This is a genomic window from Pseudonocardia kunmingensis (genome assembly GCF_006716445.1).
GTDB classification, from domain to species: domain Bacteria; phylum Actinomycetota; class Actinomycetes; order Mycobacteriales; family Pseudonocardiaceae; genus Pseudonocardia; species Pseudonocardia kunmingensis.
The window spans coordinates 3,062,276-3,117,434 of sequence record NZ_VFPA01000001.1 but is presented as its reverse complement, the minus strand read 5'-3'; the positions used below and the strand labels follow the sequence as shown (position 1 = coordinate 3,117,434).

The following is a 55,159-nucleotide window of genomic DNA, read 5'->3' as shown; positions in this document are numbered from 1 at the left end:
GATCCGGTGGCGAACGACGATGACGGGGATGTAGCCGCCGCCGGGCAGGCGGACGAGCAGCTCCGCGCCGCCGCGGCGGCCCGCCTGCGCGTCGGGGGGAAGGGTGGCGCCCCACACGAACGGGGCGCCGTCGGCGACGGCACGGGCCGTGGCCGCGACGCGTTCCGGGCCGGGCAGCGCCGCCGGCACCGTGACCCACCCGGCGCCCACGGTGGCCGCCAGCAGGACGCCGACGCGCTCCCGGTGGGCGACGGCGTCGTCGCGGCGCTGCTCCAGCGAGGGATCCGGCAGCGCCCGCGGCGAGCCGACCGCGCCCGGATCGTGGTCGAGGTGGACGCGGCGCCGGCAGCGCGTCATCGCCGCAGCGTCGAGCACCGGGCCCCCACCGGTGGGCCCCACTGCCGGGAGCCGGTTCTCGATCGCCGTCACGCACGCGAGACTAGTGACCACGACCGACAGTCCGCGGGCGATCGGGCCTCCCACCCGGGTGGTCTGCGACCGCAGGGGACGCGCCGTGCCGCGGGCGCGCGCCGCCACCCCGATCCGCACTAAGCTGCCGGCAGTCCGGACCTGATCACCGGGAACGGGCGTGAGGAGGGCGAGCGGATGGGGCTCCGGCGACGCCGGTCGACGTCCGGCCGATCAGACGGTGCCACCGACGGGGCGTCCGACGTGACGGCCGGTGTGGCGGCCGTCACGAGCACGGCCGGTCGGGCGGCCCGCACCGCGGGTGCGGCCACCGAGAACGCGGGCGCGGAGCTCGCGGCGCGCGCCCGCAAACCGCTCACCGCGGCGCGGGCCAAGCGCATGATCGGCGTCGGGAAGGCCGTGGCGCCGCTGCTGGCGCCCTACGCGCTCGCCGCCGCAGGCGTCGCGCGCGCCCGCTGGGACGCCTACCGCGCCGCCCGGCTGGGCGTCGAGCCCGGGCAGCTGGCGACCTACGCCGGACCCGGCGGCGCGCTGCACGCGCGGCTCTCGCGCCTCGCGCAGGCGCTCGACGAGCTCGAGTCCGGCTCCGAGTCGGACACCACGAACGCCGCCCGCAGCTTCGCCGCCGAGACGCGCCCGCGCCTCGCGGACCTGGCCGTGGCCGTGCGGGCGGCCGAGCAGATGCCCACGACGCGGCGCCGCACCGCCTACCGGGCCATCGGCGGCGAGCTGGACCGGCTCGAGGTCGCCCTGCTGCGACACCTCGGCATCGCCACCTGACCCAACGGGTCGACGAGCGGTGCGGGAAGTCGGCACCCGATTCGCGACGGCGCCGTTCGTCCCAACCGGCCCGTCCGACCGCAGCAGCGGCACCGACCTGCGATCGCAGCCCGCGCGCCGGTGGGCGCGGGCGTGGCCCGTGGGCGACGCGCCGCCCGGCCGGCGGCTACCGTCGTTCCCCGTGACGAGCGGTCCTGGCGGTGGTGGGCTCCGGGCCGCCGTGATGGCCGGGCTGTGCGCGCTGCTCACGGCGACCGGCCACACGGCGGGCGGCGGAACCGCGCCCGACCTGGCCGTGCTGGCGGTCCTGCTGCCGCTGCTGGCGTACGGCCTCGTGGGCGTGGCCTGCCGCTGCCGGGGTGTCCCCGGCACCGTCGGGGTGCTCGCGGCGGGTCAGCTGGTGCTGCACCACGTGCTGGAGCTGCTGCACCCGTCCCACCACGCGGCGCAGGCCGCGCTGGCGCCGGGCACGCAGATGATCACGATGCACGCCATCGCCACCCTGCTCACCGCGCTCGCCCTGCGCCACGCCGACCGCGGCCTCGCCGCGTTGCTCGCGGCGCTGGGCCGGGTGCTGCCCCGCAGGCTCGCGCCCCCGCCCGCCGACCGTCCGCTCCCCGTGCTCGCCGTGCCGGGCCCCGCCGTTCCCGCGGCTCTCGCACGCGCCTTCGCCGTGGCCCACGCCCGGCGCGGGCCCCCGGTGACGTGCTGACCACTCCCGCACGTCCACCGACCTCCCCCCGGAGACCTCCATGTCCTCGTCCACGCGCCGGGGCGCGCTGCGCGCCGGCACCGTCCTCGTGACGGCCGCAGTGGCCGCCCTCGCCCTCGCGACGCCTGCGCTCGCGCACGTCACGGCGACGCCCCAGACCGCCGAGCAGGGCGGCTACGCCGTCATCGCGCTGCGCGTCCCCACCGAATCCGAGACTGCCGGCACCGTCGCGCTGCAGGTCACGCTGCCCGCCGACCACCCGATCACGTCCGTCCGGACCACGCCCCGTCCGGGCTGGACCGCGACGCTGGCGAAGGCCCCGCTGGACCCTCCGGTCGAGCGGCACGGCCGGATGATCACCGAGGCGGTGCGGAGCGTCACCTGGACGGCCGACCCCGGCGTCCGGATCGGGCCCGGCGAGTTCGCCGAGTTCCCGCTCTCGCTCGGGCCGATGCCGACCGACACCGACCAGCTGCTGCTGCCCGCGGTGCAGACCTACGACGACGGCGAGGTCGTCGCCTGGGACCAGCCGCCGATGGCCGACGGCTCGGAGCCGGAGCGGCCCGCGCCGTCGGTCACGCTCACCCCACCCGCCGAGGAGGCGGCCGCGGCGCCCGCCGCGGCCGGCACCACCGACACCACGGCCCGCTGGCTCGGCGGCGGTGGGCTGCTCGTCGGCGCGCTCGGCGTCGGGGTCGGCGCGGGCGCCGTGCTCCGCTCCCGCCGTACGACGGGGGCGACCCGATGACCAGCACCCGCGTCCTGCGCACCGTCGCCGTCACCCTGCTGGCCGGGCTCGCCCTGCTGCTCGGGGCCGCCCCCGCCCTCGCCCACACCCGGCTGCAGAGCAGCGACCCCGCCGACGGCGCGAGCCTCGACAGCGCCCCCGAGCACGTCGCGCTGACGTTCAACGAAACGATGTCGCCGGAGTTCAGCACCCTCACCGTGGTCGGCCCGGACGGCGCCCACTACGAGGACGGCCCGGTCACCGCGGAGGAGGGCACGATCAGCATTCGGCTGCTCCCCCTCGGCCCGGCCGGCCGGTACGAGATCGGCTACCGCGTGATCTCCGCCGACGGCCACCCGGTCACGGGCAGCGTCTCGTTCACGCTCACCACGCCCGGCCCCGGCGGGACGAGCGCACCCGCGGAACCCTCCGCCGCCCCGGCGGCCCCCGCCCCGCCCGCCGCGGCCCCGGCCGAGGACGGCGGCGGCGCGCCGGTGTGGCCGTGGGTCGTGGGCGCCGTGGTGCTGGTCGGCGCCGGCGTCGTGGTGGCCCTGCGGCTGGGCCGGGGATGACACCGCCGACCGCGGGTCCGCGTCCGCTCGACCGGCTGCGACCGGTCGGGTGGGCCGCGCTCGCGGTCGTGGTGGCCTTCACCGCGAGCGTGCTGACGGGCGCCCTCGCGAGCTCCGCCCTGCCGGTGCTGGTCGGCACGGCCGTCACCCGCTCCGGCATGGACGTCGCGGGCGTCGGCTGCGTCGGGCTCACGCTGCTCGCCGTCCTGCTGCCGGCCGCCCGCCGGCTGCCCGGATCCGCCCTGCGCGACCTCGAGCGCGTGCGCGCCACGTCGGACCGCGCGCTCGTCGCGCTGGCCGGGACCTGGTTGGTGCTGTCGCTGCTCGGCATCGCGTTCCGCACCGCCGACGCCTTCGGCCGGCCGCTCGGACAGCTGTCCGGCGGCGAGATCGGGAGCTACGTCACCGAGCTGGCGGGCGGGCGCGGCCTCGTGCTGGCCGCGCTCTGCACCGCCGCCGTGCTGTGCTGCGCGGTGCTGCGGCTGCGCGACCGCGCGCTCGTCCCGGTGCGGGTCCCGCTGGTCGCGGCGCTGCTCGGGCTGATGACGCCGGGCGTCACCGGCCACTCGGGCACGTCCGCCGACCACCAGATCGCGATCATGACGATCGGCGGGCACATCGTCACCGCGGCGCTGTGGGTGGGCGGGCTGGCGGCCGTGCTGGCGCTGGTGGCCCGGCACCGGGTGCTGCTCGACGCGGTGCTGCCCCGCTTCTCCCGGCTGGCCGGGTGGTGCCTCGGCGCGGTCGCGGTGACCGGCCTGCTCAACGCCCTGCTGCGGCTCGGCGCGTGGAGCAACCTGCTCGTCACCGACTACGGCCGGATCGTGCTCGCGAAGGTCGTCTGCCTCGCCGTGCTCGCGTTCCTCGGCAACCTCGCCCGCCGCCGCCTCGCGGCCGGGCGGACACCGGTGCTGCGCTGGGCCGGTGCCGAGGTGGCGGTCATGGCCGCGACGCTCGGCCTCGCCGCGGCACTGTCGCAGTCGGCGTACTAGCCCGGATTCGCGGACGAACGGCACGTTCGTCGGCCAGGGACAGACGAGAGTGCCGTTCGTCAGGGGGCGGCTGCCCTCACGAGCTCCGGTAGGCCTCCAACAGCCGCAGCCAGACCTCGCTCATCGTCGGGTAGGCCGGCACCGCGTGCCACAACCGGTCCACCGGCACCTCGCCCACGATCGCGACGGTGGCCGCGTGCAGCAGCTCGGCGACGTCCTGGCCCACGAACGTCACCCCGACGAGAACGCCGCGCGCGGGGTCGACGAGCATCCGCGCGGCGCCGTCGTAGCCGTCGGCCTGCAGGGACGAACCGGCCACCGCGATCGGCAGGTCGATCACCTTCACGTCCAGCCCCGCCTCGCGGGCCTGCGCCTCGGTGCGGCCCACCGACGCGACCTCGGGGTCGGTGAACACGACCTGCGGGACTCCCGCGTGGTCGGCGGTGGCGACGTGCTCCCCCCACGGGGCGTCGTCGAGCTCCTCGCCGGTGGCGCGGGCCCCGATCGCGGCCCCGACGATCCGCGCGTCGTACTTGCCCTGGTGGGTGAGCGGTGCCCGGCCGGTGACGTCACCGGTGGCGTACAACCACTGGCCCGCAACACCCGCCACGAGGCCGGTGTCGTCCACCTCGAGCGTCCTCCCCGGCTCCAGGCCGACGGACTCGAGCCCGACGGAGGTCGTGTTCGGCCGCCGCCCGGTGGCGACGAGCAGCTCGTCGACGACGAGGGTCTCCTCCCCCAGGTGCAGCTCGATGGCGTCACCCGCCGCCGCCACGGAGTCCAGGCGGTGCTCGAGGCGCACGTCGACGCCTTCGTCGCGCAGGGCGGCGGCCACCCGCTCACCCGCGAACGGCTCCAGTGCCGGCAGCAGGCGCGGACCCCTCTGCAGCAGCACGACCTGCGAGCCGAGCCGCCGGAACGCCTGCGCGAGCTCACACCCGACGACGCCGCCACCGAGCACGCCGAGCCGGGGTGGGACCTCCTTCGCCGACGTGGCGTCGCGCGAGGTCCACGTGCGGACCGCGTCCAGTCCGGGCACGGGCGGCACCTTCGGCACGCTGCCGGTGCTGACGACGACCGCGTGCCGCGCCGTGAGCGACTCGCGCCCGGCCGGGCCGTCCACCTCGACGGTGCGTTCCCCGGTGATCCGGGCGTGCCCGCGCAGGACCCGGATCCCGGCGCCGGTGGCCCACTGCACCTGGCTCTCGTCGTTCCAGTCGTGGGTGAACGAGTCGCGCCGGGCGAGCACCGCGGCCGGGTCGAACTCGGCGGTCGTGCCCGGGAGCCTGCGCAGCGCCGCGACGGCGTGCCCGGTGCGCAGCAGCGCCTTCGAGGGCATGCAGGCCCAGTACGAGCACTCCCCGCCCAGCAGCTCGGCCTCGACGACCAGTGCCGAGAGCCCGGCCCGCGTGGCGTAGTCGGCGGCGTTCTCGCCGACCGCTCCGCCGCCGATGACGATGACGTCCACATCCGCCGCGGCCGCCATCACGCCACCGCCGCCACGGCCTCGTGCACCTCGTCGTCGCCCTCGCGCAGCTCGAGGACCGCGCCCGCGGAACCGGGCGCGTCGAGCAGCGCGGCGAGGACGGCGGCGGTGTCGTCGCGGGTGACGCTGCCGTGCGGTACCGGCGGGGGCGCGAGCCGCACCCGTCCCACGCCGGGACCGTCGGTGAGGCTGCCCGGCCGCAGGATCGTCCAGTCGAGGTGGTCGGCGGCCCGGATCGCGTCCTCGGCCGCCCGCTTGGCGGCGACGTAGGCGCCCCAGACCTCCCCGCGCTCCGGGTCGGGCTCGTCGTCGACGCCCGCCGAGGAGACCAGCAGGTAGCGCCGCACCCCCGCCAGGCGCGCCGCCTCGGCGAGCAGCTCGGCCGCCGCGCGGTCGACGGTGTCCTTGCGCTCCACGCCGCTGCCCGGCCCGGCGCCCGCGGCGAACACGACCGCGTCGGCGTCCACGAGCACCGGGGCGAGGTCACCCGCCCCGGCCGACTCCAGGTCCAGCACCGCCGCCGTGGCGCCGGCGCGCTCGAGGTCGGCGACGTGGCCGGGGTTGCGCACCACCCCCGTGACGATGTCGCCGCGCCCGGCGAGCAGCGCCGCCAGCCGCAGCCCGATCTTCCCGTGTCCTCCTGCGATGACCACCTGCACGACGCGGACGGTAGTCGTGGTGGTCCGCCCGCGCGCGCAGGATGACCTGACGGAGCGCTAACGGTTCGGGCGGAGTGTCCAGACCACGGTCATGCGGGTGGTCTCGCGCCCCTCGGCGTCGGTGACGGTGACCGCGACGTCGAACTCCGGGCGGCGACCCGCATCGAGCTCGGCGAGCACGTCGGCGGCCGGGCGCTGCAGCAGCGCCTCGGCGGTGAGGGGCCCGCGGGCCACGGCCCGGTAGGCGATCTCGGAGCGGACGGGGAGCGGCGTCGCCCGCTGCACCACGTGCGCGAAGGCCGCCAGCGTGACCGCCCCCGACGCCGTCTCGCCCAGCCCGAAGATCATCGCGGCGTGCGGGCCACCCACGTGGTTGCGCAGGTCCGGCTCGTCCGGCAGCTGGACGAGCGCGCGCTCCGCGGTGGTCTCCACGAACTCGACCCCGACCGTGCGCGCCCAGGGGACGCTCTCCCGCATCGCCGTCCCGACCCAGCTCGTCTCCGTCACACCGGAGAGGTTACTGATCAGTAGCACACATGCCCGCCGCGCCCGGCCGGACCCGCGATCCCGCAGGTCGGAGCGTCGTCCCCGGAGCCGGAGGCCGAAGGCCGTGTCTGTTTTCTCAGCCCGCGGAATCGGCGCGGTTGTGACGAGCGGCACTGCGCGCGTGCAATCGGGAGCAGGGCAGCGACGCCACAGGGAGGTACGCCGGTGAAGGCCGTCCGGGTGCACGACTACCACGCCGACCCGAAGATCGACGACATCCCGGAGCCGAAGCTCGAGGGGCCCCTCGACGTGATCGTCAAGATCGGTGGGGCCGGGGTGTGCCGCACCGACCTGCACATCCTGGAGGGCCAGTGGGCCGCGGCGATGAGCCCGCAGCTGCCCTACGTGATCGGGCACGAGAACGCGGGCTGGGTGCACGCCGTGGGCGACGGCGTCACGAACGTCTCGGTCGGGGACACGGTGATCCTGCACCCGCAGCCCTCCTGCGGGCTGTGCCTGGCCTGCCGCCGGGGCAAGGACATGCAGTGCGTGAACGCGTTCTTCCCCGGGTTGAGCGACAACGACGGCGGGATGGCCGAGTACCTGCGCACCACCGCCCGTGCCTGCGTGAAGCTCGACCCGTCGACGAACCCGGCGGACGTGGCGGCGCTGGCCGATGCCGGGATCACCGCCTACCACGCGGTGCGCAAGGCCGTGCCGGTGCTGTGGCCGGGCACCACCGCGGTGGTGCAGGGCGCGGGCGGGCTCGGGCACATCGGCATCCAGTGCCTGGCCGCGCTCACCGCCACCCGCATCGTCGTGGTCGACCGCAACCCCGACGCCCTGGAGCTCGCGAAGCAGATCGGTGCCGACGAGACCGTGGTCGCCGACGGTTCCCACGTCGACGCGGTGAAGGACCTGACCGGCGGTGAGGGCGCCACGGTGGTGTTCGACTTCGTGGCCGAGCAGGGCGCGGAGAACGACGCCTGGGCGATGACCGCACCGGACGGCTACCAGTACGTCATCGGCTACGGCGGTGACTTCTCCGCCCCGACGCTGGACTTCGTGGCGAACGAGAAGAACGTCATCGGCAACATCGTCGGCACCTACACGGACCTGGCCGAACTGATGGTGCTGGCCCAGGCCGGGAAGGTCACCCTGCACACGAAGCAGTACCCGCTCGATGCGGCGCTGGACGCGCTGCACGACCTCGACGCCGGCCGCGTGCGCGGCCGGGCGATCCTCGTCCCCTGAATCCCGGAGGCCCACCACATGTACTCCAAGGACGGCGAGAACTACTTCATCGTCGACTCCCACATGCACTTCTGGGACGCGAGCCCGCAGAACTGGGTGGCCGGCCGGGAGAACCTGGCGAAGGGCTGGATCGACTGCTTCTACGGCTACCACCAGCTGGGCCCGCCCGAGACCCACTGGGACTGGGAGAAGTACTGCAAGTACTCCGAAGAGGACCTGATGCGCGACCTCTTCGACGAGGGCCACGTCGACGTCGCGATCTTCCAGTCCACCTACCTCAAGCACTGGTACACCGAGGGTTTCAACACCGCTGAGCGCAACCACACGCTGACGCAGAAGCACCCGGGGAAGTTCATCACGAACGGGCGCTTCGACCCGCGCGAAGGCGATACCGGGCTGGCGCAGCTGGAGGCGGACGCCGAGCGCTACCAGCTCAAGGGCGTGAAGCTCTACACCGCGGAGTGGATCGGCGACTCGCGCGGCTACAAGCTGTCCGACCCCGAGTGCTACCGCTTCCTCGCGCGCGCCCAGGAGCTGGGCATCAAGAACGTGCACGTGCACAAGGGCCCGACGATCTGGCCGCTGGACAAGGACGCCTTCGACGTGGCCGACGTCGACCACGCGGCCACCGACTTCCCGGACCTCAACTTCATCGTCGAGCACGTGGGCCTGCCGCGCATCGAGGACTTCTGCTACATGGCCGTGCAGGAACCGAACGTCTACGCGGGACTGTCCGTCGTGATCGGCGCCCACATGCACGCCCGGCCGCGCTTCTTCGCGAAGGTCATGGGCGAGCTGTTGTTCTGGGTCGGCGAGGACAAGATGACCTTCGGCAGCGACTACGGCATCTGGGAGCCGAAGTGGCAGGTCGAGGGCTTCGTCGACTGGCAGATGCCCGACGACGACGCGTACGGCGACTACCCGCGCCTGTCCACCGAGGGCAAGAAGAAGATCCTGGGGCTGAACGCGGCGAAGCTCTACGACATCGAGGTGCCGGCCGAGTGCCTGCCGAAGACGTCGGCAGGCGAGCAGGACCGGCCCGGCGAGCAGCTGCTCACCGAGGCCGCGGCGGCCGGTTCGCCGTGACCGCGCCGACCACCGCGCCGACCACCGCGCCCGTCGCCGCGGTGTGGGCCGCGCTGGGCACGGTGCACGACCCCGAGCTCGACGAACCCATCACGGACCTGGAGTTCGTGTCGTCGTGCACCGTGTCCGACGACGGGGTCGCGTCCGTGCGGCTGCGCCTGCCCACCTTCTTCTGCGCGCCGAACTTCGCGTGGCTGATGGTGGCCGACGCGCACGACGCGGTGGCCGCCGTACCGGGCGTCACCCGGGCCGACATCGCGCTGGACGAGCACTTCGTCTCCGCGACGATCAACTCCGGGGTCGCCGCGCGAGCCGGGTTCGTCGCGTCGTTCGCGGGCGAGGCGCAGGCCGAGCTGGACGAGCTGCGCGCGGTCTTCCTGCGCAAGGCGGCCCTGGCCGGGCAGGACCGGGTGGCCCGGCCGCTGGTCGACGCGGGCGCCACGCCGGAGGAGCTGGCGGACACCCGGCTCGCCGAGGTGCCGCCGTCCCCGGACCTGGACCGGCTGCGGGAGCGGCGGGCCCGGGTGGGCCTGCCGCACGGCCCCGACGCCCCGCTGCTGCTGCACCCGGACGGCGAGCCCGTGACCGCCGCCCAGGTGCCGCTGCACCTGCGGCGGGCGCGGCTCACGCGCGTCGGGATCGAGGCGAACGGCCACACCTGCCGGGACCTGCTCGCGAAGCGGTACGGCACGTAAGGTTCGCGGCGTGGACGTCCGCGCGCTGGTGTTCGACGTGTTCGGCACGGTCGTCGACTGGCGCGCGGGCGTCGCCCGGGAGGTGCGCCGGCTCCTGCCCGGCGTCGACGGCGAGGCGCTCGCCGACGCCTGGCGCGGCCGGTACGCGCCGTCGATGGACCGGGTGCGCCGCGGCGAGCTGCCCTGGACCGGGCTGGACGACCTGCACCGGGCCTCCTTGGACGAGCTGCTGCCCGAGTTCGGCGCGCCGGACGCGCCCGAGGACGTCCGGGCCGAGCTGGTGCTCGCCTGGCACCGGCTCGACCCGTGGCCGGACTCCGTGGAGGGCCTCACGCGGCTGAAGGCGCGGTACGTGGTGGCGTCGCTGTCGAACGGGAACGTCGCGCTGCTCGTCGACATGGGCAAGCACGGCGGCCTGCCGTGGGACACGGTGCTGTCGGCCGAGCTGTTCGGGCACTACAAGCCCGACGCCGAGGTGTACGACGGCGCGGCCCGGCTGCTCGGGCTGCCGCCGGAGCGCGTGCTGATGGTGGCCGCGCACGTCGACGACCTGGTCGCGGCCCGCAGCCGCGGCCTGCGCACGGCCTACGTCCACCGCCCGCAGGAACGCGGCCCGCAGGCCCCGCCTCCCCCGGCGGAGGACCCGGACGCCGATCTGTCGGTGGCCTCCCTCACGGACCTGGCGACCCGCCTGGGCGCCTGAAGTCCGGCCGTCAGCGCTGCACGGCGGCGTTGTCGGTGTCCCGGAACCCGATCACCTTCTTCACCGCGGACCGCAGCTTCTTGTCGGCCTTCGTCAGCGGGACGCGTTCGATGCGGTAGTCGCAGTAGTCGATCGGCACCGCGCCGAGGCGCTCCTTGAAGCGCGCGAGCGACTCCGACTCGCCGGTCTCGAGCATGTGGTAATGCGTGCAGCCTGCGGCGCAGGCGTCCTGGATCGCGGTCCAGTGCAGCAGGTCGTTGGCCCGCACCGGCCCGGCGACGTCGCGGTCCATCGCACCGCGGGAGTAGCTGGCGGTCCTCCCGAACAGCACGATGATCGATGCTGCCGGCGTGTCGCCGTCGAACGCGACGTAGTGCCGGAACGCCTCCCCCAGGTGCTTCGCGATGAGGTCGAACTTCCCGACCGGGTCGCGCCGAGCGGCGCGCCAGCGCGCCAGCGCGAGGGGCTCGTTCTGCTTGGCCGCCCACCGGTCGACCGACAGGTCGTAGTGCCGGTGGTAGATCGGGAGCAGGCTGCCGTCGCGGTCCAGCTCCACGCGGACGCCCAGCCGCTCGGCCGTCCGCAGGTTCCGGCGGGTCAGCGACCCGAGCCGGGCACGCACGCCGTCGACCCCGCCGACGAGGTCGAGGACGTGCGCCCTCCGGGGTGACGCGTGGACCTTCGGGTGACCGGCGATGCACTCCCACCCCTTCCGGAGGGGGTCGGGCCGGACGACGACCCGGACGGCCGGCAGCGCGGCGAGGTCACCGACGACGGCCCGGATCGCTCCCGCGTCGAGGTCCGGGCCGACGAGGCCGCCCAGTCCCCACGAGTGCGGGAGCGACCACAGCTGCCCGGGCACGCCCGCGAGGCCGGTCCGGCGGACGAGCGGGAGCACGAACCGGCGGCCGTCCGGGAACTCGTAGAGGCGGGTGGCGTCGGTGTAGGGGCCGCCCGCGCAGACGGCGTCGACCCACTCGGGAGCGTGTTCGGGCAGCGCCAGGGGATCCTCGGCGAGCACGGCCCGCCACTGGTCGCGCGGTGCCCGGGGGTGAACTCGCACGGTGCGCCGATCCTCCTCGATCGTCGGCAGGCCGGCGGGCACGCAGAACGTCGGTCCGGGACGTCCGTGTCCGCGGCGGCGTTGTAGTGGACCAGCCCACCCGGTCGCGCGCAACGCGAGCCCCGGCTCGCCCTCGTGCGTCGTCACGGTCGCCGGGGCCGCGCCACCAGCGCCCGGAAGCGGTTGAGCAGCACGTACCCGCCGGTTCTCGTCCGGTTGACGGCAAGGCGGTCCAGGACCGCGCGGCGGACGGCCCGGTCCCCGGCCCGGGCGGCTGCCGCCCGCCCGATCCCGGACGCGAGCAGCGGCCGGACCAGCGCGTCCGCGTCCGGGTAGGTGAACCGGCACTCCACCGGCTCCTCGGCGACGACCACGAGACCGGCGATGCCGACGACCTTGCGCAGCCGGGCCGGGTCGGTCAGCGGGGGCGGGCCGGACGGCGGCCTGCGGGGCGGCAGCCAGGGAGCGAGGGCCTCGCCGAACGCGCGGACGTCGCACTCCTCCTCCGGGCCCCAGGTCGTCACCGCGACGGCGGAGCCGACCCGGGCGGCGGCGCGCAGCACGGCGAGCGGGTTGGCGACGTGCGCCAGCACCTGCACGGCCGCGACCACGTCGAACGGGCCGGGCGGCGGGTCGTGCGCGTCACCCCGACGAAAAGTCGCTGCGGGCACGGCGGCGGACGCCACGGCCACCGCGGACGGGTCGCCGTCGATCCCGACGACCCGGGCGCCGCGGGCGACGGCCGCCGCGGCGAACGTGCCGGGCCCGCAGCCCAGGTCGAGGACCGCCGTTCCCGGCCCGACCCCGGCGAGGTCGAGCACCCGCTCGTGCAGGGGGGCACCCCAGCCCGGTGGCCCCTCGGACACGTCAGCCCCAGACGTCCTCCGCCACCTGGACGATCAGGCGCAGCTTCGCCACCTGCTCCTCCTGGGTGAGGACGTTGCCCTCGACGGTGGAGGAGAAGCCGCACTGCGGGGAGAGGCACAGCTGGTCGAGCGGCACGTACTCGGACGCCTCGTCGATGCGGCGCTTGAGGAGGTCGGGGTCCTCGAGCCGGCCGGTCTTCGTGGTGACGAGTCCGAGCACCACCTGCTTGCCCGGTGGCACGAACCGCAGCGGCGCGAACCCACCGGAGCGCTCGTCGTCGAACTCGCAGAAGAAGCCGTCGACGTCCAGCTCGCCGAACAGGGCCTCGGCCACGAAGTCGTAACCGCCCTCGGCCGCCCAGGACGAGCGGTAGTTGCCGCGGCACATGTGGGTGGTGACCTTCATGCCGGCGGGCCGGTCGGCGATCGCCGCGTTGATCTGGCGGATGTAGCGCAGGTGGGCGTGGTCGGCGTCCTCGCCCCTCGCGGCCTGCTCGGCGCGCTGCGCCGGGTCGTTGAGATAGGCCAGGCTCGTGTCGTCGAGCTGGAGGTAGCGGCAGCCGAGGTCGGCCATCGCGCGCACCTGCGCGGCGTAGGCGGCGGACAGGTCGGCCCAGAACTCCTCGACGTCCGGGTAGACGGACCGGTCGACGGCGGCGGTCCCGCCGCGGTAGTGGACCATGCTCGGCGACGGGATCGTGAGCTTCGGCGTGGCCGTGGTGGTCAGCGAGGCCAGGTAGCGGAACGCGTCGGCGAAGATCGGCTCGTCGAGCCGCACCTTCTCCTTCACCGCCAGACCTGCCGAGGTGAACGCGTTGTCGCCCTCCGCGTTGTGCATCTTCACCTGGATCTGCTCGTCGGTCTTCACGATGCCGCCGAGCTGGTAGATGAAGTCCATGTGCCACGAGGTGCGGCGGAACTCGCCGTCGGTGGCCGACTGCAGGCCGACCTCCTCCTGCATCGCGACGACGTCGCGGATCGCCGCGTCCTCGGCGGCGCGCAGGCCCTCGGCGTCGAGGGTGCCGGCCGCGAACCGCTCCCTCGCGGCGAGGAGCGCGGGCGGGCGCAGGAGGCTGCCGACGTGGTCGGCCCGGAACGGCGGTTCGGTGCGTCGCGGCATGGCGGCAACCTAGCGCCGTCACCCCCGGTGCGCCGTGGTGTCTTCCGCCCGGTGGAAATGCGAGGCTGGCGGTGTGGAGCACGGGGTACTGATCTTCCTGACCGACTACGGCATCGACGGCCCCACGCTGGCGCGGGCCACGGAGGAGCGCGGCTTCGACGGGCTGTTCCTCACCGAGCACACCCACATCCCGGTGAGCCGGGAGTCGCCCTGGAACGGCGGCGCCGAGCTGCCCCGGCGCTACTGGCACACCGAGGACCCGTTCGTGGCGCTGGCCGCCATGGCCGTGGTGACCGAGCGGATCGCGCTCGGGACGGCCGTCTCCCTCGTGCTGCAGCACCACCCGATCGGCCTCGCGAAGACGATCGCGAGCCTCGACCGGCTCGCCGGCGGGCGCTTCGAGCTGGGCGTCGGTCCGGGCTGGAACCGGGAGGAGATGGCCAACCACGGCGTCGACCCGCGCACGCGGACCCGGCGGATGCTCGAGCACATCGCCGCCATGCGCGAGATCTGGACCCGCGACGAGGCCGACTTCCACGGCGAGTTCATCGACTTCGACCCGATCTGGTCCTGGCCGAAGCCGGTGCGCACCCCGCCGGTGCTGATCGGTGGCGAGGGCCCGACCGTGCTGGACCGGGTGGTGTCGCACGGCGACGGGTGGATGCCCCGGCGCGTCCGCCGTGACGAGGTGGACGCGTTCGCCGGGCGCGTGGCCGAACTGCGCCGCCGCGCCACCGACGCCGGCCGCGGCCACCTCCCCGTCTCGGTGTTCGGCGCGGTGCCCGAGCGCGACGTGCTCGACGCGTACGCGGCCGCCGGCGTCGACCGCGTGCTGTTCGAGCTGCCGGACGCGGACGAGGCCGAGGTCCTGCGCACCCTCGACGCACTGGCCGCGCTCCGCCCCTGACCCGCTCGCGGTTCGCGCCGTCAGGGGGCGGCCGCGCCGGGGCCCGCGGCGAGCTCGCCGATCCTCGCGGCGGCCTCCCGCACCGCCCGTTCCAGCTCCGACCGGCGGGCCCCCAGCTCGGCCCCGGGCACCGAGACCCCGAGCGCGCCGCGGCCGCCCTCCACGCGGACGGCTGCCGCGACCCCGGCCGTCCCCGGCTCGAACTCCTCCACCACCACGACCGGTTCGTCCGGCCGGGCGTCCCCGAGCAGGGCCCGCCCGGCCGCGGTGCCGTGCGGCGCGAGCGCCTCACCGACGTGCATCGGGCCGGGCCGGGGGTGCTCGCCGCAGTCGTCGACGTGCGCGAGGACGACGTCGGCGTCGCGGAGCACGGCGAGGTAAGCGGCCGCCCCGACGCGGACGTGCACGTCGTGCAGGACCGCACGGACCGGGGCGGAGGGGCGCACCTGCTCGGCGAGGCTGCGGTGCAGCTGGGCCACCCGGCGGCCGAGGCCGTAGCCGCGCACGTCGTGCAGGCGCACGAGGTAGCCGGCCTCCACGAGGGTGCCGATGGCGCGGTAGACCGACGGCAGCGGGATGCCCAGCCTGCGGGCGATCGCCTTCGGTGTCACACCGTCGCCCGCGGCCGCGACCGCCTCGACCACCCGCAGTGCCCGGGTGGTCGAGGAACCGGTGTTGCGTGCCGGTGCCACGCCGCCAGTGTCGGGTACAACGTCACCGACGGCACCTCACCGATCGGACGGGAACGACATGGACGACGACGAACTGCACCGCCGCATCGACGAGCTGGTCGCCGAGGAGCACCGCCTCGAGCGCGCCCACGTGGGCCAGGCGCTGTCGGACGGCGAGCAGCAGCGGATGACCGAGCTGGGCGTGCAGCTGGACCGCTACTGGGACCTGCTGCGCCAGCGCGACGCCCGCCGCCGGGCCGGCCTCGACCCCGACGACGCCCAGGAGCGCTCCGGTGACGTGGTGGAGGGCTACCGGCAGTAGCACGCCTCCGCGGTCACCGTGATCGTCGGACACGCGGGCTCCCACTGGCGGGTCGCGCGGGCGCGGGAGAGCATGCGGCGGTGCAGATCACGCCCGTGACGCCGGACCGGCTCGTCGACGAGGTCGTGACGCTCGTCGACGCCCGTCCGGGCCGGGTGCGGCTCGCGCTCGACGGCCCGCCCCCGACGCGGCCGCTGGCCCTGGCCGAGCGGGCGGCCGTGCAGCTGCGCACGCACGGCCGGGAGACCGTGGTCGTCAGCGCGGGCGACTTCCTGCGGCCGGCCTCGGTCCGCCTGGAGTTCGGCCGCGAGGACCCCGACGAGTTCCTGGACGGCTGGCTCGACGCCGGCGGCCTGCGCCGCGAGGTGCTGGACCCGGCGGGCCCGACCGGCTCCGGGCAGGTCCTGCCCCGCCTGTGGGACGCCACGACCGACCGCGCGCACCGCGCCCGCTACGTCCAGCTCCCGTCCGACGGCGTGGTGCTGCTGGCAGGCGCCCTGCTGCTGGGCCGCGGCCTCCCCGTCGACGTGGCCGTGCACCTGCGGATGAGCGACGCGGCCCTGGCCCGCACCCTCTCCCCCACCGAACACTGGACCCTCCCCGCCTACACCCGCTACGAGGACGAACGCCACCCCTCCGAGGAAGCCGACCTGGTGGTCCTGTCCGACCACCCCGACCGCCCGGCGGTCCGCAGGTGACCCTCACCACGCCCCACAACGACCACGCCCAACCCCTCACACACCAACTCCATCACCCACACACCGACTGCAGTCGCTGCCCCATCACCACAATCGGTGTGCGAACCCCACATCGAGGGCAACCTGTCCAATCACGCCCAGCCGGAAGACCAGGCGCGAGCGAAGCGAGCCGAGCGCGAGCGAAGCGAGCCGAGCAGGAGCGAGCGAAGCGAAGCGGCCCGAGCAGGAAGGCCAGGCGCGAGCGAAGCGAGGCGCCCAGTCAGAAGACCAGGCGCGAGCGAAGCGAGGCGCCCAGTCAGAAGACCAGGCGCGAGCGAAGCGAAGCGCCAGACCGAACAGGAGGCGAGCGATGAAACGGGACCCGACACGATGGGGGTCCGGGGGCGGAGCACCCGGCTGGGGGTCTGGGGGGCTAGGCCCCCCAGAGTGGAACGATGTCCACCGCGAAGCGAACGCGCTCCGTGAGCATGCGTCGCCTGGTGGGCGAGGAGGGAGTTGAACCCTCACGTCCTTTCGGACACACGGACCTGAACCGTGCGCGTCTGCCATTCCGCCACTCGCCCTTGCAGGAGGGAACGCTAGCAGAGGGGTGTGGGAGGCCCCTGGTCGGGGGGCGACATGGCCGGGGCTAGCACAGATACGATCGGCACTGCCAGCAACACGCCGATGCGAACGGAGGAAGATCGGTTGGGCCGCGTCGACAGGTTCGAACGCCGTCTCCAGGGACTGGTGGGCGACGCCTTCGCGCGGGTCTTCGGCGGCAGCGTCGTTCCCCAGGAAGTCGTGCAAGCGCTGCTGCGGGAAGCCGAGGGCCACATCGAGGAGCTCGCCGGGGGGCGCCTGCTGGCGCCAAACCGGTTCACGGTGCTGCTCAGCCCGGCCGACCTCGCTCGCATGGGGGGTGACCGAGCGGAGATCGTGAACTCGCTGTCCGGCTCTGTCACCGAACAACTCGCCGACCAGGGATGGGACACCTACGGCGAGGTCGTAGTCTTTCTGGAGCGCTCCGATGCGCTGCACACGGGACAGTTCCGCACCCGCTCGTCCGTGGACCCCGACGCTTCCCGCCGGGACGCCATGCGAGCACGCGACGCAGGAGAAGCACCCATGAGCCAGCAACCGGGCCACCCCGAGGAGAACGGGCAGTACGGATACGACCGTGGTGCCCCCGGCGGATACGGGCAGCAGACGTACGCCCCGCCCGCCTACGACCAGCGCCAAGGGGGGTACGAGCAGGGCGAGCAGGGCTACGGCCAGCAGCAGGGCGGATACCCCCAGCAGGGCGGCGGCTACGGCCAGCAGCAGGGCGGCTACGACCAGGGCTACGGCGGCCAGCCGCCGGCCGGTGGCTACGGCGGGCAGCAGCCCGCCGGAGGCGGCTACGGCGGCCAGCCGGGCGGCGGGTACGACCAGGGCTACGGCGGGCAGCCGCCGGCCGGTGGCTACGGCGGACAGCAGGGTGGCTACGGCGGTCAGCCGGGCGGCGGGTACGACCAGGGCTACGGCGGCCAGCAGGGCTACGCGGCCCCTCCCGGGTACGGCCCGCAGCCGGGTCAGCCGGGCTACGCGCCGGGCGGCGGCGGGTACGACCAGGGCTACGGCCAGCAGCAGGGTGGTGGCTACGGCCAGCAGCAGTACGAGCAGGGCTACGACGGCGGGTACGACCAGGGCTACGGCGGCCAGCAGGGCGGCTACGGCGGGTACCAGCAGCAGCTGTCGGCGTCGCTCTCGCTGGACGACGGCTCGGGTCGGACCTACGACCTCACCCAGGGCAGCCACGTGATCGGGCGCGGGCAGGACTCGTCGTTCCGCCTTCCGGACACCGGCGTGTCGCGGCGCCACCTGGAGATCAGCTGGGATGGTCACACGGCCACGCTGACCGACCTCGGCTCCACCAACGGCACCACCGTCAACGGCAACCCGGTGCAGACCTGGCAGCTCAACGACGGTGATGTCATCCGGGTCGGGCACTCGAGCCTGGTCTTCCGCGCCCAGTAGGCGAGGATCGGGCCGAGGGTGGCCGGGTGAGGACGACGTCGACAGAGATCGGAGTTCGCCGCGAGTGCCGGAGTTGGTGCTGCAGCTGACCAGGGCGGGGTTCCTCGCCCTCCTCTGGCTGTTCGTGCTGGTCGCGCTCCGGGTGGTGCGCTCTGATCTGTATGCCGCGTCCGGTCTCCGTGCGCTGGTGCCCGGCGGTGGGCGGGTCACGGCCCGCACCGGGCGTGGTCGCACGCCCCGCCAGCTCCTCGTCACGCAGGGGGCGCTGGCCGGTACGCGGATCTCGTTGGACTCCCGGCCGATCCTGATCGGCCGGGCCGACGACTCCACGTTGGTGCTCGACGACGACTACGCGTCCACGCGTCACGCCCGCATCGCGATGCAGGGGGACGAGTGGTACGTGGAGGACCTCGGGTCGACCAACGGCACGTACCTCGACCGGGCTAAGGTCACCGGGCCCACCCGTGTTCCCCTGGGCACCCCTGTCCGCATCGGCAAGACGGTGATCGAGCTTCGGTCATGAGCCGGCGCACGTTGCACCGCCGCGCCCTGGCGTTCGCCGCCCGGGCCGGCCGCGCCGGTCGATCTGCCCCTGAACGTGATGTCGGAGCGCTGAGATGACGCTGGTCCTGCGCTACTCCGCCCGCAGCGACCGCGGGCTCGTCCGGCAGAACAACCAGGACGCGGTGTACGCCGGCCCGCGGCTGCTCGCGCTCGCGGACGGCATGGGCGGGCACGCGGCGGGTGAGGTGGCGTCGTCGCTGGTGATCTCGGCGCTCGCCCCGCTCGACGAGGACGACCCCGGCGACGACCTGCTGGCGGAGCTGCGCGACGCCGCGGTGGAGGGCAACGCCGCGATCACGCGGCACGTCGCGGACGCGCCCGACCTGGAGGGCATGGGCACCACGCTCACCGCCATCCTGTTCGCGGGTTCCCGGCTGGGCCTGGTCCACATCGGCGACTCGCGGGCCTACCAGCTGCGCGACGGGTACCTGACGCAGATCACGAAGGACGACACGTTCGTCCAGTCGTTGATCGACGAGGGCCGCATCACCGAGGAGGAGGCCCACACGCACCCGCAGCGGTCGTTGCTGCTGCGCGCGATCACGGGCCAGGACATCGACCCCTCGCTGACGATCCGCGAGGCGCGGCCGGGTGACCGCTTCCTGCTCTGCTCCGACGGACTGTCCGGCGTGGTGAGCGACGAGACCCTCGCCGAGACGCTGCAGGCCTACCGGGATCCGCGGGAGTGCGCGGACCGGATGATCGAGCTGGCGTTGCGCGGCGGCGGTCCGGACAACATCACCTGCATCGTGGCCGACGTCGTCGACATCGACTTCGGCGAGGACGCCCCGATCGTGGGCGGCTCGGTGGGCGACGGCTCGGAGGACGGCCCGCCCCCGGACTCGGCGGCGGCGCGCGCCTCGGCCACCACCCTCACCCGCACGGCGCCGCAGCGGGTCGTGTCGTCGGTGGACACGCCCCCCGCGCGGCGCCGGGGTCGGCGGCTGCGCGTGGTCCTCGCCGTCGTCGCGGTGCTCGCCGTGCTGGCGGGCGGCGGGCTGCTCGCCCGCATGTGGGTGATGTCGCAGTACTACGTGAGCGCGGACGGCGATCAGGTCGCGGTCTTCCAGGGGGTGCGCGGCGAGGTGCTGGGCGTCTCGCTGCAGTCGGTCGCGGAACGCACCGACATCGCGCTGACGGACCTGCCGGAGACCGAGCGCAGCCAGGTGCGCGACGGCATCCCGACCGACGACGGCCTCGCCGGGGCGCACGGCGTGGTCGAGCGGCTACGCGCCCGCATGCTGGAGCCCTGCCCGCCGCCGCAGCCGGTGCAGCCCCCGCCGCCGCCGGTCGTCGACCCGGGCGTGCCGGTGCCCGGGATCCCGCCGGTCGACACCACCCCGCTGCCGACGCCGGCACCCGAGCCCGGGACGACCTGCCGGTCGGTGGGCTGATGAGCGCGGACCAGCGAGCGGACGGTCGCGGGGGCCGGCGATGACGGCGCCCGCGGGCGCGCCGCCCGCCGCTCCCGCGCCGCTGCCGACCGGCCGCGGGATCGAGCTCGTCCTGCTCGCGTTCGCCGCGGTGCTGGTCACGGGCGCGCTGGTGCTGGTGGAGGCCAACCAGGAGCAGGAGCTGACGCAGGCGCTGCTGTGGGTGGGCCTGGCCTACCTCGGGCTGTTCGCCGCGGCCCACCTGGCGGTGCGCCGCTTCGCCCCGTACGCCGATCCGCTGATCCTGCCGTGCGTGGCGCTGCTCAACGGGCTGGGCCTGGTGATGATCCACCGGCTCGACCTGGCCAACGCCGAGCGGGCCGCCGCCGCGGGCCGGGACGCGCCGGTGGAGCTGATCTCCCGGCAGGTCGCGTGGACCGCGATCGGCCTCGCGCTGTTCGTCGCGGTGCTCTGGGTGATCCGCGACCACCGCACGATCTCCCGCTACGCCTACACGGCCGGCTTCTCCGGTCTGGTGCTGCTCGCGCTGCCCGGCCTGCTCCCCTCGTCGATCTCCGAGGTCAACGGGGCGAAGCTGTGGATCCGGGTCGGTAGCGTCGGCATCCAGCCCGGCGAGTTCGCCAAGATCCTGCTGATCGTGTTCTTCGCGGCGTTCCTGGTGCAGAAGCGGGAGCTGTTCAGCACCGCGGGGCGCCGGTTCCTCGGCATGGAGCTGCCGCGGGCGCGTGACCTCGCGCCGCTGCTCGTGGCGTGGGGACTGTCGGTCGGCGTCCTGGTGCTCGAGCGCGACCTGGGCACCTCGCTGCTGTTCTTCGGCATCGTGCTGGTGCTGCTCTACGTCGCCACCGAGCGCGTGTCGTGGATGCTCATCGGGTTGTCGTTCTTCCTCGGCGGCTGCGTCATCGCCTACCAGCTGTTCGGCCACGTGCGGGTGCGCGTCCAGGTGTGGCTCGACCCGTTCGCCGACTTCGAGGGCACCGGCTACCAGATCGCGCAGGCGCTGTTCGGGCTCGGCACCGGCGGGGTGGGCGGCACCGGTCTCGGCGCCGGCCGCCCCGACCTGGTGCCCTACGCCGAGAGCGACTTCATGCTCTCCTCGCTGGGTGAGGAGCTCGGCCTGATCGGGCTGGCCGCGATCCTCATCGTCTACCTGGTGCTGATCACGCGCGGGCTGCGCAGCGCGCTCGCCGTGCGCGACAGCTTCGGCAAGCTGCTCGCCACCGGGCTGGCGTTCACGCTGGCGCTGCAGGCGTTCATCGTCATCGGCGGGGCGTCGAAGCTCATCCCGCTCACCGGCCTGACCCTGCCGTTCCTGTCGTACGGCGGATCGTCGCTGGTGGCGAACTACGCGCTGGTCGCGATGTTGCTGCGGATCTCCAACGCGGCCCGCGCGCCGCTGCCGCGCCGTCCGGCAACGCCGCTGCCGCCGCTGGCCGAGGCGGGCACCGAGCTCGTGGAGCGGCGCCCGTGAACACTCCCGTGCGTCGCGTCGCCATCGCCGTGATGGCGATGATCCTGCTGCTGATGGGCAACCTCACCTACGTCCAGGTCGTCCAGGCGGGTGACTACCGCAGCGATCCGCGCAACCAGCGCGTCCTGCTGGCCGAGTACTCGCGCAAGCGCGGCCAGATCAGCGCCGACGGCCAGATCCTCGCCAGCAGCACCGAGACCGACGACCGGTTGCGCTACCTGCGCCAGTACGCCGACGGTCCGGTGTACGCGCCGGTCACCGGCTACTACTCGGTGACCTACGGCTCCAGCGGGATCGAGCGGGCCGCCGACGCGGTGCTCAACGGCAGTGACGACCGGCTCTTCGGCCGCAGGCTCTCCGACCTGATCACCGGCCGCGACCCCAGCGGGGGCAACGTGGTGCTGACGCTCGATCCGGAAGTGCAGAAGACGGCGTACGACGAGCTGACCGAGCGCGGGTACACCGGCTCGGTCGTCGCGCTGCGACCGCAGACGGGTGAGATCCTCGCGATGGTGTCCACGCCGTCCTTCGACCCCAACCCGCTGGCCAGCCACGACGCGGACGAGCGGACGTCGGCGTGGCAGGAGTACAACGAGGCGGAGCCGCCGGTGCTGCCCAACCGCGCGATCTCCGAGAGCTACCCGCCGGGGTCCACGTTCAAGCTCGTCGACGTCGCGGCGGCGCTGGCGAGCGGGCGCTACACGCCGGAGAGCCAGCTCACGGCCGCGTCGGCGATCACCTTGCAGGGAACCAACACCCAGCTGCAGAACTTCAACGGCAACGCGTGCGGCACCGGCGAGACGGCCAGCCTGCGCGACGCGCTGCAGCGCTCGTGCAACACGGCCTTCGCACAGCTTGCGAGCGAGCTCGGGGAGCAGCCGCTGCGCGAGCAGGCCGAGGCCTTCGGGATCGGCACCACCGACCTGGCGGTGCCGATGCCGGTGGCCGCCTCCACGATCGGCGACATCCCCGACACCGCCGCGCTGCAGCAGTCCAGCATCGGGCAGCGCGACGTGGCACTCACCCCGCTGCAGAACGCGATGATCGTCGCGGCCATCGCCAACCGCGGCGAGGTGATGGCCCCGTACCTGGTCAGCGAGATCCAGAGCCAGGAGCTGGACCCCGTGGAGACCACGGAGCCGGACCGGATCGGCACGGCGGCGGTCGACCCGGCGGTGGCCGCCACGCTGACCGAGATGATGGTCAACAACGAGAACAGCTACTCGGGCACCGGGAAGATCACCGGCGTGCAGATCGCCGCCAAGACCGGCACGGCGGAGCACGGGTCCGACCCGAAGTCGGTGGCCCCGCACGTCTGGTACGTGGCCTTCGCCCCGGCCGACGACCCGCAGGTCGCGCTCGCGGTGCTGGTCGAGTCCGGCGGCGACCGCAGCAACCTCGCGGCGACGGGCGGCACGGTCGCCGCCCCGATCGGCCGCGCCGTGATCCGCGCCGCGCTGGGGACGGAGCGGTGACCGTCCTCGCTGCGGGGCAGAGCATCGACGACCGCTACCTGCTGGAGCGGCGCATCGCCGTCGGCGGCATGGGCGAGGTCTGGGAGGCCTCGGACACGCGGCTGGGCCGCAGCGTCGCGGTGAAGGTGCTGCGCCCCGAGCTCGGTGACGACCCGGAGTTCCTGCACCGCTTCCGCATCGAGGCGCGCACCGTCGCCTCCCTGGACAACCCGGGCATCGCCGCGGTGCACGACTACGGCGAGGACGAGGGCCCGAACGGCAGGCGCACGGCGTACCTCGTGATGGAGCTGGTGCGGGGCGAGCCGCTGTCCACGCTGATCTCCCGCGGCCCCATCGACGCCGACGAGACGCTGCGGCTCATCGAGGACGCCGCGTGGGCGCTGCAGGCGGCGCACGAGCGTGGCTTCGTGCACCGCGACGTCAAGCCGGGCAACATCCTGGTCCGCACCGACGGTGTGGTGAAGCTCACCGACTTCGGGATCGCCAAGGCCGCCGACGCGGTGCCGGTCACCCGATCCGGGATGGTCATGGGCACCGCCCACTACATCGCGCCCGAGCAGGCCAGCGGGGCGGAGGCGGGCCCCGCGGGCGACGTCTACTCGCTCGGCATCGTCGGCTACGAGTGCCTCGCGGGCCACCGGCCGTTCCGCGCCGACAGCGCGGTGGCGGTGGCGATGATGCAGGTCCGGGAGCCTCCGCCGCCGCTGCCGAGCAGCATCCCGGCCGGGGCGCGCGAGCTCATCGAGGTGGCGCTCGTCAAGGACCCCACGCAGCGCTACTCCACCGGCGGTGAGTTCGCGCTCGCCGTGGCGGCGGTGCGCCGGGGAGAGCCGCTGCCGGCACCCGGCGCGGTCACCGGCACGATCGCGCCGCCGCGGTCGCCCTCGACGCCCACGCGGGCGCGTCCCGCGGTCGGGTCCGCCGCACCGTCGACCCCGCTGCCCGCCTCGGCGCCCTTCTCCGCTCCGCCCTCGCCGCCGGTCCCGCAGCGCGCGTCGTCACCCGCATCCCGCCCGGTGGCGCACCAGGCACCCGCGGCGCGGCACGCCGGGGGCGCGGGCGATCGCGCGACCCGCTCCCGGCAGGCGCCACCGGCGCGGCGCGCCGCGCCGGCCCGTGCGTCCGGACGGGCCGGTTCCGACTCCTTCCGGCTGCAGCCCAAGTCGTCCGGGCGCACCCTGCTCCTCGTGCTGTTCGTGCTGCTGACGCTCGCCGCGGTCGCGGTCGGTGTTCTGTTGTTCCAGGGCGGTCTTCCGGGCGCGGGCTCGGCGGTTCAGCCCCCGCAGGGAGCCGGACCCGGTACGGTGACGAGTCGGGAGGGCGTCCTGGCCGGATCGGCGGTAGCCGGCGGGGAGCTCGCCACGGTGATCGTCACGGGGAGCGCCCGGTGAACTCGTCGAACCGACGGCCCGGCGCTGCGGTGGTCCCGGGACCACCCCGCTGGGCGACGCAGCCCGGCATGATGTCCGAATCCACCATGACTCCCAGGAACCGGCACCGATGACCACCCCCCGACTGTTGTCCGAGCGCTATGAACTGGGCGAGGTGCTCGGTTACGGCGGCATGTCCGAGGTGCACCGCGGGCTCGACACACGGCTCGGTCGCGACGTCGCCGTGAAGGTGCTGCGGGCCGACCTGGCGCGCGATCCCCAGTTCCAGATGCGCTTCCGCCGCGAGGCGCAGAACGCCGCGTCGCTCAACCACCCCGCGATCGTGTCGGTCTACGACACCGGCGAGGTGCAGAGCGAGTTCGGCCCGCTGCCCTACATCGTCATGGAGTACGTCGACGGGCAGACGCTGCGCGAGATCGTGAAGACCACCGGTCCGATGTCGCAGCGGCAGGTCATCGAGGTGATGGCCGACGTCTGCGCCGCACTCGACTTCAGCCACCGGCACAACATCATCCACCGCGACGTCAAGCCCGCCAACATCATGATCAACACCGGCGGCGCCGTCAAGGTGATGGACTTCGGCATCGCCCGGGCGCTGGGCGAGGGCCAGAACGTCACCCAGACCGCCGCGGTGATCGGCACGGCCCAGTACCTGTCGCCGGAGCAGGCCCGCGGTGAGGCCGTGGACGCCCGCTCCGACGTGTACGCGGCCGGCTGCGTGCTGTTCGAGCTGCTCACCGGCGAGCCCCCGTTCACCGGCGACACTCCGGTCGCGGTGGCCTACCAGCACGTGCGCGAGGAGCCGCGGCGCCCGTCGGAGGTCAACCCCAGCATCCCGTCCTCGCTCGACGCGGTGGTGCTGAAGGCGCTGTCGAAGAACCCCCTCAACCGCTACCAGTCGGCCGCCGAGATGCGCTCCGACCTCGTCCGCGTGCGCAACGGGCAGAACCCGATGGCCCCGCTCGTGATGAGCGAGGACGAGCGCACCGCGATGATGGCCCCGCCCGCGCAGGACGCGCCCACGCGGCGCCTCAACGGCCGGCACACGATGCCGCCCGGCGGCGCCGAGTACGACGACTACTACGACGAGGAGCCGCGGCGCAGCACCGGGAAGGTGATCGGCATCGTCGCGGGCGTACTGGTCGCGCTCGGGCTCGTCGGTTTCGTGGCGTACCAGATCTTCGCCGGCCCGCCCGCCGCACAGCTGGTGGAGGTGCCCGCGGTCACCGGGCTCGCCCAGAGCGACGCCACCAACCAGCTCGTCGCCGCGGGCCTGCGGCTCGGGTCGGTCGCGCAGGAGGAGTCCTCCGCCCAGGACCGCGGCAACGTGATCCGCACGGATCCCGCGGTCGGCTCCCAGGTCGAGGAACGCTCCACCGTCAACCTGGTGGTGGGCAGCGGCCCGGCCAGCGTCAACGTGCCGCGCTTGGAAGGTCTCACCGTGCAGGAGGCCCAGGCCCTGCTCGAGGAGGCGGGCCTGCAGCTCGGCGCCCAGACGCAGCAGGAGACACCCGACTCCAGCCGGGTCGACAAGATCCTCGCCTCCACACCCCGCGCGGGTGAGCCCGCGGAGGGCGGCTCCACCGTGGCCGTGGTCGTCGGCACCGCGCAGACCACCGTGCAGGTCCCGGACGTCTCCGGCCAGGACATCGACGACGCCGAGCAGGCATTGCGCCAGGTCGGGCTCAGCCCACGGCGCCAGGACTCCGACAGCAGCGACGGCGACCGGGTGTCGGGCACCAACCCGTCGGCCGGCGAGCGCGTCGCGAGGGGTTCGGAGGTCACCCTGCTCACCGGCGACGGCGAGGACGTCGAGATGCCCAACGTCGAGGACCAGACCGAGGAGCAGGCCCTGGAGCGGCTCCGCGACCTCGGCCTCACGCGGGTCCAGATCCGGCAGGAGACCACCTCCAACGACGACCTCGACGGCCGCGTCATCGAGCAGTCGGTCCGGCCGGGCGAGAAGGTCGGCCCCGACGACCAGATCACGTTGACCGTCGGGGACGCGCCCGGGTTGATCGGTTAACACGACGACGCGGCCCGCAGAGCCGGGGAGACTGAACGCATGCGCGTGCTCGTCATCGACAACTACGACAGCTTCGTCTACAACCTCGTGCAGTACCTCGCGCAGCTCGGCGCGCAGGTCACGGTGCGCCGCAACGACGAGGTCGACCTCGACGAGCTGGACGACGTCGACAGTGTGCTCCTGAGCCCGGGGCCGGGTGTCCCGGAGCGGGCGGGCGCCAGCATCGAGGCGGTCCGGCGCAGCGCGGAGCGCAGCCTGCCGCTGCTCGGGGTGTGCCTCGGCCACCAGGCCATCGGGGTGGCGTGGGGTGGTGTCGTGGAACGCGCGCCGGAGCTGCTGCACGGCAAGACCTCGCTCGTGCACCACGCGGGCGACGACCTGCTCGCCGGGCTGCCGAACCCCTTCGTCGCCACCCGGTACCACTCGCTCTCGATCCGTCCCGACACGCTGCCGGCCGCCCTCGAGGTCACGGGGCGCACGGAGGGCGGCGTCATCATGGCGGTGCGGCACCGCGAGCTGCCCGTCACCGGGGTGCAGTTCCACCCCGAGTCCGTCCTCACCGAGGGCGGGCACCGGTTGCTGGCCAACTGGATGGCGAGCGCGGGACACCCGGTACCCGAGGCCACCGTGGCCGCCCTCACCGCCGAGGCGGCCGCCGTCACGGCCTCCGCCTGAGCCGCGGAGCGCACACAGCGGCGTCAGCAGCGGGCGGGCGCGCTACCGTGGGGGCACGCACTCCGACGTCCGACGAGGTCAGCACACATGCCGAAGTCCAAGGTCCGGAAGAAGGCGGTCTACACCCCGCCTCCCAACGCGCAGCGCCCCGGCACCACGCCGGTGAAGGTCGCGGGTCCCACGCACCCGGTCTACATCGCGGTGATGCTGGGTCTGATGCTGGCAGGGCTGGCGTGGCTGGTCGTGAACTACCTGGCCGGGGACTCGATCTCGTTCATGGTCACGCTCGGCCCGTGGAACTTCCTCATCGGGTTCTCACTGATCGTGATCGGCCTGCTGATGACCATGCGGTGGCGCTGAGCTGCGGAAACACACCGATGTAGGTAGTCCCCAGTGTGGACAGTCACTGTGGACAAGTCACCGTGAGTGATCATGATGCGCCCGCCGCGGCCGAGTGGAGCCCCGCTCCCGGACTCGTCGTGCTCGCCTGGCTGGTGGCAGTCGGGGCGGCTGCGTGGTGCGTGGCGCTCTGGGTGAGCGACGCCGACCCCGCAGGCCGCCTGCTCGCGGGCGTCGCTGCCGTGGGCGCCACCACCGCCGCGCTCTTCGGCACCCGGGCGCGGCCGCGCCTGCGCGCGGACCCCGACGGGCTGACGGTCGGCGGGCTGCTCCGCTCGCGCCACCACCCGTGGCCGTTCGTCGCGCAGATCCGGGTCCTGCGGGTGCGGCGCCTGGGGCGCGAGACCTCGCTCCTGGAAGTCGACACGGTGACGGCCGACGGCAGCGAGCGCCTGCTCGTCTTCGGCCGGCTGGACCTCGCTGCCGACCCCGAGGACGTCGCGCCGCGCCTGCACGCGCTGCGCCCCTGACATGCGCGGATGTGTACCCCACATGTCGTAGTCGGGTACTCCGAGTGGTGCTCGCGCCCCCCGGTTGAGCGGTCGTGCCGATGGGCCGGGCGTGCCTACCATCGAGGTCCGCGACGAAGGGAGTCTGGATGGCGACGAGGACACCGATGCGGGGTACGGACGGCTGCGCCTCCGGGTGCGGCTGCAACCCACCCGCCTGACCCATCCCGACGAGCCACGGCGGGGCAGCCCTGACGAGGGCGCCCCGCCGTCGTCGTGCGCGGCGCGTCAGGCCAGCGCGGTGACGCCGATCAGGAGCAGCACCACGACGGTGAGCGCGACCAGCGCACCCACCTGCACCGGCACGCGGTTGCGCGCGGGCGCGTACACGAGCGCGGCCGTGGCGGCAGCGCCGAGCACGAGCCCGCCGAGGTGGCCGATCAGCGAGATCCCCGGGATCGTCACGCTGATCACCACGTTGAGGACGATCACGCCGATGACCTGGCCCGCGGGCACGCGCAGCCGGCGCAGGACCACGGCGAGCCCGCCCATCAGCCCGAACACCGCACCGGACGCGCCGGCCACGGCCTGGTTCGGCGCGTAGAACAGCATCACGGCGGCGGCGCCACCGAGCAGGGCGATCATGTAGACGGCCAGGAATCGACCACGGCCGAGCACGGTCTCGAGGTCGCGGCCCAGCACCCACAGCGCCACCATGTTGAACAGCAGGTGGATCGCACCGATGTGCAGGAACCCCGACGTGAGGACCCGCCACCACTCGCCGGCCTGGACGAGCCCGGGCACGAGGGCCCACTCGGCGAACAACGGGGCCATCGCGTTGTTCATCGGGTCGCCCGCCTGGACCACGGTCCAGGCGAAGACCAGCACGTTGAGCGCGATCAGCGTGGGCACCACGACCGGGCGCCCGCCGGGCGTGGCGCCGGCCACCGTGCCGGGCCGCCGCGTCTCCTGCCGGCCCGCGTTCACGCAGTCGACGCACTGGTAGCCCACCGACGCCTCGCGGAGGCACTCGGGGCAGGCCGGACGCCCGCAACGCGTGCAGGACAGACCGGTGGCGCGCTCCGGGTGCCGCACGCAGACGGCCGGCGGGCCGTAGGGCGCCCCGCCGGGTTGCTGCGGCGGCGTCGGCGGTCCGGCGGGGTAGGTCATCTTCTCGGCGGGTGGCTCAGGCCGAGATCTCGACGTGCTCGATGACGACGTCGGAGAGCGGCCGGTCGTTGCGGTCGGTGGCGGTCTGCGCGATCGCGTCGACGACGGCGCGGGACTCCGCGTCGGCCACCTCGCCGAAGATGGTGTGGCGGCGGTTGAGGTGCGGGGTCGGGCCGACGGTGATGAAGAACTGCGAGCCGTTGGTGCCGGGGCCCGCGTTGGCCATCGCCAGCAGGTAGGGGCGGTCGAACCGCAGGTCGGGGTGGAACTCGTCGGCGAACTGGTAGCCGGGGCCGCCACGCCCGGTGCCGGTGGGGTCACCGCCCTGGATCATGAACCCGGTGATGACGCGGTGGAAGACGGACCCGTCGTAGAACGGGCCGGAGGAACCGCCGGCGGCGTTGGGCTCGCTGTAGGACTGCTCGCCGGTGGCCAGCCCGACGAAGTTCGCGACGGTCTTGGGGGCGTGGTCCGGGAACAGGACGATCCGGATGTCGCCCTGGTTGGTCCGGAGCGTCGCGGTGTTCTTGTCGTTGCCTGGTTCGGTCACGCCCCCATCGTGCCAGCCCGGCTGCGGCGACGTCAGCGGCCACCGGGTACGGGCGCCAGCGCCTCGGCCAGGAACGACGTGACCGCGTGCTCGTAGGCGGCCGGATCGGCGTTCCAGGAGGCGGTGTGCTCGGCGTCGGGGACCTCCACGTAGCGCAGCGGCCAGCCGAGCGAAGGGGCGGCGGCGGCGAGGGCGCGGCTGGCGGCGACGGGGACGGCGGTGTCCCCCGTGCTGTGCAGGAGCAGCGTCGGCGGGCGGACCGCGGGTGGGCGGCGGCGCAGGTCGAAGCGGTCGAAGTCGATCCCGATCCGCCTGCTGGTCACCGCGGTCGCGAGGGGCGAGAGCACCGTCGGCAGCCGCCGGTTGCGCGCCTGCTGGCGCAAGGTGGCGCGCCAGTCCACGAGCGGGGCGTCCCAGACGACGGCGGCCACCCGCCCCGCCTCCGTCGAGCGGTCGAGGAACGCGCCCGTGACCGCGCCGCCCATCGACCACCCGAACAACACGACGCGCCGCGCACCGCGGTCCACCGCGAACCGGACGGCGGCCTCGACGTCCTCCCACTCGGTGTCACCGAGGTGGTAGTGGCCGTCCGGGCTCGGCGGGGCGCCCTCGTCGTTGCGGTAGCTCACCACAAGCAGCGGGTGGCCGCGCTCGTGCAGGGCCGGCAGGATCCGCAGCGCCTCACGGCGCGAGCCACCGCGGCCGTGCACCAGGACGACCCAGGTGTCGTCGTCGGCGGGGCCGGGCACCCACCACGCGGGGTAGGTGCCGAGCGGGCCCGGCACGTCGACGTCCTCGAACGGGAGACCGCGCGCCCCCGGATCCGGGTCGAAGGGCCCGGTGTCGAGCACCGCGACGCAGCCGGGCTCGGGCGGCTGCCCGCCGAGCAGCGGCCGCACCACCTGGCCGGAGCGCCGGTGTGCCACCGGGCCCACGATGGCGAGCCCGGTCGCGCGGTCGGCGGCCCAGCGCAGTCCCCAGGTGCCGGGTTGCATGGTGAGGCGCGTCGCGGCGAGCGTGACGGTGTCGGCGCCGACGGCCAGCACCCGCTCGGGGTAGACGGGGCGGATCGCCGTGTCGAGCAGTACCGAGGAGTAGAACCAGCCGATCCCCGCGGCACCGGCACCCATGCCGACGCCCAGTCCGACCCCCAGTCCGGGTCCCACCCGGCGCAGCACCGCCACGGCGACGATTTTGCCCGGCCCGGCGGCACCGCCGCAGCGCGATACCGGACGGCGTGCAGCGCGGGGCCGATCGCCTCGGTGACCTGCGGCTCCCGCGTCCACCGCATCGGGTGAACCCGCGGGCAGGAGGTGTGAGCCGCCACATCCGCCGCCGGTGGCCTTCGTTGTCCTCCCCGAGATCAACGTCGTCGCACCCGTGGTCGCGGCGAGAGTCCGCACGAAGGGAACCCACCGATGAGCAGCCTCGCTCGGAGCAGCCTGCGCACCACCGCCGCCGTCGCCGGGATCGCCGCCGCCGGTCTCGGCCTCGCCGCTCCCGCGGTCGCCGCGCCCGCACCGCAGGACGGTGCCGGCACCGACGAGGCCGCCCCCGCGGCCGGATCCTCGCCGAACGTCCTGGGCGAGCTGCCCTCGGCCGACGCGTCGCAGCTGCCCAAGCTGGCCAGCGTCGAGGGCCCGACGTTCTACACCGCGAGCCGGTCACTGCCCGCGGACGAGGACCTCACCGTCCCCACCGCCCAGGACCTGGTCAACCTCGGCGGCCAGGAGCAGCTGGAGGCCACCCAGGTGCACTACCGGACCGCGGCTCCCCAGGACGGGGACACCGCGGTGCCCGAGACGGGCGCCGACGCGATGGTGGCGGACCTGACCTCGCGCGCCCTGAACTCCACCGAGGGCAACGAGGTCCACGCCTGAGGCGCCTCCCTTACCTCGCGGGTCATCGACCGCACCACCTCCCGAGGGCGAGAGTCGACTCCGACAGCAACCACGAGTCGGATCGACGCCAGGAGGCCCCCGATGACCGCCCTTCCCCTCTCCCGCCTCACCGCCGTCCGCGACCAGGGCCGGCTGCTGCGGCTCGCGCTCCGGCTCGACGCCGCCGCATCCGGCGCCCTCGGTCTGCTCGCGGTCGGCGCGGCCGCACCGCTGAGCGGTCTCCTCGGCCCCTCCGCCGGTGTGCTCCGCGGCACCGGCGCCTTCCTGGTCGTCTACGCGCTGGCGCTGGTGCTCGTCGCGGCACGGCCGGTGATCTCCCGGCCGGCGGCGTGGGCCGTCGTCGTCGGCAACTCCGCCTGGGTGCTGGGCAGCGTCGGCGCTGTCGTGGCCGGCCGCGAGGAGCTCACCACGCTCGGGGTCGCGGTGGTGCTGGCGCAGGCGGCGGCCGTCGCGGTCTTCGCCGACCTGCAGTGGCTGGGCCTGCGCCGGGCGCGGTGAGCGGCCGGTGGTGCCCGCCGCGCGCGATGTTCCACGTGGAACGCCTCAGCCGCGGGGGCTGATCTCACCCATCTTCGACCAGCCGTCGCCGGGGACGCCCTGGACGCTGATGATGTCCGGGGTGGTGGCGACGTAGTCCGGCGCCCAGCCGACGAACTCCGTGAAGTGGTCCGACGTGACGTGCGCCTCGGCCGCGTCGTCCTGGAACGCCTCCACCACGATGAACTGGTGGGGGTCGGTGACACTGCGCGACCACTCGAAGAAGATGTTCCCGGGCTCCGCGCGGGTCGCCTCGGTGAACCCGGCGACCTTGTCGAGCCACTCGCCGCTGAGCTCGGGCCGGATCGTGAACTTGACGACGATGAAGATCATGGGAGCCTCCGGTCCGGTCGATCACGCGTGCGCGGAGCGACCCTACCGTCACCGTGCGGCAGGGCGGGTGCGTGCGACCCGGACCCGACGGCACGTCCGGGGGTCAGTAGCACTTGCGCAGCACCATCAGCGAGCGGGCGGTGATGCGCAGCCGGCCGCCCGGCTTCGCGTCCCGCTCGCGCCGGCGGGCCCGCGCCAGGAGCGGGTCGGCGGTGTCGACGCAGATCTCCCACATCCGCCCGTACGCCTCGGCGGGCAGCGTGAACCGCACCGGCTGGTGGTGGGCGTTGAACAGCAGCAGGAACGAGTCGCCCACGACCCGGCGGCCGAGCTCGTCGCGCTCCGGGATGCCCTGGCCGTTGAGGTAGACGGCCAACGACCGCGCGAACCCGGAGTTCCAGTCGTCGTCCGTCATGGGCTGCCCGTCGGGGCGCAGCCAGGCGATGTCCTCGATGCTCGAGCCGCGGATGGCGCGGCCCTGGAAGAACCGGCGCCTGCGGAAGACGGGGTGCTTCCGGCGCAGCGCGGCGATCTGGGCGACGAAGTCGGTGAGCACCGAGTTCTCGCGTGCTGCCGCCCAGTCCACCCAGGCGATCTCGTTGTCCTGGCAGTAGACGTTGTTGTTGCCGAGCTGGGTGCGCCCGAGCTCGTCACCGTGGGAGAGCATCGGCACGCCCTGCGAGAGCAGCAGGGTGGCGAGGAAGTTGCGCTTCTGGCGCTCGCGCAACGCGTGCACGCCACCGTCCTCGGTGGGCCCTTCCACGCCGTGGTTCCACGAGCGGTTGTGGCTCTCGCCGTCCCGGTTGTCCTCGCCGTTGGCCTCGTTGTGCTTCTCGTCGTAGGAGACGAGGTCGCCCAGGGTGAAGCCGTCGTGCGCCGTGACGAAGTTGATCGACGCGATGGGCAGCCGGTTGTCCTTCTCGTAGAGGTCCGACGAGCCGGTGAAGCGGGAGGCGAACTCCCCGAGGCTCGCGGGCTCGCCGCGCCAGAAGTCGCGCACGGTGTCGCGGTACTTGCCGTTCCACTCCGTCCACAACGGGGGGAAGCCGCCCACCTGGTAGCCGCCCTCGCCCACGTCCCACGGTTCGGCGATGAGCTTGACCTGGCTGACGACCGGGTCCTGGTTGACCAGGTCGAAGAACGCCGCGAGCCGGTCGACCGCGTGGAACTCGCGGGCCAGCGCGGCGGCCAGGTCGAAGCGGAACCCGTCGACGTGCATCTCGGTGACCCAGTAGCGCAGCGAGTCCATGATCAGCCGCAGCGACTCGTGCGCCCGGACGTTCAGGCTGTTCCCGGTACCCGTGGTGTCGTAGTAGAACTCGGGCTGCTCGGGCACGAGCCGGTAGTAGTTGTGGTTGTCGATCCCGCGGAAGGACAGCGTCGGGCCGAGGTGGCTGCCCTCCGCGGTGTGGTTGTAGACGACGTCGAGGATCACCTCGATCCCGGCGCGGTGCAGCAGCTTGACCATCGTCTTGAACTCCTGCACCTGCTCCCCGCGGGTGCCGAACGACGCGTAGCCGTTGTGCGGGGCGAAGAAGCCGATCGTGTTGTAGCCCCAGTAGTTCGACAGCCCGCGCTCCTCCAGCACGTGGTCGTGCACGAACTGGTGCACCGGCATCAGCTCCACCGCGGTGACGCCCAGCGACGTGAGGTGCTCGATCATCGCCGGGTGGGCCAGGCCCATGTAGGTGCCGCGCAGGTCGTCGGGCACGTCCGGGTGGGACATCGTCATGCCCTTGACGTGCGCCTCGTAGATCACCGTCTCGTGGTACGGGATCCGCAGCACCCGGTCCCCGGTCCAGTCGAAGAACGGGTTGACGACCACCGAACGCGGCACGTACGGCGCGGAGTCGGTGTCGTTCCGCGAGCGCGGCTCCCCGAACCGGTAGGCGAACAGCGCCTCGTTCCAGGTGGTGCCGCCCTCGATGGCCTTCGCGTACGGGTCGAGCAGCAGCTTCGCCGGGTTGCAGCGCAGGCCCGCCTCCGGGTCGTAGGGCCCGTGCACGCGGAAGCCGTAGCGCTGGCCGGGCCCGACCCTCGGCACGTAGCCGTGCCAGATCAGCGCCTCGCGTTCGGGCAGGTCGACGCGCGACTCGCGCCCGTTCTCGTCGAACAGACACAGTTCCACCCGCTCGGCGACCTCGGAGAAGAGCGCGAAGTTGGTGCCGCCGCCGTCGAAGTTGGCCCCCAGCGGGTAGGGCGATCCGGGCCAGATCTGCAGTGGTCCCCCTGACGGACGACGCGCGGACGGGTGCCCGCACTCCTGGTGAAGAGATCTACCCCATCGGGCGACATCCGGCAGCGCCCAGCCCGGCGACCGGCATCGCGGACGGGTCGAGCGCTGACCGGAACTCCACCAGGTTCCACCATCAGCAGCGGGCAAGCCCGTCGAAGCGGGTGTCCGGGCCGTGGAATCTCGTCGCCTTGAAGGTAACCGTCGCGTTCGGCGCGATCACGAAACATTCGCTGTCGGGACCCCACGCCATGATCACCTTAGCTCGTTGCACGTCCGTACAGCCGTTGTCGACGTGGAACGTCTGGGAGTAGTACCCGGGCACTTCAGGCCGTACTTTGACGCATGTCGGCGGTCTGAGCTGCCTACCCGGGAAGAGGCCTACGGGAGATCGACGACACCATCAGCGCCGGCTGCCGGTAGCTCGCCCCGCATGAGCAATTTCTCGATGAATCCGCTTGCGTATACCATCCCAGCGGTTTCGGCTTCCATGCCCGCGCCCGTCGCCGGAAGGATTACGCTTGATCGCCGGACGTCGATCCCGCCGTGACGCGAGCTCTGAATCCGTACACAACAGGTCCAGTCGCCCGCCTCGTTGACACTCACAGCCCAGCTCCTCAGCGTCCCCAACGATTCTCGAGCCAGGTTCGACATGATGTTCGATACCGCAACACTGCTGGCCGTCAGCACGTAGGTTGCGCTCTCCGGAACGTCCCCCATCACTACTCCTCTATTCAACGAATGCCGTGATGATGCCGACTGGCCGATCATCAAAGCTGTTGCGCAGATCCTCACGTTCCGTGTACGCCACCCGGATTCCACTTCCCGAGCACGTCACAGTTTCGTCCTGCTTGTGAGGCGGTGGCCTACAGCTATCGAGAACGGCTTGAACGATCGAGTAGTCGGGGACGTGCCCGCCATGGTTACCCTGGATATGAGCCTCACCGAACCCACGAAGGCCGGCCACATCTCGATGGCCACGACGCAGCGGCAGGTCTTCACCATTGGGCCCCTGAAAGGTCGTGACGATAGTCCAATCGATAGGGTTCGGGTTGGCCGTCACGGAGGCGGGCGAACCTGCCGCGGTGACAGCCACGAAAGCAACCAGTCCAGCAATAAACGTGGCGAGTGCCGTGAACAACCGTCTGCATTGGTCCGAACGTCGCGTCATCTCCAACTCCCAGGCGTCGGCATGAGATCTTGAGCATCGCGCAGGCACGTCGGAGGCAGTGACGAACGCAGTGCCTTCACCCGAAAGACTAGAGATCGAGCTTCGGGCTCCTGTGTGCCGACTCCAACCGGGGCCGGCCCTGTCGCGGCGACTCGCGGACGATGCCTGCGTGCGTGGTATACCAAGACGATGACGCAGGATCCGGCGCCCGTGCTGCCCCCGCTGGGCCGCTCGACCACGCGCTCGGACCTGGTGGCCGCGTCGATCAAGTCCGCGATCCTGTCCGGTCGGCTGCAGCCCGACGAGGTGCTCGTGGAGCGGCGGCTGGCCGAGCAGCTGGGCGTGTCGAAGACCCCGGTGCGCGAGGCGCTGATCGCGCTGACGTCCTCCGGGCTGCTCACGCCCACCCGCAACCGCGGCATCGCGGTGCGGCGGCTGCGGGCCGAGGACGTGCAGCGGATCTACGAGATGCGGATGCTCGTGGAGCCGTGGGCGGCGGCGCAGGTCGCCGGTGGCGACCGGTTCGACGCCGCCGAGGCGCGCCGGGCGCTCGAGGACGCCGCGCGGTTCCTCGAGGCCGACGACCACGGCGGGTTGAGCATGGCCAACCGCCGGTTCCACCGGTGCCTCTACTCCACCTGTCCGAACGAGCTGGCCGTGCGCACCCTCGACGACCTGCAGGACCTCACCGCGCTCGGCACCGTCAGCCTGCTGTGGGAGCAGTGGCCGACCTGGCGCGACGAGGCGCAGGAGCACCACGAGATCCTCGCCGCGGTCGAGGGGGGCCAGGCCGACGCGACGGAGCGGCTGGTGCGCGGCCACATCCAGCGCTCGATCACGCGGCTGTCCCGCCTGCGCGCGCGGGCCGAGGCCGCGAGCTGACTCCCGGGGCCGCCGGCACACACCTCTCCACCTCGGCACAGACGCCCGGGCGTGGGTGCGCAGTGGTGCAGGTGTGTGCGAGCCGCGCGAGGCCCCCGCCGTCGCGGCCTCGCCCTGCGGTTGGTCGACCAGGACTGTCGGGGTGCGCTCGTAAGTTCCCGGACATGACGGCAGAACCGGCTCGTGATCCACGTCCGCTGTTCGCGCGATCGCTGGACCAGACCGATCAACAGGTCGCGGCCGTGTGCCCCGATGAGCTGGGCAACCCCACGCCCTGCGCCGACTACGACGTCCGCGCGCTGCTCGGGCACGTGGTCGCGGTGCTCCACAAGCTCGCACGCGTCGGCGCCGGAGCCGACGTGCGGGGTGCCCCGGACGTGGTCGACGGCATCGGCGACGACGGCTGGGCCGACGCGGTCACCCGGGCCCGCGGCGAGGTCGAGCGGGTGTGGGCCGACGACAGGATGCTCGAGCGCATGGTCACCCTGCCGTGGGCCACGCTGCCCGGCCGTGACGTGCTCGACGCCTACGCCCACGAGTTCACGGTCCATTCCTGGGACCTCGCGCACGCCACCGACCGGCTCGCCGACCTCGACCCCGACCTCGCCGCCCAGGCGCTCGAGGCGTTCCCGAGGTTCGCGCCGCCGGAAGCGCGCAGCGAGCAGGGCTCGTTCGCGCCGGTCGTGCCGGTGCCCGACGACGCCGACGCCTACACCCGGCTGGCCGCCTACCTGGGACGCCGGCCCTAGTGGTCCCCCACCGTCGTCATGCACGTCCGGCGCGGTACTCCGCCAGCGTCTGCTCGTCCGGCGGGTAGGTGCCGCGCAGCGGCGCGCCGGCCTCGATCTTCGCCAGCACGAACTCCTCCAGGCCCTCCTGCTCGACGGCGGCCGCGGCGACCTCGTCGGCCAGGTGCCGGGGCACGCAGACCACGCCGTCCTGGTCGCCGACCATGATGTCGCCCGGGTAGACGGCCACCTCGGCGCAGCCGATCGGCACCTGCAGGTCGCAGGCGTGGTGCTGGGCGAGGTTCGTGGTGGCGGACGCGCCCGCCGCGAACGCCGGCAGCGCCAGCTCGGCGAACCCCGCGCTGTCGCGCACCGAGCCGTCGGTCACCACCCCTGCAGCGCCGCGCTGCCGCAGCCGCGTCGCGAGGATGTGCCCGAGCGACGCCGCACGCGTCTGCCCCCGGGCGTCGACGACGAGCACCGCACCCGGCGGCACCGTCTCGATCGCCCGCCGCTGCGGGTGGTCGTAGTCCTGGTAGACCGAGAGCGTGTCCACGTCCTCGCGGGACGGGATGCAGCGCAGCGTGAAGGCCTCACCCGCCATCCGCGTGCACGTCGGGTTGAGTGCGGTGAGGCCGTGCAGGAACGTGTTGCGCAGGCCGCGCGCCATCAGCTGGGTCGTCACGGTCGCCGTGCTCACGGCGCGCAGGGCCTCCAGGGTGGCGGGGTCCACGGATGCCTCGGTCGTCGTCATGGCACTCCTCATCTCCACATCGTCGTGGTATACCAATACACCAAGATGCCACTCGGCGATGACGACGAGGAGTGCACCATGAGCGAGCGGCCGGGGCAGGCCGACCAGCTGGGAATCCCCGCACCTCCCGCGGAGAACTTCCTGGCGTACCTGCGGGCCTTCGGGCCCGGCATCGTCGTGGCGCTGAGCTGGGTCGGCACCGGCGATCTGATCGACAACTCGGTGGCGGGCGGCAACTACGGCTACGCGCTGCTCTGGGTGCTGCCACTCTCGTTGGTCTTCCGGTTCGTGTTCGTGAACGCGCTCGGCAAGTACCCCCTCTACAACGTGCAGCAGGACCCGAGCATCGTGCGCGGCATCGCCCGTGCCCACCCGGCCTTCGGGTGGCTGATGCTCGTCTCCTTCGTGATCTACACGCACATCCTGCTGGCGTTCACGCTCAGCGGGGTCGGCGTGGCGCTCGAGGGCCTGTTCGGCGGGCTCCCGTCGTTCTGGTGGTCGGTGATCGGCGCCCTGTCGGTCTTCGCCGTCACCCTCAAGGGCGCCTACCGGCTGATCGAGCGGATCTTCAAGGTCGTCCTCGCGGTCATGGTGCTGACGTTCGTGGTCGGCATCGTCCTGGTGGGGATCAACTGGGGCGAGCTCGTCAAGGGTTTCGCGTTCGAGCTGCCCCCGCAGCAGGGCCTGTTCGACTCCGGGCTCGTCGCGTCCAGCCTCGTGCTCGCCACGCTCGGCTCGATGGCCAACCTCTTCTACCCGGAGTTCCTGCGCGAGAAGGGCTGGGTCACGCCGGCGCACCGCAAGGTGCAGCAGTACGACCTGCTGTTCGGCACCGTCGTCGTGCTGTTCCTCGCGGTCGCCGTGTGGGCGATCGGCGCCGAGGTGCTCTTCGGCAAGCAGGGCGTGAGCGAGGCGGGCGACATCGCGGGCGCGCTCGGCGAGGCCGTCGGCCCGCTCGGGCCCTACATCTTCTACCTCGGCCTGCTCGGCGCGGCGTGGACGACGGTGGCCGGTTCGTTGTTCGCCCTGGGGAAGATGGTGGTCGAGTCGCTGCACGTGGTGCGGCCGCGCCGGCGCGAGCGCTACGGGAGCGCGATCACCAAGGACCCGGTCTACCGGTGGATGATCCTCTGGGGCCTGCTCGCCGTGGTCTGGTCGCTGCCCCACGCGCCCGGTTTCGTGGCGCTGGTCGTGGTGTCCCACGTGCTCACGTCGCCGTTCCTGCTGCTGATCGTGATCGCCCTCATCGTGATGCTCAACCGCACCGACATCATGGGCCGGTACACGAACAGCTGGAAGGAGAACGTCGGACTCGGCCTGGTCGCCGTGTTCGTCGCGATCGCCGCGGTGCAGGGCATCGGCAAGGCGCTCGGGGAGATGTTCTGACGACCGATGGAGAGGGAACCGCACCGATGACGACCGTTGCAGCCGCCGTGGCGAACCTGCTGGCCGAGGCAGGCGCCCGGCGCTGCTACACCGTGCCCGGCGAGTCGTTCCTCGCCCTGGTCGACGAGATCGCGCACCACCCGCGGATGCAGCTGGTGTCCGTGCGGCACGAGTCGGGCGCGGCGTTCATGGCCGACGCCGACGCGCGGCTCACCGGCGTGCCCGCGGTCGCGATGGCCAGCCGCGGGCCGGGCTCGTCGAACCTGGCGATCGGCGTGCACACCGCCCACCAGGACTCCACGCCGATGATCGTGCTGCTCGGCCAGGTCGACTCGGAGCTGCGCGGGCGCGAGGCGTTCCAGGAGGTCGACCTCGCCGCGTTCTACGGCCCGATCACGAAGTGGGCCGTCACTGCCGAGCGGGCACAGGACGTGCCGGGCCTCGTGGCGAAGGGGTGGGAGATCGCGACGACCGGGCGGCCCGGACCGGTGGCGATCGCGCTGCCGAGCGACGTCGTGGACGTCGAGCTGGGCGATGTCCCGATCACCGTGCCGGCCACCCCGGCGCCGGCCCCGGCGGACCCGGCCGCCGTCGCCGACCTCGCCGAGCGGCTGCTGCGGGCCCGCCGGCCGGTCGCCGTCGCCGGCGAGGGCGCCCGCGGGGCCCGCGACGAGCTGGTGCGCGTGGCGGAGCGCTTCGGCGTCGGCGTGTGCACGTCGTTCCGCCGGCAGGACGCGTTCCCCGTGGACCACCCGCAGTTCCTCGGCCACCTCGGCCTGGCGGTGCCGCCGGAGACCGTGGACGCGGTGTCCGGCGCCGACCTGCTGCTGGTGGTCGGCACGCGGCTCGACGAGATCAGCACCCAGCGCTACCGGCTGCCCGCCCCCGGCTGCGAGGTCGTGCACGTCGGCCGGTACGGCGCCGGCGGCATCGACGCCGATCCCGCGGACGTCCTCGCGGCACTGGCCGACCGGCCCGGCGCGGCGCGGCCGGCGGACTGGAGCGCGACGCACGCCGCCGTCGACGCGTGGTCCACCGCCGCTCCCACCGCGGCCGGCGCCGGCGTGCACCCCGCCGACGTGATCACCGCTCTGCACCGTGCGCTGCCCGCCGACGCCGTCGTCACGAGCGACGCCGGCAACTTCGCGGCGTTCCTGCACCGGTACTGGCGGTTCCCGCCCACCACCACCCAGCTCGCGCCCGTCAACGGGGCGATGGGGTACGCGGTGCCCGCCGCGGTCGCGGCGGCGCTGGCGGCCCCGGACCGCACCGCCGTCGCGGTGGTGGGTGACGGCGGCGTCCTCATGACCGGCCAGGAGATCGAGACGGCCGTCCGGCTCGGCGCGCCCGCCGTCGTCGTCGTGCTGCAGAACGGCATGTACGGCACGATCGCCATGCACCAGGCGCGCGACCTCGGCCGGACGTCGGGCGTCGACATCTCCGGTGTCGACCTCGTGCGCTGGGCCGAGGGCCTCGGGGCCGCCGCGTACGGCGTCACGGACGCCGCCGGGCTCGACGACGCGCTGCGGCAGGCCGTCGGCGGCCGGCGGCCTGCCGTCGTCGCCGTCCGCACCGACCCGGACGTCATCACCCCAGCCGCGACGCTGCACGAGCTGCTCGGCGTGAGCTGACACCCCCTGACGAACGGCACCCTCGTCGGTACCTAGCCGACGAGAGTGCCGTTCGTCGGAGGGGCGGTGACGCGGGTGAGCCACGTCCGCAGCGTCGTCGCCAGCGGGACCGGGGCGTCCAGGTGGATCAGGTGGCCGGCCTGCGGGACGCGGACGAGGTCGGCGCCGGGGATGCCCGCGGCGAGCCGCTCGCCGGTGGCCACCGGGATCCAGGTGTCCTCGGTGCCCCACACCACGGTGACGGGGAGATCGATCCGGCCGAGTGACGCCTCGTTCTCCTCGAGGTAGCGCTCGTCGAAGGCGGCGATCTGCCGGTAGAACGCCGGCTGCCCCTCCGCGCCCAGCCAGGGTGCCACGAGCTCCGCGAGGTCGTCCGCGTGCAGGCCGCGGTGGCTCGCGTTGCCGATGTAGGCCCGGACCAGCGCCTCGTGGATGTAGGGCGGCACCTGGGCGAGGACGTCGGGGTGCTGCCGGACCAGCCGGAAGAACGGCGACCCCGCCGGGGGGATCGCCACCACGTCGGCCAGCAGGAGCGACGCGTAGGGCACCTCGTGGACGAGGTGGGTGCGCAGGGAGACGGCGCCGCCGTAGTCGTGCGCGACGACGTGCGGCCGGTCGAGGCCCCAGTGGTCGAGCAGCGCCGCGAACGCCTGCGCCTGGGCGCCGAAGTCGACGGCGTGCCCGGCGTCCTTCGAGGACCGCCCGTAGCCGGGCATGTCCCACAGGTACACCGTGAAGTCGCCGCTCAGCGCCTCCGCGAACGGCCGCCACAGCCACGACGACCACGGCGTGCCGTGGCAGAAGACCACCGCGGGCCCCGACCCGGCGCGTCCCCACGCGATGCGCCGCCCCTCCCAGGTGAAGGTCTTCGCAAGATCCATGCGGTCAGTGTGGGCCCCTCAGTACGCGAAGCGGCGCACGACCTCCGGGTGCAGGACGACGCGGACCTGGTCCGTGGCCAGGATCGCGGCGAGGTCGTCGGCCCTGGCCGGGTCGTCGAGGTCCCAGTAGCGGGCGGCGAGGCGGGAGGACAGGTCGTGCGCGCCGTCGGTCTCCACGACCGCGCGACCGGCGACGGACACCCAGCGCTCGCGCTCACCCACCGGGGCGGCGACGACGATCGAGGCGCGGGGGTCGCGGTGCAGCCGGCGCAGCTTCGGCGCGTCCGGCTCCGAGAAGAACTGGAGAGTCCCCTCCGCGGTGGCCTCGAACCAGATCGGGCGGGGCTGGGGCGGTTGCGTCGCCCCGGCCACGGTCAGGAAGCCGTGCAAGGGGCGCGCGAGGAACTCGAGGTCCTCGGCGGTCAACGTACTGGTGGCACTGCTCATGACAGGCGATTCAACGGCACGGGCGTGGACGGATCCATGGGTGAGCAGCCGGATTCCCTGTCCGATCGTCTGATCTCGCGGTCGGTGCGGGCGCCGCCCCGCTCCGCGCCGATACCGGCGGCGACCACGAACCCGATGCCGACGACGGCGCTCCAGCCGGGCACCTGGTGCAGCGCGACCAGCCCGACGACCAGCGCGATCGCCGGTTCGATCGCCATCAGCGTGCCGAACGCCGCCGTGGTGAGCCTGCGCAGCGCCAGCATCTCCAGGCTGAAGGGAACGACCGGGAGCAGCACGGCGAGCCCCAGCCCGACCAGCAGCAGCTGCGCGTCGAGCGCCCCGAGCACTGCCGGCGCGCCCGTCAGCGCGACGACCACGGTGGCGGTGAGGCCCGCGACCGGCATCGAGACGGCGAGGCCCCGGAGCCCGGTCGCCTCGTCCCCGACCTTCTGCGTCAGCACGATGTACCCGGCCCAACAGGCCGCCGCGGCCAGCGCGAACCCGACGCCCACCGGATCGGCCCCGCCGTGCCACGGCTCGGTGAGCAGCAGCACCCCGGCCGCCGCGACGAGCGCCCACAGGCGCGCCGTCCCGCGGCCACGCGCGACCGCGACGCCGAGCGGGCCGAGGAACTCCAGCGCGCTCGCCGTCCCGAGGGGGATCCGCGCGACGGCGGCCATGAACAGGAACGTGAGGCCCGCCGTCACCACTCCGAGGAGGGCGCAGGTCAGCAGGCCGCGGCGGGTGAACTCGCACAGCGGCGGGCGGACGAGGACCGCCAGCAGGAGCCCCGCCCACGCCAGCCGCAGCCAGGCGGTGCCCTCGGTGCCGAGCCGGTCGATCAGCCCGACCGACACGGCGAGGCCGAGCTGCACGCAGAGCATCGCGACCACCGCGAAGGCCGAGCCCAGCCGGGCGCCGGAACCGGGAGGAGTACTCACGTCAACCAGTAGAGGGCATCCACATCGTTCGCGTCCACGTGACTTCGATGCACAGACTGTTCATGATTTGTGGATGGAGACGCGGCGCCTGGAGCTCTTGGTCGCGCTGTCCCGGCTCGGGTCGATGCGCGAGGTGGCCGAGGAGATGGGCGTCACCACGTCGACGGTCTCGCAGCAGATCGCCGCGCTCGCCCGCGAGACGGGGACCGTGCTGCTGGAGCCGGTGGGACGGCGGGTGCGGCTCACGCCCGCCGGCCGGCGGCTGGCCGACCACGGCCTCACGATCCTGGCCGCGGTCGACGCGGCCCGGGCCGATCTGGACCCGGACGCCGAGCCCGCGGGCACCGTGCGCGTCGCCGGGTTCGCCACGGCGATCCGGCGCTCGCTGCTCCCGCTGCTGGCGTCGCTGGACGGCACCCGGGTCCGGATGCTGATCGCCGAGCACGAGCCCGCCGAGGCGCTGGACCTGCTCGCCGAGGACGCGATCGACCTCGCCCTCGTCTACGACTACGCGCTCGCCCCGCGCACGGTGGACGACCGGTTCGAGGCCACCCCGCTGTGGACGGCGCGCTGGGGCCTCGGAGGGCCGGCCGGACCCCGGGTGGAGGACCTTCCCGCCATCGCCACGGTCAACCGCCACCGCGACCACGACTGGATCGTGAACTCACGCAACGACGCCGACGAACGAGTGGTCGCCGCGCTGGCCGCGCACGCCGGGTTCACTCCCCGGATCGTGCACCGTGCCGACAGCCTGGACCTGGTCCAGGACCTCGTCGCCGCAGGCCTCGGCGTGGGGTTGCTGCCCGAAGGGCTGGCGGTGCGATCCGGGGTGCGGCTGTTCCCCCTGCGCGAGCCCGACGTGCTGCTGCGGGCGTTCGCAGTGGTCGGGCGGGGCAGGGACGCGTGGGCGCCGCTGGCACTGGTCATGGGCAGGCTCACCCGCTCACGGGGCACCACCTGGTGATCCGGCCCTCCCGCGCGGGTGGTGCCCGACGTCCTGTGTGGTCTACGTGGGCCGGAGCCTCAGCTCGAACCAGACCCTCTTGCCGCCGTGGTGGTCCTCGGACCCCCACCGGTCGGCGATGGTGTCGACCATCCTCATCCCGAGCCCGCCCACGGCAGGGTCGTTGATCTCACGGATCATGGGACGCACGGCGGAACCGTCGGCCAGTGACACGCGCAGCCACCCGTCGGAGTGGGCGAGCTCCAACGCGAGGCTGTGCTCTCCCCCGGCGTGCTCGACCGCGTTGGCGACGATCTCGTGGGTCAGCAGTTCGGCGTCGGCGGCTCCGTCCGGAGAGCTGCACTGCCAGACGTCCAGGATGCTGCGCACCAGGCGCCGGACGGACCGCGGCGCATCAGGTGCCGGAGGGACGTCGAGGGTCATGCTCTGGGTGCTCACCGCAGCGTCGTCCCCCGTCTGTGGCTGCATCGCGAGCCACGAAGCGACTCGGCGCGAGTCCGGTTGATCGGAGGCATACCCGGCGCTCCTGCTGGACGAAACCCGTTCACGCTGGGGAGAAGCGTGCGTCACACGCCCTGCAGAACCCGATCGAGTGCCGCCCGGCCCGCAGGCCCCCAGTGCGGCTTGCCGCCGGGAAGGCCCCGATCCCCGTTCCGTCCCATGAGCATCAGGAAGAGGCTCTTCATGGCGGCCAGCCCGCGGGCGCGCCGGATCGTCGCCTCGTCCGCGTGCGCGTACATGTCGAAGAACCGGGCGGCCGTGCCCGCGGGGAGCAGCACCCACGCGGCGGCGAGGTCCCACGCCGGGTCGCCGGCGAACATGTCACCGAAGTCGACGACGCCCGTGAGCGTCCCGTCCGAGACGACGACGTTCGCGGGATGGAGGTCGCCGTGCACCCACACCGGCGGGCCCTCCCACGCATGGGCCGCGGCGGCGTCGCCCCAGACGGACCGGAGGTCGGCAGCGATGTCGTCGGGGGCGACGGCCTGGAGGAAACCCTCGAAGCCGTCCGTGCAGTTCCTGGGATGGGCGCCGCGGTCCGTGGCGCTCGGCGCCTCGGCGGGCGCCTCCACGTGCAGCGCCCGGAGGAAGCCCGCCAGCGTGTCGGCCGCGTGGGCGCCGCGGCTGATCGAGCCGTGGTCCAGCGGTTCGCCGGGAACCCACGTCATCACGGTCCAGTGCTTGGGGAAGCGCTCGGACGGTTCGCCGGACCGCACCGGGGTCGGTACCGGGAGCGGCAGGCGCGGGGCCAGCACGGGCAGCCACCGCCGCTCCTTGAGCTGGAGGCCCGGGGTGGGGTCCATGCGCTGCATGCGCACGGCCAACTCGTCGCCGAGGCGCCACATCTGGTTGCCCCAGCCGCCCGCCACCTCGCGGATGGCCAACCCTGCGAGGTCCGGGTGCTGCTCCCGCAGCAGGTCGCGGACCAGATCTGCGGTGATCTCGATCTCGGTGTCGGCCACGCGGAGTCACAGTACCGAGGTGGTCCACCCGCGGAACGAGCACTGAGCCGATGCAGGCGCGATCTAGGATCTTCGCATGGCGACCTGTGCGCGGCTCCCCCGATCGTGCTTGCTCGGGAGGGTCCCTCACGGATGCTGACGACAGGCACGGACGTGACGGCACGTGGCCGGTAGCGGCGCTCCTCGGCCGAACGGTCGGGAGTTGCTGGTCAACGCCGGGTTGGCGTTCGCCCAGGTATGGGCGGCCGCACCGGGCCCCCTGCTCGGCCACCTGGTGGCGACCGCGACATCGGCCCTGGCTCCGGTCCTCGTCGCCTGGTTGACCAAGAACATTCTCGACGGCGTGGCGGCCGGGGCCGCCTTCGGCGATCTCGTCTCGGGTGCGGTCATCCTGGCGGTCACAGGCGCCGCGGTGGCCGTGGTCCCGCAGGTGAGCCGGTACCTGACCGGCCAGATCGAGCGGGCGTCCTCCCTGTACTCGACCGACCGGCTGTACCGGGCGGTCGGGCGGTTCATCGGGCTCGGCCGCTTCGAGGACCCAGAGTCGCTCGACCGGCTGCGGCTGGCGGACAACAGCACCCGGGCTCCGGCCATGGTCGTGAACTCCGGGCTGCAGGCGGTCGGTGGCGCGCTGACCGTCACCGGGTTCATCGCGACGCTGGTCGTGGTCAGCCCGGTGATGACGGCCATCGTCCTCGCCTCGTCGATCCCCGTCCTGGTCGCCGAGCTGTGGCTGTCACACCGGCGCGGGGCGATGGAGTGGCAGATCGGCCCGGCCGAGCGCAGGGAGTTCTTCTACAGCAGCCTGCTGACCGAGGTGAACGCCGCCAAGGAGGTCCGGCTATACGGGCTGTCGGACTTCCTGCGCGGGCGGATGCTGACCGAACGCCGCGTCTCGGACTCGGCGCGGCGCGCGATGGACCTGCGGGAGACGTGGACGCAGGGTGGGCTGTCGCTGCTGGGCGCCGCGGTCGTCGGCGGTGGGCTGATCTGGGCGGTCCGCGCCGCCACACAGGGCGAGATCTCCGTGGGCGACGTGTCCCTCTTCGTCGGCGGTGTCATGGGGGTGCAGGGCGCGGTCGGCGGGCTGATCTCGGGTTTCGCGGAAGCGCACAACCAATTGTTGATGTTCGACCACTACCGGCGCATCGTCGAGTCCGAACCCGACCTTCCGATACAGGCCCGTCCCCGGCCCGCCCCAGCATTGCGGCAGGGTATCGAGTTGCGGGATGTGTGGTTCCGCTACAGCGACAACCACCCATGGGCGCTACGTGGGATATCCGTGCACATCCCGCACGGCCGGGCCGTCGGACTCGTCGGCCGTAACGGCGCGGGAAAATCCACGCTGGTCAAGCTGCTATGCCGGTTCTACGACCCGACGCGGGGGGCCATCCACTGGGACGGCATCGACCTGCGCGAGCTCGATCCGGACACGTTGCGGCGCCGACTCGCGGGCGTGTTCCAGGACTACATGGAATACGATCTGACCGCAGCCGAGAACATCGGGATCGGTGATCTGGACGGGCTCGAGGACCACAACCGGATCGTCGCCGCGGCGCGCCGGGCCGGAATCCACGACAAGCTGGTGAAACTGCCACACGGCTACCACACCCTGCTCTCCAGGCTGTTCATGAGCGAGGCCGACAAGGACGACGCCGAGACCGGGGTCGTCGTCTCCGGCGGCCAGTGGCAACGGCTCGCACTGGCCCGCGCACTGTTCCGGGACCAGCCGGATCTCATGATCCTCGACGAACCGAGCTCCGGGCTGGACGCCGAGGCCGAAGCCCGGGTCCACGAGCAGATCCGGCAGCACCGCGCAGGCCGCACGAGCCTGCTGATCTCGCACCGGATGAGCAGCATCCGCGACGCGGACCACATCGTCGTGCTCGACGAGGGTGCGCTGGCCGAGCAGGGAAAACACGACGACCTGATGGCGCGCGACGGGATCTACGCCGGGCTGTTCCGGACGCAGGCCGCGGGCTACACCGATGACGACGCCGACGCGGCGACGGAACAGATCCAGGCGATCCAGCCGGAGACGGTGCCGATCCGGGTCGTCCGGCGAATGCGGTAGTCCGGAAACGGAACCGGCGGTAGCCGAATCCACTGGGGAGTGGATACGACTACCGCCGAACGACCCTACGTCAGCAGTGCGGCCCGCAAGGGATGCCCTTGCGGCAGAAGGTGGGACGCCCACAGCCGTAGTAACAGGTCCGGTTGTGGCAGCCATCGCGGTAGCGGTGGCACCAGTTGCTCTCCTTGCACGCGGCCGCCGAAACTTCTGGCGCGATCCTCGAGAGCACGCGATCGGCGATTCGATACATCATACCCACTCGATGACACCTCCTCTTTGGGGTGAATGGTCCAGGGCACCCTAGCGATCATGGATAGCGGATCGCAAGTTGGGCTACTTCGCCACCAACTCCTTGGCCTCCGCCGTCGAGAGAACCGCCGACACCACCATGTCGCCCTCGACGACGAAGAACGACGGGAAGGTGTCGACCTCGAATCCGGCCCCGATCGGCCCACCGGAATCCGGCTCCCGCACCACGGGCACCGACTCCAGCATGCTCAGCAGTTCGGCACCGCCCTCGCCCGACACCACCGCGAACCCCGGTGTCCCGGACGCCACCGCGTCCGCGAACTCGGGCGCCTGCTCCAGGCACCCCGGGCAGGTGGTCGAGAAGAACCCGATCACCCCGGGCTTGTCACCGAGGAACCCGGCATCCACGGTCCGGCCGTCCGTCGTCTCCGCGGCGAACGCCGGCACCTTCGAGCCGGCGGCCAACCCACCCGGTGCGGGATACGCCGACCCGAGGGTGGCGAACTTGCGCTCGTGCGCGGCGAGCCGCCGCACCACCGCCCCCGTCAACAGCAGGTTGGCGACCACCAGTAGCCCCAGCACCACCAGGGCGACCACGACGAGTTCCACGGGAACACTCCTTCAACGAGTCACGGGCAGCAGCATCGGCCGCGCAGTGCTCAGCCAGCACGGGGAGCAACGACCTCGACCAGATCGTCGAAGTTGGCGACGGCGGCGAGCAGTGCAGCAGCGAGCACACCTGTGACGACGAACGAACCGATCGGGGGCGCCACCGCCTGGTGCGTGGCCGCGAGGACAGCACCGGCGGTGGCGATCGCCGCGAGCACGCCGTTGCGCACGACATGCGCACCTCGCAGCGGCGCCCCGACCGCACCGAAGCAGCGGCAGCGTGGGCGGCGGCCACGCCGCAGGGTCAGACCGATGACAGCCGCGAATCCGAGCAACAGCACCGCACCGAGCGCCAGACCCGCCACCGCGGTGGCAGGCAGCAGCGCAAGCGGGATGACGGCGACCTCAACGGCGGTCACCGCCGCCGCGACCGCAACACGCACGCGCGGCGGCACGTGGAAGTCGGCCAATGACCGCGCGAACTCCGACTGCTCCCGCACCTTGCCGTACGCCGACAACGAGAACACGCCAGCCGTGACGAATTGGCTCGTCAACAGCAGGTAGATCACGCTTCTCCGCTCCGAATGGCCTCGGGCCCCGCAGCGCGAGACAGCAGTCAGTGGGTAGCCACGCTGACCAACGATGATCAGCGGTCACAAGATCGTCAACTGTGATGGGGATCTCACAAGTGGCGCTGTCGTCACGCCACAGGCGGGGTCCACCACAGCCTCGCCCAGCTCGCGTCCTGATGTGGAGGCGGGTGTGTCAAGCGGGCAGGTTAAGATCCACTCATGCTGGCCGATCCGCAGCCCGCGCGGGCACGGTCGGTCGGGCGCCTTCTCCAGATCATCCGGGTGCAGGGCGACAGCATGGTCCCCGCGCTGCACGACGGCGACCGCCTGCTCGCGGTCCGTCCGGGCCCGTGGCGGCCGCTGCGACGGGGTGCGGTCGTCGTCGGGCGGGTACCGGCGGTCGCGGGCGGCGACGGGTCGGCGCTGTTCATCAAACGGGTGCTGGCGCTGCCCGGCGAGATCGCCCGGGTCCCGCTGGACCAGCTGACCGCCGTCCAGCGCTCGGAGGAGTGGTCCGGCGCGAGGATCGACGGCCCGGACGCGACGTGGCCGGTCCCGGCAGGGCACGTGTTCGTCAAGGGCGACGCGCACGACAGTGCCGACTCGGTGAGCTGGGGCGCGATCCCCCGCGGCGAGCTCGTCGGCGTGGTCGTGGCGAGGTTGCACCCCTCCTGAGCGACGACCGGCGTTCGGGTCATAGCCAGGCCCCGCCGGACCCGGCCGCCGTCGCCGACCGGCCGTCGTCGTCGTCGTGAGCTACTCCACTGACGGAGGGGAGGCGACGCGCGTGAGCCAGGACCGGAGCGTGGTGGCCAGCGGGACCGGTGCGTCCAGGTGGAGCAGGTGGCCCGCCTCCCCGACCTGGACGAACTGGGCCCCCCGCGATGCCCGCCGCGAGCCGCTCGCCGGTGGCCACGGGGATCCAGGTGTCCTCCGAGCCCCACACGACGGTGACCGGGATGTCGATCCGGCCGAGCAGCGCCTCGTTCTCCTCGAGGTAGCGCTCGTCGAACGCGGCGATCTGCCGGTAGAACGCCGGCTGCCCCTCCGCGCCCAGCCACGGAGCGACGAGCTCGGCGAGGTCGCCCGCGCGCAGGCCGCGGTGACTCGCATTGCCGATGTAGGCCCGGACCAGCGCCTCGTGGATGTAGGGCGGCACCTGGGCGAGGACGTCCGGGTGCTGCTGGACCAGCCGGAAGAACGGCGATCCGGCCGGCGGAATGGCCACGACGTCGGCCATCAGCAGCGACGCGTAGGGCACCTCGTGGACGAGATGCGTGCGCAGGGAGACGGCGCCGCCGTAGTCGTTCGCGACGACGTGCGGCCGGGCGAGACCCCAGTGGCCGAGCAGCGCCGCGAACACCTGCGCCTGGACGCCGAAGTCGACCGCGTGCCCGGCGTCCTTCGAGGACCGCCCGTACCCGGGCATGTCCCACAGGTACACGGTGAGTGCGCTCAGTGTGGGTGACCCCGTCGCTCAGGTCGCCGTCGCCACGATGAGGACGATGACGGCGGCGCCGACCAGCAGGTCGAGGACAGCGCAGAACTCGGCCAGTGAGCGCACCACGACGATGTCGCGCCGATGGTGGTAGACGTCCCAGGCGGCGTGGCCGACGAGGCCGAGGCCGACGAGGACACCGCCCAGCGTCGGGGCGAGGTACAGCGCCAGTACCGCGGCCGTCCCGAAACCCAGCGCGCCGACGATCTGGCGGGCGTCGGGCATGTCGGCACCGCTCCGGAGCCGCCGGCCGATGCCGACGATCAGCACGGCACCGCTCGTCGCCGCCAGCCCGAGAACCGGTTCGATGTCGAGCTCCGACATCCCGAACACCAGTGCAACGGCTCCGAGTGTCACCGGCCAGGCGCTCCTCGGCCGGTCGAGCACGGCGGCGCTGAGGTAGACGAGCACCGGGATCGCGATGATCAGAGCCTCCTCGACCCCCGCGGCGGGAGTACCGCCCACGAGTTCGGAGATGCTCGACGCCGCGGCCGCCAGGCCGAGCGCGGTGGGCCAGCGTCGGCCGAGCGCACCGAGCAGGGAGCGGGCGGACCGCTGCTCCTCGTTCCCGACGGCCCCGGTCATGGTTGCCTCCGTTGCGCGGTTCTCAGGTCGCTGTCGCCTCGTGCTCCCGCCGGAACCGGCCGGGGGTCGTGCCGAGGGTGCGCCGGAAGGCTCGGTACATCGTCTCGACGGTGCCCAGGCCACAGGTGCGGGCGATGTCCTCGAACGTGGCGTCACTGGTCTCGATCAAGCGCCGCGCCATCTCGACGCGGCTCGCCTGCACGAACGCCGCGGGCGTGCTGCCCGTCTCCTGCCGAAAGACCCGGCTGAACGCGCGCACGCTCATCGCGCAGTGGCGGGCGAGCGCGGGCACCGACAGGTCGGCGTCAGGGTGTTCGGCGATGATCGCCAGGACCTCGCGGAGCGGGACCTGGCGGGGCCTGCGGACCGCGAGCTGCGCGCTGATCTGCGGGAACCCGCCGGGCCGGTGGACGAACATGACCAACTCGCGGGCCGCCGCGCGGGCGAGCTCGCAACCGTGGTCGTGCTCGACGAGAGCGAGCGCGAGATCCATACCGGCGGTGACCCCGGCCGACGTCCACACGTCGCCGTCGCGCACGTAGATGCGGTCGGTCTCGACATCGACCGAGGGGAAGCGCGTCGCGAGCATCTCGCACACCGACCAGTGGGTCGTCGCCCGGCGCCCGTCGAGCAGCCCGGCGCGGGCGAGCAACCACGCGCCCGTGCAGACCGACGTCACCCGCCGGGCCGACCCGGCCGTGCCGGTCAACCACCGGACGAAGGCGCCGTCCTCCGCGGCCTGCCCCGTGCTGTACCCGCCTGCCACCATCAACGTGTCGATGGGGCCCGCGACGCTTCCGGCCTGCTCGGTGCCGATGACCAGCCCGGACGAGGCGGTCACCGCACCGCCGGTCATGGACACGACCGCCGTGGCGTACGCGGGATCGGCGCCGAACCGGTTGGCCATCGCGAAGACCTCGAGAGGACCGACGACGTCCAGACCGAGCACCCCGGGGAACGCGACGATGACCACGACGCGTGGACCGGCCGCGGCCACTGAGCCCATGGACATCATGCTCGACGCCGATGATGCGCCCAGCAAGGCCACAGTCTTGACAGATTCGGCCACGAGCCCCGCTGCCCTGGCCACCCGCCCGGTCATGGTGGGCGGCGGCACGCCGTTCTTCCCGGCGCTGGACAGCTGGGTGAACCTGAACCCGGTGGAGACGCGGACGTTCCCCGGCGGTGTAGTGCTGACCCGGTACGAGACGAGGCGATGAGCACGGGCAACATGCCCGGCTCGTGAGGTCAGGTCGAGACGCCCCGCCGGCGTTGCCGGCGGGGCGTCTGGTGTTCGCGTTGCCGCGTCGGTGCTCAGCGTGCTGGACCCGCGCAGGGAGAGCCGCGCTGACAGTGCCATCACGGTGGTCCGACAGCGCAGGACCCGCATCAGCGCAGGACACGTGTGGTGGAGACGAGGGGAATCGAACCCCTAACCCCCGCCTTGCAAATGTGGAACCGCGCTTAGGCTGGAACCTCCCGCGCTGGTCGCCGACGGTCCTTGCGTACCGTCGTTGACCCTGCCTGACCGGCCCCTGTGGCACGTACGTGGCACGTACGTGGCACGATTCCACAGGACCTACCTGCGCGAGCACCGGCCGCGGCTACATGCCCGAGGGCGCCGCGCGCGCCTACCTGCGCGACCTGCCCGACGCCGAACTGCACCTGCTCGACGCGGGGCACTGGGCGCTCGAGACGCACCTCGACGAGATCGTCGCGCTGACCCGCGACTTCCTCGGCCGGGTGCACCCGGCCCGACGAGCTACGACGCCTGTGCGAGGAGGCGGGCCGGGTCGGTCGTGTAGGCCGCCATCCAGGTCGGCCGCAGCCGGTAGTAGACGACGTCGTTCCAGTCGGACGACGTGTCGCCGTAGAAGTCGCCGTAGAAGCCGCGCATGTACTCGTGGATCGGCGGCCAGTCGGGATGGGTGGACCCGTCGGCCGAGACGAGCTCCTCGACCTCGCCGTGGACGAACACCCCCAGCTCCTCGCCGCGCACGTGCGCCACGCTGGCCGCCGGTCGCACCCGCAGGTGGCGTGCCTTCGCCGCGCCGCGGGCCGTGCCGAAGACCCAGCGCCCGTGCAGGAAGTGCCCGTCGACGGCGCTGACGCGCGGCTCGCCCTTAGCGGTGACCGTGGACAGAACGAGGACGCACATCCCGGTGAGCACCCGGGTCAGCTGCTCGGCCGTCAGGCTGCGCTCGCCGCTGATGATCGACCGCAGGTGCGCGGTGGACCGGCCGAGCGAGGCGTCGATGAGGGTCTGCAGGTCCCGGAGCTCCGGTTCGGTTTCGTACACGCCGTCAGGATGACGCGAAACCCTGACAGAACCTGGACATGAACGGCCCTGGAGTTTCGCCACCCGCTCCCTGACAGTGCTGCGTGATCAAGGTGCCATCCCGGAGACCTGCCGCCCGGCGAGGGCACCGTTCTTGTCCCTGCCTGTACTCGTGGCGCCCAGGCTTCGCGGTGGCGCCGCAGGCGCCGCCTTGGACAAGGAAGGAAAGTCTGAACACGCGGGCATCGGCAGGGTGCCGCGCCTATCAGCGGTCCGCGGTGCACAGGTTAGAGCCCTGTGACGTACGCGGCGGTCGCATCGTCGTGGATCTTTCTCCGCGGCCAGCGGGAGCCGTCGGGGTCGTCGTGCTCGGCAGCGCGGTTCTGGCTGAGGAGTTCGGCGGGCCCGTGGTTTGCGAGGGTGCGCATGATGCCGGGCCAGTCGGTGAGGGCGAAGCGGCCGGCTACCCGGCTGGCGCCATCGCTGAGCAGAGCCAGCGCACGGACATCGGACGCCGGCACTTCGGCGACGATCGCTTCATCGGCGGCGGCTTCGTCGGTGCTGGCGACCTAGAAGCCATCGCGGCTGTCGCGGTGCTCGCGCATGGCGGTGATGTAGTCGCGGAGGGCTCCACGACGTCGCAGCGTCGGCGGACCAGCACGACCGTCGCGGAGGGGGTGCCCGGGTGGGACAGGTCGCACAGGCCGTCGTGGCGGGCGGCGACATCACGGATGCCGGCGCGAAGGAACTCATGCGCCGGGTGCGCCACAGCAGCGTGCGAGCCGCAATGCGCTACCAGCACTCGACGGACCGCCGAGACCGGCAGATCGCCGCCAAGATGAGCCAACGAGCGAGCACTGCGAAGGGCACAAGCACGTGACGGTGTGGCACGTACGTGGCACGGCCCCTGGCGGAGCGATCTCGCTAGGGGCCGTTCCTGCTGGTGGAGACGAGGGGAATCGAACCCCTAACCCCCGCCTTGCAAAGGCGGTGCTCTGCCAATTGAGCTACGTCCCCGTGCTGAGCGGGGACGCTACCCGCACAGCGCGGGCGCTGCGGCCCGGTTCAGCTGTTGGTGGCCTCGTGCCACAGGTCGGTCTCGCGGGAGGCGCGCACCTTGGAGAAGATGAAGGCGCCTGCAGCGAGGGCCACGGCAACGGCGAGAAGCTTCTTCACGTCAGATCACGTCCTGCCTGTCCCGGAGGGATGGGTGGAGCTCGGAGAGTGGGCCCAGCTGGATTTGAACCAGCGA

The 55,159-nt window shown here is 73.0% G+C and carries 61 protein-coding genes, 3 tRNA genes and 1 pseudogene (2 of these 65 cut by a window edge); 33 read left to right on the top strand and 32 right to left on the bottom strand.

Translation table 11 applies throughout. The features are described 5' to 3' along the window. A protein-coding gene (locus FB558_RS14905) for a TM0106 family RecB-like putative nuclease (protein WP_142054239.1) crosses the window boundary here: on the bottom strand, positions 1–357 show its 5' end (the start). Its footprint begins 1,275 nt before the window's first position; 357 of the gene's 1,632 nt are visible here — the first part of the coding sequence; its start codon is at positions 355–357; its stop codon lies off the left edge, out of view. A gap of 315 nt (positions 358–672) precedes the next feature. On the opposite strand from FB558_RS14905, the gene FB558_RS14900 reads away from it, so the two are divergent. From FB558_RS14900 to FB558_RS14880, 5 genes are all read left to right on the top strand, one after another. After that, positions 673–1,209: a DUF6474 family protein gene (locus FB558_RS14900; protein ID WP_142053097.1), complete on the top strand. Its 537-nt coding sequence runs from the start codon at positions 673–675 to the stop codon at positions 1,207–1,209. A 181-nt stretch (positions 1,210–1,390) separates the two neighbouring features. Next, positions 1,391–1,921 (top strand): hypothetical protein, encoded by a 531-nt coding sequence (locus tag FB558_RS14895; protein WP_142053095.1) that lies wholly within the window; start codon positions 1,391–1,393, stop codon positions 1,919–1,921. Between the two features lie 40 nt (positions 1,922–1,961). Further along, the gene (locus tag FB558_RS14890; RefSeq protein ID WP_142053093.1) at positions 1,962–2,669 is read left to right on the top strand and encodes a YcnI family protein; all 708 of its coding nucleotides are present in this window, start codon (positions 1,962–1,964) and stop codon (positions 2,667–2,669) included. Next, complete coding sequence (locus FB558_RS14885) at positions 2,666–3,220, top strand: copper resistance CopC family protein (RefSeq protein WP_142053091.1); 555 nt, start codon at positions 2,666–2,668, stop codon at positions 3,218–3,220. Before FB558_RS14890 ends, FB558_RS14885 begins: the two co-directional genes overlap by 4 nt. Beyond that, a complete protein-coding gene (locus FB558_RS14880) occupies positions 3,217–4,212 on the top strand; it encodes a copper resistance D family protein (RefSeq protein WP_142053089.1) in 996 nt (331 codons plus the stop codon). Before FB558_RS14885 ends, FB558_RS14880 begins: the two co-directional genes overlap by 4 nt. A 76-nt stretch (positions 4,213–4,288) precedes the next feature. Here FB558_RS14880 and FB558_RS14875 read toward each other — a convergent pair whose 3' ends face one another. Genes FB558_RS14875 through FB558_RS14865 form a run of 3 tightly spaced genes read right to left on the bottom strand, consistent with a single transcriptional unit; the run spans position 4,289 to position 6,864 of the window. Then, positions 4,289–5,698 (bottom strand): dihydrolipoyl dehydrogenase family protein, encoded by a 1,410-nt coding sequence (locus FB558_RS14875; RefSeq protein ID WP_142053087.1) that lies wholly within the window; start codon positions 5,696–5,698, stop codon positions 4,289–4,291. Then, positions 5,698–6,357 carry an NAD(P)H-binding protein gene (locus tag FB558_RS14870; RefSeq protein WP_142053085.1) on the bottom strand — a complete coding sequence of 220 codons (660 nt, stop codon included), beginning with the start codon at positions 6,355–6,357 and terminating at the stop codon, positions 5,698–5,700. Before FB558_RS14870 ends, FB558_RS14875 begins: the two co-directional genes overlap by 1 nt. A 57-nt stretch (positions 6,358–6,414) precedes the next feature. After that, on the bottom strand, positions 6,415–6,864 hold the full coding sequence (locus FB558_RS14865; RefSeq protein WP_246106438.1) for a DUF4442 domain-containing protein: 450 nt from the start codon (positions 6,862–6,864) through the stop codon (positions 6,415–6,417). Positions 6,865–7,068: 204 nt separating this feature from the next. Between FB558_RS14865 and FB558_RS14860 the strand changes: the two genes are divergently transcribed. Genes FB558_RS14860 through FB558_RS14845 form a run of 4 tightly spaced genes read left to right on the top strand, consistent with a single transcriptional unit; the run spans position 7,069 to position 10,581 of the window. Beyond that, positions 7,069–8,097, top strand: coding sequence for an NAD(P)-dependent alcohol dehydrogenase (locus tag FB558_RS14860; protein WP_142053083.1), 1,029 nt, complete (start codon positions 7,069–7,071; stop codon positions 8,095–8,097). Positions 8,098–8,115: 18 nt separating this feature from the next. Next, entirely contained in the window at positions 8,116–9,183 is a 1,068-nt protein-coding gene (locus FB558_RS14855) for an amidohydrolase family protein (RefSeq protein WP_142053082.1), read from the top strand. Further along, positions 9,180–9,878 carry an iron-sulfur cluster assembly protein gene (locus FB558_RS14850; RefSeq protein WP_142053080.1) on the top strand — a complete coding sequence of 233 codons (699 nt, stop codon included), beginning with the start codon at positions 9,180–9,182 and terminating at the stop codon, positions 9,876–9,878. The genes FB558_RS14855 and FB558_RS14850 overlap by 4 nt, the downstream gene beginning before the upstream one ends. 10 nt (positions 9,879–9,888) lie before the next feature. Next, positions 9,889–10,581: a haloacid dehalogenase type II gene (locus tag FB558_RS14845; protein ID WP_142053078.1), complete on the top strand. Its 693-nt coding sequence runs from the start codon at positions 9,889–9,891 to the stop codon at positions 10,579–10,581. A 10-nt stretch (positions 10,582–10,591) separates the two neighbouring features. On the opposite strand, the gene FB558_RS14840 is transcribed toward FB558_RS14845, so the two are convergent. From FB558_RS14840 to FB558_RS14830, 3 genes are all read right to left on the bottom strand, one after another. Beyond that, positions 10,592–11,644 (bottom strand): GNAT family N-acetyltransferase, encoded by a 1,053-nt coding sequence (locus FB558_RS14840; protein ID WP_142053076.1) that lies wholly within the window; start codon positions 11,642–11,644, stop codon positions 10,592–10,594. Between the two features lie 143 nt (positions 11,645–11,787). Continuing rightward, positions 11,788–12,510, bottom strand: coding sequence for a class I SAM-dependent methyltransferase (locus FB558_RS14835; protein WP_142053074.1), 723 nt, complete (start codon positions 12,508–12,510; stop codon positions 11,788–11,790). A gap of 1 nt (position 12,511) precedes the next feature. Further along, positions 12,512–13,630 (bottom strand): 5-methyltetrahydropteroyltriglutamate--homocysteine S-methyltransferase, encoded by a 1,119-nt coding sequence (locus FB558_RS14830; RefSeq protein WP_142053072.1) that lies wholly within the window; start codon positions 13,628–13,630, stop codon positions 12,512–12,514. A gap of 73 nt (positions 13,631–13,703) precedes the next feature. Between FB558_RS14830 and FB558_RS14825 the strand changes: the two genes are divergently transcribed. Then, positions 13,704–14,537: an LLM class F420-dependent oxidoreductase gene (locus FB558_RS14825; RefSeq protein ID WP_142053070.1), complete on the top strand. Its 834-nt coding sequence runs from the start codon at positions 13,704–13,706 to the stop codon at positions 14,535–14,537. A 20-nt stretch (positions 14,538–14,557) separates the two neighbouring features. On the opposite strand, the gene FB558_RS14820 is transcribed toward FB558_RS14825, so the two are convergent. Continuing rightward, positions 14,558–15,229: an IclR family transcriptional regulator gene (locus FB558_RS14820; protein WP_142053068.1), complete on the bottom strand. Its 672-nt coding sequence runs from the start codon at positions 15,227–15,229 to the stop codon at positions 14,558–14,560. 58 nt (positions 15,230–15,287) lie between these two features. Between FB558_RS14820 and FB558_RS14815 the strand changes: the two genes are divergently transcribed. Then, on the top strand, positions 15,288–15,530 hold the full coding sequence (locus tag FB558_RS14815; RefSeq protein WP_142053066.1) for a DUF2630 family protein: 243 nt from the start codon (positions 15,288–15,290) through the stop codon (positions 15,528–15,530). 80 nt (positions 15,531–15,610) lie between these two features. Next, positions 15,611–16,228 (top strand): nucleoside/nucleotide kinase family protein, encoded by a 618-nt coding sequence (locus FB558_RS14810; protein WP_142053064.1) that lies wholly within the window; start codon positions 15,611–15,613, stop codon positions 16,226–16,228. Positions 16,229–16,705: 477 nt separating this feature from the next. Here FB558_RS14810 and FB558_RS14805 read toward each other — a convergent pair. Next, positions 16,706–16,791: transfer RNA gene (locus FB558_RS14805), tRNA-Leu, on the bottom strand. Between the two features lie 124 nt (positions 16,792–16,915). Here FB558_RS14805 and FB558_RS14800 point away from each other — a divergent pair. From FB558_RS14800 to FB558_RS14755, 10 genes are all read left to right on the top strand, one after another. After that, entirely contained in the window at positions 16,916–18,226 is a 1,311-nt protein-coding gene (locus FB558_RS14800; protein WP_142053062.1) for an FHA domain-containing protein, read from the top strand. Positions 18,227–18,290: 64 nt separating this feature from the next. Next, the gene (locus FB558_RS14795; RefSeq protein ID WP_142053060.1) at positions 18,291–18,749 is read left to right on the top strand and encodes an FHA domain-containing protein FhaB/FipA; all 459 of its coding nucleotides are present in this window, start codon (positions 18,291–18,293) and stop codon (positions 18,747–18,749) included. A 94-nt stretch (positions 18,750–18,843) separates the two neighbouring features. Next, a complete protein-coding gene (locus FB558_RS14790) occupies positions 18,844–20,184 on the top strand; it encodes a PP2C family protein-serine/threonine phosphatase (RefSeq protein ID WP_142053058.1) in 1,341 nt (446 codons plus the stop codon). Positions 20,185–20,224: 40 nt separating this feature from the next. After that, on the top strand, positions 20,225–21,655 hold the full coding sequence (locus tag FB558_RS14785; protein ID WP_142053056.1) for an FtsW/RodA/SpoVE family cell cycle protein: 1,431 nt from the start codon (positions 20,225–20,227) through the stop codon (positions 21,653–21,655). After that, positions 21,652–23,130, top strand: coding sequence for a peptidoglycan D,D-transpeptidase FtsI family protein (locus FB558_RS14780; RefSeq protein WP_142053054.1), 1,479 nt, complete (start codon positions 21,652–21,654; stop codon positions 23,128–23,130). The genes FB558_RS14785 and FB558_RS14780 overlap by 4 nt, the downstream gene beginning before the upstream one ends. Further along, positions 23,127–24,521: a serine/threonine-protein kinase gene (locus FB558_RS14775; RefSeq protein ID WP_246106437.1), complete on the top strand. Its 1,395-nt coding sequence runs from the start codon at positions 23,127–23,129 to the stop codon at positions 24,519–24,521. Before FB558_RS14780 ends, FB558_RS14775 begins: the two co-directional genes overlap by 4 nt. Before the next feature lie 109 nt (positions 24,522–24,630). Continuing rightward, positions 24,631–26,547: a Stk1 family PASTA domain-containing Ser/Thr kinase gene (gene pknB / locus FB558_RS14770; protein WP_142053052.1), complete on the top strand. Its 1,917-nt coding sequence runs from the start codon at positions 24,631–24,633 to the stop codon at positions 26,545–26,547. A gap of 39 nt (positions 26,548–26,586) precedes the next feature. Next, the gene (locus FB558_RS14765) at positions 26,587–27,222 is read left to right on the top strand and encodes an aminodeoxychorismate/anthranilate synthase component II (protein ID WP_142053050.1); all 636 of its coding nucleotides are present in this window, start codon (positions 26,587–26,589) and stop codon (positions 27,220–27,222) included. Positions 27,223–27,309: 87 nt separating this feature from the next. Further along, complete coding sequence (gene crgA, locus FB558_RS14760; RefSeq protein WP_142053048.1) at positions 27,310–27,582, top strand: cell division protein CrgA; 273 nt, start codon at positions 27,310–27,312, stop codon at positions 27,580–27,582. 62 nt (positions 27,583–27,644) lie between these two features. Beyond that, a complete protein-coding gene (locus FB558_RS14755; RefSeq protein ID WP_170231306.1) occupies positions 27,645–28,091 on the top strand; it encodes a PH domain-containing protein in 447 nt (148 codons plus the stop codon). A gap of 267 nt (positions 28,092–28,358) precedes the next feature. On the opposite strand, the gene FB558_RS14750 is transcribed toward FB558_RS14755, so the two are convergent. The 3 genes from FB558_RS14750 to FB558_RS14740 are packed head-to-tail and all read right to left on the bottom strand — an operon-like array spanning position 28,359 to position 30,974. Next, positions 28,359–29,240 carry a rhomboid family intramembrane serine protease gene (locus tag FB558_RS14750; RefSeq protein ID WP_142053044.1) on the bottom strand — a complete coding sequence of 294 codons (882 nt, stop codon included), beginning with the start codon at positions 29,238–29,240 and terminating at the stop codon, positions 28,359–28,361. A 16-nt stretch (positions 29,241–29,256) separates the two neighbouring features. Further along, on the bottom strand, positions 29,257–29,790 hold the full coding sequence (locus FB558_RS14745; RefSeq protein ID WP_142053042.1) for a peptidylprolyl isomerase: 534 nt from the start codon (positions 29,788–29,790) through the stop codon (positions 29,257–29,259). 32 nt (positions 29,791–29,822) lie between these two features. Next, entirely contained in the window at positions 29,823–30,974 is a 1,152-nt protein-coding gene (locus FB558_RS14740; protein WP_246106436.1) for an alpha/beta hydrolase family protein, read from the bottom strand. Positions 30,975–31,208: 234 nt separating this feature from the next. Between FB558_RS14740 and FB558_RS14735 the strand changes: the two genes are divergently transcribed. After that, positions 31,209–31,670, top strand: coding sequence for a hypothetical protein (locus FB558_RS14735; protein WP_142053040.1), 462 nt, complete (start codon positions 31,209–31,211; stop codon positions 31,668–31,670). A gap of 102 nt (positions 31,671–31,772) precedes the next feature. Continuing rightward, positions 31,773–32,189, top strand: coding sequence for a hypothetical protein (locus FB558_RS14730; RefSeq protein WP_142053038.1), 417 nt, complete (start codon positions 31,773–31,775; stop codon positions 32,187–32,189). A 45-nt stretch (positions 32,190–32,234) separates the two neighbouring features. Here FB558_RS14730 and FB558_RS14725 read toward each other — a convergent pair whose 3' ends face one another. The 4 genes from FB558_RS14725 to FB558_RS14710 all read right to left on the bottom strand — a co-directional run bounded on the left by FB558_RS14725 (position 32,235) and on the right by FB558_RS14710 (position 35,890). Next, positions 32,235–32,561, bottom strand: coding sequence for a putative quinol monooxygenase (locus FB558_RS14725; RefSeq protein WP_142053036.1), 327 nt, complete (start codon positions 32,559–32,561; stop codon positions 32,235–32,237). Between the two features lie 103 nt (positions 32,562–32,664). Next, complete coding sequence (glgX, locus tag FB558_RS14720) at positions 32,665–34,782, bottom strand: glycogen debranching protein GlgX (protein ID WP_142054230.1); 2,118 nt, start codon at positions 34,780–34,782, stop codon at positions 32,665–32,667. A 393-nt stretch (positions 34,783–35,175) separates the two neighbouring features. Next, on the bottom strand, positions 35,176–35,514 hold the full coding sequence (locus FB558_RS14715) for a hypothetical protein (protein WP_142053034.1): 339 nt from the start codon (positions 35,512–35,514) through the stop codon (positions 35,176–35,178). Positions 35,515–35,524: 10 nt separating this feature from the next. Further along, the gene (locus tag FB558_RS14710; protein WP_142053032.1) at positions 35,525–35,890 is read right to left on the bottom strand and encodes a hypothetical protein; all 366 of its coding nucleotides are present in this window, start codon (positions 35,888–35,890) and stop codon (positions 35,525–35,527) included. Between the two features lie 264 nt (positions 35,891–36,154). On the opposite strand from FB558_RS14710, the gene FB558_RS14705 reads away from it, so the two are divergent. Beyond that, positions 36,155–36,847, top strand: coding sequence for a GntR family transcriptional regulator (locus FB558_RS14705; protein WP_142053030.1), 693 nt, complete (start codon positions 36,155–36,157; stop codon positions 36,845–36,847). Positions 36,848–37,011: 164 nt separating this feature from the next. Further along, on the top strand, positions 37,012–37,596 hold the full coding sequence (locus FB558_RS14700; protein ID WP_142053028.1) for a TIGR03086 family metal-binding protein: 585 nt from the start codon (positions 37,012–37,014) through the stop codon (positions 37,594–37,596). 16 nt (positions 37,597–37,612) lie between these two features. On the opposite strand, the gene FB558_RS14695 is transcribed toward FB558_RS14700, so the two are convergent. Continuing rightward, entirely contained in the window at positions 37,613–38,329 is a 717-nt protein-coding gene (locus FB558_RS14695; protein ID WP_142053026.1) for a ribonuclease activity regulator RraA, read from the bottom strand. A gap of 78 nt (positions 38,330–38,407) precedes the next feature. Between FB558_RS14695 and FB558_RS14690 the strand changes: the two genes are divergently transcribed. Both FB558_RS14690 and FB558_RS14685 read left to right on the top strand, forming a co-directional pair. Then, positions 38,408–39,715: an Nramp family divalent metal transporter gene (locus tag FB558_RS14690; RefSeq protein WP_170231305.1), complete on the top strand. Its 1,308-nt coding sequence runs from the start codon at positions 38,408–38,410 to the stop codon at positions 39,713–39,715. A gap of 26 nt (positions 39,716–39,741) precedes the next feature. Further along, entirely contained in the window at positions 39,742–41,346 is a 1,605-nt protein-coding gene (locus FB558_RS14685) for a thiamine pyrophosphate-dependent enzyme (protein WP_142053022.1), read from the top strand. A gap of 32 nt (positions 41,347–41,378) precedes the next feature. Here the strand turns inward: FB558_RS14685 and FB558_RS14680 are convergent, their stop codons facing one another. From FB558_RS14680 to FB558_RS14670, 3 genes are read right to left on the bottom strand one after another with little or no spacing between them, the layout of a single operon-like run. Further along, complete coding sequence (locus FB558_RS14680; RefSeq protein WP_142053020.1) at positions 41,379–42,227, bottom strand: alpha/beta fold hydrolase; 849 nt, start codon at positions 42,225–42,227, stop codon at positions 41,379–41,381. A gap of 18 nt (positions 42,228–42,245) precedes the next feature. Beyond that, on the bottom strand, positions 42,246–42,674 hold the full coding sequence (locus tag FB558_RS14675) for a pyridoxamine 5'-phosphate oxidase family protein (protein WP_142053018.1): 429 nt from the start codon (positions 42,672–42,674) through the stop codon (positions 42,246–42,248). Beyond that, complete coding sequence (locus tag FB558_RS14670) at positions 42,671–43,615, bottom strand: EamA family transporter (protein WP_246106435.1); 945 nt, start codon at positions 43,613–43,615, stop codon at positions 42,671–42,673. Before FB558_RS14670 ends, FB558_RS14675 begins: the two co-directional genes overlap by 4 nt. Before the next feature lie 73 nt (positions 43,616–43,688). Here FB558_RS14670 and FB558_RS14665 point away from each other — a divergent pair, with 73 nt between their 5' ends. Next, positions 43,689–44,579 (top strand): LysR family transcriptional regulator, encoded by an 891-nt coding sequence (locus FB558_RS14665; protein WP_142053016.1) that lies wholly within the window; start codon positions 43,689–43,691, stop codon positions 44,577–44,579. 42 nt (positions 44,580–44,621) lie between these two features. On the opposite strand, the gene FB558_RS14660 is transcribed toward FB558_RS14665, so the two are convergent. Both FB558_RS14660 and FB558_RS14655 read right to left on the bottom strand, forming a co-directional pair. Continuing rightward, positions 44,622–45,017, bottom strand: a complete 396-nt coding sequence (locus tag FB558_RS14660; protein ID WP_170231304.1) for an ATP-binding protein — start codon at positions 45,015–45,017, stop codon at positions 44,622–44,624. A gap of 128 nt (positions 45,018–45,145) precedes the next feature. Further along, positions 45,146–46,042 carry an aminoglycoside phosphotransferase family protein gene (locus FB558_RS14655; protein ID WP_142053012.1) on the bottom strand — a complete coding sequence of 299 codons (897 nt, stop codon included), beginning with the start codon at positions 46,040–46,042 and terminating at the stop codon, positions 45,146–45,148. A gap of 202 nt (positions 46,043–46,244) precedes the next feature. Here FB558_RS14655 and FB558_RS14650 point away from each other — a divergent pair, with 202 nt between their 5' ends. Continuing rightward, the gene (locus FB558_RS14650) at positions 46,245–48,116 is read left to right on the top strand and encodes an ABC transporter ATP-binding protein (protein ID WP_246106434.1); all 1,872 of its coding nucleotides are present in this window, start codon (positions 46,245–46,247) and stop codon (positions 48,114–48,116) included. A gap of 333 nt (positions 48,117–48,449) precedes the next feature. Here FB558_RS14650 and FB558_RS14645 read toward each other — a convergent pair whose 3' ends face one another. Then, entirely contained in the window at positions 48,450–48,974 is a 525-nt protein-coding gene (locus tag FB558_RS14645) for a TlpA family protein disulfide reductase (protein ID WP_142053008.1), read from the bottom strand. 50 nt (positions 48,975–49,024) lie between these two features. After that, positions 49,025–49,543, bottom strand: coding sequence for a MauE/DoxX family redox-associated membrane protein (locus FB558_RS14640; RefSeq protein WP_142053006.1), 519 nt, complete (start codon positions 49,541–49,543; stop codon positions 49,025–49,027). 222 nt (positions 49,544–49,765) lie between these two features. Between FB558_RS14640 and lepB the strand changes: the two genes are divergently transcribed. Continuing rightward, a complete protein-coding gene (gene lepB, locus FB558_RS14635; protein WP_142053004.1) occupies positions 49,766–50,221 on the top strand; it encodes a signal peptidase I in 456 nt (151 codons plus the stop codon). 19 nt (positions 50,222–50,240) lie between these two features. On the opposite strand, the gene FB558_RS14630 is transcribed toward lepB, so the two are convergent. Genes FB558_RS14630 through FB558_RS14620 form a run of 3 tightly spaced genes read right to left on the bottom strand, consistent with a single transcriptional unit; the run spans position 50,241 to position 52,635 of the window. Next, entirely contained in the window at positions 50,241–50,990 is a 750-nt protein-coding gene (locus tag FB558_RS14630; protein ID WP_142053002.1) for an alpha/beta fold hydrolase, read from the bottom strand. A gap of 33 nt (positions 50,991–51,023) precedes the next feature. Continuing rightward, a complete protein-coding gene (locus FB558_RS14625; RefSeq protein ID WP_142053000.1) occupies positions 51,024–51,629 on the bottom strand; it encodes a hypothetical protein in 606 nt (201 codons plus the stop codon). Between the two features lie 22 nt (positions 51,630–51,651). Beyond that, positions 51,652–52,635: a GlxA family transcriptional regulator gene (locus FB558_RS14620; RefSeq protein WP_142052998.1), complete on the bottom strand. Its 984-nt coding sequence runs from the start codon at positions 52,633–52,635 to the stop codon at positions 51,652–51,654. A gap of 73 nt (positions 52,636–52,708) precedes the next feature. Here FB558_RS14620 and FB558_RS14615 point away from each other — a divergent pair. Next, a pseudogene (locus FB558_RS14615) lies at positions 52,709–52,849 on the top strand (dihydrofolate reductase family protein); the annotation flags it as partial. Positions 52,850–53,391: 542 nt separating this feature from the next. Here FB558_RS14615 and FB558_RS14605 read toward each other — a convergent pair. Both FB558_RS14605 and FB558_RS14600 read right to left on the bottom strand, forming a co-directional pair. Continuing rightward, positions 53,392–53,928 carry a pyridoxamine 5'-phosphate oxidase family protein gene (locus tag FB558_RS14605; RefSeq protein ID WP_142052996.1) on the bottom strand — a complete coding sequence of 179 codons (537 nt, stop codon included), beginning with the start codon at positions 53,926–53,928 and terminating at the stop codon, positions 53,392–53,394. Positions 53,929–54,194: 266 nt separating this feature from the next. Then, entirely contained in the window at positions 54,195–54,428 is a 234-nt protein-coding gene (locus tag FB558_RS14600; RefSeq protein ID WP_142052994.1) for a hypothetical protein, read from the bottom strand. Between the two features lie 164 nt (positions 54,429–54,592). On the opposite strand from FB558_RS14600, the gene FB558_RS14595 reads away from it, so the two are divergent. Then, positions 54,593–54,787, top strand: coding sequence for a hypothetical protein (locus FB558_RS14595; RefSeq protein WP_142052992.1), 195 nt, complete (start codon positions 54,593–54,595; stop codon positions 54,785–54,787). A 61-nt stretch (positions 54,788–54,848) separates the two neighbouring features. On the opposite strand, the gene FB558_RS14590 is transcribed toward FB558_RS14595, so the two are convergent. The 3 genes from FB558_RS14590 to FB558_RS14585 form a co-directional block, all read right to left on the bottom strand. Next, positions 54,849–54,924, bottom strand: a tRNA-Ala gene (locus tag FB558_RS14590). A gap of 48 nt (positions 54,925–54,972) precedes the next feature. Then, on the bottom strand, positions 54,973–55,083 hold the full coding sequence (locus FB558_RS43910) for a DLW-39 family protein (RefSeq protein WP_211366403.1): 111 nt from the start codon (positions 55,081–55,083) through the stop codon (positions 54,973–54,975). Positions 55,084–55,132: 49 nt separating this feature from the next. Further along, positions 55,133–55,159 (bottom strand) — tRNA-Ile (locus tag FB558_RS14585) (it continues 47 nt past the right edge of the window).

Excerpts from the sequence above, each read along its gene's own strand:
- FB558_RS14885 (WP_142053091.1), top strand. The coding sequence starts at position 2,666 with ATGACCAGCACCCGCGTCCTGCGCACCGTCGCCGTCACCCTGCTGGCC.
- FB558_RS14620 (WP_142052998.1), bottom strand. The coding sequence starts at position 52,635 with ATGGGCTCAGTGGCCGCGGCCGGTCCACGCGTCGTGGTCATCGTCGCG.
- FB558_RS14715 (WP_142053034.1), bottom strand. The coding sequence starts at position 35,514 with ATGGGGGACGTTCCGGAGAGCGCAACCTACGTGCTGACGGCCAGCAGT.
- FB558_RS14880 (WP_142053089.1), top strand. The coding sequence starts at position 3,217 with ATGACACCGCCGACCGCGGGTCCGCGTCCGCTCGACCGGCTGCGACCG.
- FB558_RS14765 (WP_142053050.1), top strand. The coding sequence starts at position 26,587 with ATGCGCGTGCTCGTCATCGACAACTACGACAGCTTCGTCTACAACCTC.
- FB558_RS14855 (WP_142053082.1), top strand. The coding sequence starts at position 8,116 with ATGTACTCCAAGGACGGCGAGAACTACTTCATCGTCGACTCCCACATG.
- FB558_RS14625 (WP_142053000.1), bottom strand. The coding sequence starts at position 51,629 with ATGACCGGGGCCGTCGGGAACGAGGAGCAGCGGTCCGCCCGCTCCCTG.
- pknB (WP_142053052.1), top strand. The coding sequence starts at position 24,631 with ATGACCACCCCCCGACTGTTGTCCGAGCGCTATGAACTGGGCGAGGTG.
- FB558_RS14680 (WP_142053020.1), bottom strand. The coding sequence starts at position 42,227 with ATGGATCTTGCGAAGACCTTCACCTGGGAGGGGCGGCGCATCGCGTGG.
- FB558_RS14695 (WP_142053026.1), bottom strand. The coding sequence starts at position 38,329 with ATGACGACGACCGAGGCATCCGTGGACCCCGCCACCCTGGAGGCCCTG.
- FB558_RS14700 (WP_142053028.1), top strand. The coding sequence starts at position 37,012 with ATGACGGCAGAACCGGCTCGTGATCCACGTCCGCTGTTCGCGCGATCG.
- FB558_RS14705 (WP_142053030.1), top strand. The coding sequence starts at position 36,155 with ATGACGCAGGATCCGGCGCCCGTGCTGCCCCCGCTGGGCCGCTCGACC.
- FB558_RS14875 (WP_142053087.1), bottom strand. The coding sequence starts at position 5,698 with ATGGCGGCCGCGGCGGATGTGGACGTCATCGTCATCGGCGGCGGAGCG.
- FB558_RS14665 (WP_142053016.1), top strand. The coding sequence starts at position 43,689 with ATGGAGACGCGGCGCCTGGAGCTCTTGGTCGCGCTGTCCCGGCTCGGG.
- FB558_RS14685 (WP_142053022.1), top strand. The coding sequence starts at position 39,742 with ATGACGACCGTTGCAGCCGCCGTGGCGAACCTGCTGGCCGAGGCAGGC.
- FB558_RS14735 (WP_142053040.1), top strand. The coding sequence starts at position 31,209 with ATGAGCAGCCTCGCTCGGAGCAGCCTGCGCACCACCGCCGCCGTCGCC.
- FB558_RS14830 (WP_142053072.1), bottom strand. The coding sequence starts at position 13,630 with ATGCCGCGACGCACCGAACCGCCGTTCCGGGCCGACCACGTCGGCAGC.
- FB558_RS14750 (WP_142053044.1), bottom strand. The coding sequence starts at position 29,240 with ATGACCTACCCCGCCGGACCGCCGACGCCGCCGCAGCAACCCGGCGGG.
- FB558_RS14725 (WP_142053036.1), bottom strand. The coding sequence starts at position 32,561 with ATGATCTTCATCGTCGTCAAGTTCACGATCCGGCCCGAGCTCAGCGGC.
- FB558_RS14675 (WP_142053018.1), bottom strand. The coding sequence starts at position 42,674 with ATGAGCAGTGCCACCAGTACGTTGACCGCCGAGGACCTCGAGTTCCTC.
- FB558_RS14785 (WP_142053056.1), top strand. The coding sequence starts at position 20,225 with ATGACGGCGCCCGCGGGCGCGCCGCCCGCCGCTCCCGCGCCGCTGCCG.
- FB558_RS14815 (WP_142053066.1), top strand. The coding sequence starts at position 15,288 with ATGGACGACGACGAACTGCACCGCCGCATCGACGAGCTGGTCGCCGAG.
- lepB (WP_142053004.1), top strand. The coding sequence starts at position 49,766 with ATGCTGGCCGATCCGCAGCCCGCGCGGGCACGGTCGGTCGGGCGCCTT.
- FB558_RS14730 (WP_142053038.1), top strand. The coding sequence starts at position 31,773 with ATGACCGCCCTTCCCCTCTCCCGCCTCACCGCCGTCCGCGACCAGGGC.
- FB558_RS14690 (WP_170231305.1), top strand. The coding sequence starts at position 38,408 with ATGAGCGAGCGGCCGGGGCAGGCCGACCAGCTGGGAATCCCCGCACCT.
- FB558_RS14790 (WP_142053058.1), top strand. The coding sequence starts at position 18,844 with ATGACGCTGGTCCTGCGCTACTCCGCCCGCAGCGACCGCGGGCTCGTC.
- crgA (WP_142053048.1), top strand. The coding sequence starts at position 27,310 with ATGCCGAAGTCCAAGGTCCGGAAGAAGGCGGTCTACACCCCGCCTCCC.
- FB558_RS14890 (WP_142053093.1), top strand. The coding sequence starts at position 1,962 with ATGTCCTCGTCCACGCGCCGGGGCGCGCTGCGCGCCGGCACCGTCCTC.